We start from the raw sequence: 47,682 nt of genomic DNA, 5'->3' as shown, positions 1-47,682 counted from the left end.
CCTGAGTCCTGGGGCTGCGATGCTTGAGTCCTGGTCACTAAAGGACCCTCCGCCACAGTGGGGATCGGCACAAACCCAGCGGCGTTTGTGCGAGATGAGCCTCACCCTACGGCCAAAGCTTTGTAGGTCATAGAGCTCTACCAGGGAACTTCCCTTAGCGTACGTTTTGCCATCACAGATAGGGCACCTCGGTCGTTCACCTCGACACTCGATGTGAACTCAAAAGGGTGCCTTTTCGCCCTCATCAGCTGGATCTTCAACCCCAAGTAAATTAACATCACTGAGACCGAGCAGAATCTCGGCAATTCGGATAGGGTTTTCTCCACAGGGGTCCTCCAGGTTTTGAGTTGTACCTAACATCATTCTGGCAGAACCCCTGTGCCTCTCTCAAGTTCACCCCTGGTGCGTACAGGCAGCCGACTAAATTCCCCACTTAAATCCGAAGTCCCCCTTTAGCTCAAGCGTTCTCGCGTTCGAGTTGGCGCATCTGCACCTTGGCCTCACTCGTTATCCCCTCGCTCTCCCCTGTGTCGATCTCGGTTTGGCGCACCCAGTGACGTAAGGTCTCAGGGGGTCATGCCGAGCTTGTTGGCTACCGATTGAATCGCTGCCCACTTACGAAGGTTATTCCCCTCGGTGGTCTACAACCATAGGAATAGCCCTATCTCTTACCTCTGGTGAGTAACGCTTCACCTGTGCCATAGTAACTCCATCCTCTTAAGGAGTAGGAGTCTGTATCAAACCTGGGGTTATTCAGTCCGTAACTCAAACTAATCTCGCCTCGATATGCAAATTCTAGGCACGCGTCTGCTAAACGCCTTAGCATAATCTTTGAATAAAGAAGTTTTGTAGGAGGAGCATTGCGATGTCGCAGGATCAGTGCGCCCGAAGGTCTCTACCTGATGAGACCCAAGTAGCGGTCGTAGGGGCGGGCTTAGCCGGTCTGAGCTGTGCCAAGGTCCTTCAAAATAACGGCGTGGACTGCGTCGTAGTTGAAAAGTCCTCGGTTGCAGGTGGCAAAGTCCGCACCGATCGAGTCGAAGGATACGTCTTTGACAAGGGATTTCAGGTCTACCTCAACGAATACCCCATGGGAAAGAGAATGCTGGACTACACGAAGCTCGAACTACGCCCTTTCTATAAGGGGCTGTACATCGACTCGCCCTCAGGACAGCCGAGACTAGTTTCAGATCCCTTATCGACCAACTTAGGATTTCGAGATTTGCCACAGCTACTCTCGCCAACCGATATCGCCGCACTGGTCAAAGCTTTCATTTCGTCCTACCGTAACGGAAATAGCTCTACCGATGCGGTTCTTTCGCGCTTCTCGTCGGCTTCAAGGCTGCGACGCTCTGTTGCAGAACCTTTCCTAAAGGCCGTCTACTTAGACGATGAACTGAGATATCCGATCAGTTTTACCAACTTTCTGATCAAGGTATTTGGAAGAGGTGGAGCTTCGATTCCGGCGCTAGGGATGGATATGATTCCCAAACAGTTCGCATCATCTCTAAATGAACAGATTTTCTTGGAACAAGAGGTCGTACAGATCTCATCTGATGGCGTGACTATGAACAGCGGCGAAAGGATCAAAGCACAATGCGTGGTGGTTGCGACCGACGCCACCACAGCACGGCGTCTCATACCAGGATCTCTACAACAGATTGATTACAGCTCGGTGGGTTATATGTACCTAAGAACAAAAGAGCGCCCCTTAGGACATCAGGCCGTATACGTTCCGTCCGTAAACAAAGGACCCATTCTTACAACATGTGTTATGAGCGATGTATCCATTTACTACGCACCCAAAGACACTCATCTGATATCGGTCTCCTATCGCCCAAACGCTTCCCCTGAAGATGTCAAGAATCAACTCAACAGAGTCTTTGGCACACAAACAAAGAGTTGGGAGGAGCTTCAGTCAGGCACGGTTAGTGCGTCGCTACCAAAGGTGTTTGGACAAGCTTTACAACTCGCAAAGGGGCCACTCGTCGCCAAGAACGTTGTCCTAGCAGGAGACTACTTAGAGTCACCCTCAATCGATGGAGCTTTCGCCTCTGGTGTTAGAGCTGCAAAGACTGCACTTACGATCGTAACTGGTAGAGGTGTCGCAGGAGAAGTGAAGGTAAAGTAGTTACCTAAGTTCAAAAGGCTAGGCGCGAGATGATACGCAACAGATACAGATCACAGGCAGAGTTCGACCTATCTATAACAAACCTGGCAAGAGGTTCGACTGCAGCCGGAGTGAGAAACCTCGACGGGAGAGACGTCGTGTTCGTAACCTCACGACCTTCTTCCAAGAGGGGTGCGTTGAGCGAGGCAGACGGAGTTCGAATCGCAGAGGGCGCAAGATTGGCTCTTCTGAACAGACTGCCACTTGTGTTAATTCTTTCAACCTCTGGAGCCGAAATCACAGATGGCATCGGCGCTCTGCATGGATGGGGTGTAGCTGCGAAGGAGATCTCGATGTGCTCTGGAAATGTCCCGATACTCGCCGGCCTGATTGGTCCTGCAGTTTCGGGACCCACCCTGCTCCTAGGCCTTGCAGACTACGTAGTGGTGACTCCAGATTCATTCGCGTATCTTTCAGGTACCCAAATGGTCGCCAACTTCACCGGAGTAAGCCTTACAACTGAAGAGTTAGGCGGAGCCAACGTGCTGCTTTCCAAGTCAGGCGTAGCGTACCAGGTAGCGGAGAGTGCGAACGAGGTAATTGAAGAGATCGCATACCTGCTTAGTTTTCTACCAGACAATACCGATGCCCTTCCTCCAAGGTCTCCTGAAGTTGATGAGGGTTCTGATCTTCGACCTGAACTTTCCTCTATCGTTCCCGCTGAACCCACCTCTTCATACGACGTGCGCGCCATCGTGAAGGAGATAGTTGACTTCGGCGAGTTCTTAGAACTACGTCAGTTCTGGGCTCCGCAGATCGTGACAGGACTCGCCCGCATAAAGGGTAGAACCGTTGGCGTGGTCGCAAATCAGCCGATGATAATGGCTGGCACCCTTGATATACCGGCTGCACAAAAAGGAGCGCGATTCGTACGCTTTTGCGATGCCTTCAACATCCCGCTCATAACTTTGGAGGACACACCCGGGTTCTTACCAGGGAAAGACGTTGAGTGGCGGGGCATGATAAGGCACGGTGCGGAACTCGCATTCTCCTATGCTGCGTGCTCTATACCTAGGATATGCGTCATAACCCGAAAAGCCTACGGAGGCGCGTATATCGTCATGGACTCAAAGGGCATGGGCAACGACTTCACCGTAGCGTGGCCGAGTTCAGAGATCGCCGTGATGGGCGCGGAAGGAGCAGTCCAGATCCTGCACAGGCGTGCAGATATCAACGAACGCGCGGAGGCCAAGTCGGCGTACGAGCAAACATATCTCACACCGTGGATAGCCGCTGAACGAGGATACGTAGACGTCGTAATCGAACCAGAAGCAACTCGAGAGGTAATAGTTCGAGCCTTAGATCTTCTAATCACCAAGAAGGAGAAGTTACGTCCATCTAAGCACGCCAACTCTCCCATGTAAATCACATACAGAGCGTGCGGTTCTAAATTGCGACGACTTCGCTGGGTAAGACGGACCAAAATAAAGGTAGCATAGCCCCTATGGAGCTACAAGAGGTACTAACCACCAACGCTGCTTATCGCGCCTTTACCGACGAAGCGATACCAAGAGAGGCCATCTACGAGATACTAAACATGGCGAGATTCTCCCCCTCTGGAGGAAACCGCCAGGCATGGCACGTAATTTTGGTGGAAGACGAAGAGATTCGCCTGCAGTTACAAAGCCTCTACCAGGAGTCATGGCGCGAGTACTTCGCCCACGTTAGGCAGAACCTAGTACCATTCGCTCCACTTTCGAATAGAAAATGGGACGGGCCGGCGATTGATCTAGATGAAGCTGCTAAGACCCCAGCTCCATCAGAGTTCTCCGATAACTTGGCGTCTGTTCCGGTCCTGATGTGCATCTTTGTGGATCTCACTCAGCTGGCGGTAATCGATAACGGACTCGGCCGCCAAAGCATCGTTGGCGGCGCGTCCATCTACCCATTTGCGGAAAACATACTCTTAGCCGCTCGATCCTTGGGCTATGGCGGTGTTATGACCACCGTTCTGTGCCGACGGGAAAACGAAGTCATGAATCTGCTTTCGGTGCCAAAGCCCTTTGCACTAGCGGGCGTCATTGCACTTGGGCGGCCTAAGAAGATCCTACGTCGACTTCGGAGACGTCCGGTGGAACACTTTACGACGATCGACCGCTTTAACGGTATCGCTCTATCTAGGTGACCGATGTGTGCGACACTACGCGATCAATGAGTATCCCACGAAGACTACATAGAGCGCAACTAAGGCCAGCCCTTCCGACCTAGACAGTCTGTGACCGCTCCACATCATCAAATAAAGAACAACTGCACAAGCAACAGCAAAAAGTGAGGTAAATGAGACACCGTGGAGTTGACCTCCCGGATCAAGCACGAGAGCTATCGGGGCCGCTACTAAAGTATTGAAAAACGACGACCCCAGGGCGTTTCCAATCGCCAGATCCGGTGCATCTTTAATTACCGCCTGCACCGCTGACGCTACCTCAGGCAGGGCGGTGCCAACTGACACTATCACTGCACCTGCCACGACCTTTGATAAACCCACCGTGGTCGCCAGGGACAGTGCCGCATCCAAAAACACCTGTGCCGAGATCAGGGTACCGATCAAACCTAATAGACAAAGACCGACAATCACCACTAGGCTCTTAGATGAAGCTTCTTCGGGCACCTCGTCTTCAAACTCAGGATCCGATCCTGAGTGCTTTACTATCTGGTACGTTGCAACCGCAAAAACTGCTATTGGAATATAGGCAAAAAGCGTAGATAGATGGAGAACTATGAAGAACACTGCAAACATCAACGCGCCAGCAGTGGCCACCATCCCTTCGTTCTTCAACGTACGGGAGCTGATCTTGGGCCTTGAAGCTACAGCAGCTATGCCAGCCACAACAGTCAGATTGATGATCGTAGCCCCCAAAGATGAAGCCACCCCCACAGATGCATGGTGAGCGAGCGAGGCAAAGGCCGCCGTTGCCAGCTCGGGGAGCGAGGTGCCAAAACCGATGACGACGACACCGGTAAATACCTTTGAGCGACCCGTACGCTGCGAGAACGCTATTGCGTAAGATACAAAGAGGTGCGAGGTGAGCGCAAGTCCTAAAATCCCCAAAACAACGAGCAACAGAGAGAACGTCACTACAGATCCAGACGATGTTCTATCACATTGATTGGATCTATCACTATCACCACGCGTTCTGGGTTCGGCCTTACCGCCTTTGAATACTTGACGAGATATAAAACCTCGACAGAAGAGACGAACTTAGGATCTGACTCGATTTTTGCTGCTCCTGCTAGGCTTACATAGCTCTGTCCTACAAACACACAGAAACTTGCAAAGGGATTCTGTGTGATGTTGCGAACCTTCTTGGAGCTCGCTCGTGACAGCACGAAGAGCTTAGACCCATCGGTGCTGTCCAGGACTGCATTTACAGGCACCTGATGCAACCGATTGACGGTGTCATAAGTTGCAATAACACCGTGAATCGGCCTCGAAAGGAATTGAACGGCTTTCGTTGACAGTTCTTTTGCCAATATACCCCCAGCTCGAAGCTAACATATACGTCCACTCATCGTAGCAAGTCCGTTGCTCTGAAGCGGTACTGGGATGACTAAGCACCTGGTCCTAGATTCACCTTCGCCAATAACCAGTAGCAATTCGTTGACCATCTTGCAGGCTTCACCACAGCACCCCGTAAGCTCCAAGTTGCCCATGTGCCTCGGTAGTTTATCTCGAAAAAAGAGTTCGAGGCATCTAAGGGGGCTAATGTTACCTCGTCATCAAGGCGTCCGCACTTCCTCAGCCTTAGGTACATATATCCTGTATTTTCCCTGAGACAGGATAAGCAAAGTAACGAACGATATATTGTTAACTTGTTGAACTTGATACAGAGTACAGCAACTATTTGGACTGAGTGGAATCTAAGTCGAAGTCATGGTTTGAGTGAATAACAAGACCCAAATTGCGTTGGCTTCGGATGGAAATCACAGACGGCGTCACCGTATCTGCGCGTGGCAGGGTGGAGCGGGTCTTCAAAGTTGCCAAGGTTGCGATGGATTAGATGGGTGTTGGAGGTAGGAGTAGTTGAATAAGATCTTCGTGGCACTGGGAAACTTCTCAGTCAGGTTCAGATACGTAATCGTTCCGCTCTGGATCGCTGTGATATTTGCTTCCGTTGCTTTCTTGCCGTCTCTATCTTCGGTCGTAACTAACAACAATCAGAACTTCCTCCCTAAGAACTCTCCTTCGATTCAAGCCGCAAACCTCGCCAGCAGCTTCCAAAACACCAACGACTCGCTAGTCGAGGTTGTCGTATACCGCAATCAAGGAACACTGACGCCTGCTGATGAAGCTTATGCTGCACAGCTTGCAACCGCCATAAAGGCTCACGTTCCCACCATAGTTAAGTCACAGGTAGTTGCCCTCTCAAAGGACCAGCAAGCAGAACAGATCGAGGTTCTATCTTCGATATCAACCTTCAACGACGTAAAGACCGTAACGTTGGTGGATAACATCCGATCCGAGATCGCAAAGGTTAGCGCTCCCGCTGGCCTTCAAGTTCACACAGCAGGACAGCTCGCAACCGCTGTCGACTCCGCCAAGACTAACGGTTCAAACTTCAACGCTACTCAGCAGTACTCGATCGTCTTCATCTTACTCATCCTTCTCCTCGTCTTTAGGTCAGTGCTCGCTCCTCTCATAACGCTCATCCCAGCTGCATTGGTTTCAGTTATGGCCGGACCGATAGTGGCTCGTCTTACATCGGTGCTTCACTTCCAGGTATCGAACATAACCCAGCTTCTTATGGTGGTCTTGGTGCTAGGAGCCGGTACCGACTACGGACTTTTCCTCGTCTTTAGGGTAAGAGAGGAGATTCGACGAGGTCTCGACGGGAAAGAGGCGGTTAGGTTTGCCGTGTCTCGTGTGGGAGAGTCCATAACCTTCTCCGCCTTTACCGTAATTGCAGCTCTCCTATCGCTAGTGACCGCCACCTTCGGCTTCTACAAGGGCCTAGGGTACCCCTTGGCTATCACCATATTCCTAATGCTCCTTGCTGGGCTAACACTTCAACCAGCGCTCTTGGCGATCTTTGGCCGGGCAGCATTTTGGCCATCTCGGCCTCACAAGACCTCACCCAAGAACGGTCTATGGGGTCGGATTGCGGCCAAGGTTATTACCCGTCCGGTACTGACTCTGACCGCAGGGGTACTAGTGTTTGGCTCGCTAGCCCTCGTATCAATAGGAAACAAACCTTCTGGCTTTACATCTAGCACATCGGTTCCGGCAAACTCCGACTCAGCTCTCGGCAACGCAGCGCTGCAAAAACATTTCAAGGTAGGGGCTTTCAACCCCACCCAGATAATCTTCAAGTTCAATCAACCCATCTGGGGAAACCTTCCCGCAGTGGCAGATATTGAGAACAAGCTCTCATCTTCAAAGGAGTTCAGCTCCGTTCAAGGAATGTTCAACCTCTTTGGAATCCACCTAACCCCTCAGGAGATCTATACTCTGCATTCCAAGCTAGGCAATCCCTCACTGTTGCCACCCGTAGAGCCTCCTACCGTGCATGTCCCCAAACCACTGTACGAGGCCTTCAGATCTGCGGGCAACTATGTTTCACCTAGTGGAAAGCTTGTGTTCTTCAACACCTCGCTCTCAGCGGGCGATCCCGGGTCAACAGCCGCCATTGACTCAGTTCCAGCGATTCGTGCACTCACGACCTCGCTACAAAAAAGTTCGGGCGCTGTAGCCTCTGGGGTAGGCGGGGAGGCACCTGCTTCAGCAGATATATCCGCAGCCTCTAACTCGGATCTATTCCACATTGTCCCTCTCGTTGTTGTTATTATCGCAGTTCTCCTGGCAGTGGTTCTTAGATCTCTGATCGCTCCTTTGTACCTTGTTGTCTCAGTGCTTCTGTCTTATCTTGCGGCACTTGGAATCGACGTTTTGTATTTCATGGACATCAAGGGGGAGTCTGGTTTAACCTTCGTACTACCGTTTATGCTCTTCCTATTTCTCCTTGCGCTAGGTGAGGACTACAACATATTGGTAATGACCCGAATTCGGGAAGAGTCTCACTTGATGCCTTTGAAGGAGGCGGTAGCAACGGCCATCGGAGCTACAGGATCAACCGTGACCTCCGCAGGAATCGTATTGGCTGGCACGTTCTTTGTCCTTGGAGTAGCAGGAGGAAGCGGGAGTCCTCAAGTTCAACAGATCGGCCTAGGTCTTGGTCTTGGAATCGTCATGGACACGTTTTTGGTAAGGACCCTGCTCGTTCCATCGACTGTAGTGCTACTAGGGAAGTGGAACTGGTGGCCTTCAAAACTTCACGAGACGCACGCAAAGCTCGAGACCCAAGAACAGACAAGGTCACAAAGAGCTCATCCCGACAGCTCAAGCCGTCCCTCCCCAGCTCCTGCTAGCTAGTCGATAGATGGCTCGCCAAGACCCCAAGATATACATGGACGTTCACGGACACAGAGCGACCATTACGGTGTCCAACCCGGCAAAGAAAAATGCAATCAGTCAGGCGATGTGGTCGCAACTGCACTCGATATGCCTTGAGATCTCGCACATGTCACACATTAGATGTGTAGTCGTAAAGGGAGACGGTGAGAACTTTGCAGCCGGAGCCGATATCTCGGAGTTTGAACTGACAAGAGATGAGAAAAACGCCGCCACATTCGACAGCAACACCGAGGCGGCGTTGGACGCATTAATAAAGTTGCATGTGCCAACAATAGCCCTAATCGAAGGAATGTGCCTTGGAGGCGGAGTCTCTCTCGCACTCGCCTGCGACTATCGCGTGGCAGATGCAGCTACCGCCCGCTTTGCCATACCAGCCGCAAGGCTCGGAATAGCATATCCATTTGACTCTCTCAGGAGACTGGTAGTGACCGTAGGTAGTGCCCATGCAAAGTTCCTAATATTTAGCGCAAAGCAGATAGACGCGCAGAAAGCACTGCAGATTAACCTTGTTCAGGAGATCTGTCCATCTGGATCAAAGACTGAAGCTAGGGTGGAAGAGATCGTAGAGGCCATTAGCAACAACGCTCCCCTGTCAATCGCTGCCTCCAAGACACTGATCGATGCCATTGCCTTGGAGGACTTAGATGAGCACGCTCTTAGAGAGCTACATGAAGAGGTTTCGAAGACCTGCGTCGCAAGCGCTGACTATAAAGAGGGGGTTAGGGCCTTTCTTGAGCGCAGGCTGCCACAGTTCAGTGGAATGTAGAGTTCTCGCGCCTTCGAACAAAAGACAACGATAGTCTTACAACTAGAGGCTCGTGCAGGGAAATAGATCAGGGTCCTAGTTCGACCTCCAGGTCTCTGGGTATCCTACCTTTGTTGTTCGAGAGATACCAGGAGGTAGGTAACTTGAACTCTCCCCAATCCAATTATTTGTCTGCAGCTGAGACATCGCTACTACCAACCTGTGGCATGTTTGTTCAGCTGCAGATCTACCATATGGGTATAGACAAAAAATTGGTCCACTAAAGAGAAGGGCCTCTCTAGCTAACGATCATCTCCGCAGCTCTCTCAAGGACTGGGCGCAAGATTTCGATTATCTCGTCGAACTGCTCTGCTGTACAGATAAGGGGCGGAGCGAGCTGTACCACGGGCTCGCCTCGATCGTCCGAACGACAGATCAGGCCTTTATCGAGCAGTTCTCTCGAAAGGAATCCCCTTAGGAGGTGCTCGGACTCTTCGTCACTAAATAGCCCTTTGGTCTCTTGATCTTTGACCAGCTCCAAGGCGTAGAAGTATCCAGCTCCACGCACTTCTCCGACGATAGGAATGTCCTTTAGTGACTCCAGCTTGCTCCGAAATAGCTCTTCGTTAGCGAGCACGTGATCATTGATCTGCTCTCTTTCAAAGACCTCGAGATTAGCTAGTGCAACTGCTGCGGCCACAGGATGACCACCGTAAGTAATACCGTGTAGGTAGGTGTTCTTCCCGTGCAGGAACGGCTCCATGAGTCGATCCGATGCAATCATCGCTCCGATCGGAGCGTAACCTGAGGTCATCCCCTTGGCGCAGGTTATCATATCCGGCATATATCCGTATCTCTCGGCCCCAAAGTAGTGACCCAGACGACCAAAGGCCGTGATCACCTCATCAGAGACCAGGAGAACATCGTACTCGTCGCAGATCTCTCTGACTCTTTCGAAGTACCCAGGTGGAGGCGTAAAGCAACCGCCTCCATTTTGTACAGGCTCGAGATATACCAACGCCACCGTATCAGCACCTTCATATTGGATTACTCTTTCTATGTCGTCAGCACACCTGAGCGTACAGGACCCCTTCCAGGCACAGTCCTTGCAGCGGTATTCGTTAGTATTAGCAACCTTTCGCGCACCGGGGAGGAGAGGTTCGAAGGGCTCTTTGTACGCAGGAAGACCAGTGATAGCCAAGGCCCCCAGCGACGCTCCGTGGTAAGCGATGTTTCTCGAGATGACCTTGTACTTGTGGTGTTTGCCTCTCGCCGCAAAGTACTGTCTCGCCAACTTGTAAGCGGCCTCTACTGCTTCACCGCCTCCAGTGGTGAAAAAAACGCGATTTAGATCTCCAGGTGCCAAAGAGGCAAGCTTCTCCGCTAGCTCTACCGCCGGCGTATGAGCGTAACTCCACACAGGGAAGTAAGCCAAGGTAGACGCCTGTTTAGACGCCGCCTCCGCTAGCTCGGTTCTACCGTGACCCAGCTGGCTAACGAACAGACCCGACAGACCGTCTAGGTATCTCTTGCCCGAGGCATCCCAGACGTAGGCTCCTTCACCACGAACCATGATCGGTAGATCTTCCTCTTCAAATGTCGACATACGGGTAAAGTGCATCCAGAGATGTCTCTTTGCTGCCTCTCTAAGATGCTCTAACCTCTTGTCGTCGTACTCGTACACTGCCATCTCCTTGACTTACCTAACACAGGCAGCCTTTGCTGCCCTCACTTTGAACTGTATGAATATGTCTGTTTAGCCAGTCTCAGGTATACAAAGGCCTCCGTAGCCACGACTCCTGGAATGGCTCTAATCTCACCGTTTATGATCTGGAGCAGCCTCTCATCGTCTTTTGCAACGATCTCTACGAATATATCCACAGAACCAGCGCAGATGACCACGTAGTCCGCCTCTTTGATCTTGGAGATCTCAGACGCCACTGCAACTAGGTCACCAGAGACCTTCACACCCACTAGGGCCTGTCTCCCCATACCTAGACTCAAAGGGTCCGTTACCGCTACTATCTGCATTACACCTAAGTCGATGAGACGCTGAACCCTATGTCTAACAGCAGCTTCAGACAGTCCAACCTCTTTGGCAATCGTTGCATAGGACAGTCGACCATCTCCCTGCAACAACTCGATAATGCGCAGAGACACGTTGTCAACCCTGGCCGATCCCCCTCTGTTCGACTCAAGATCCTTCGCTTTGCGCCTCAGAATATAGTCATACTGCACGGCCGGCTGCTCTTCGCCCAAATGGACTATCACCCCCAACTGAAAAGTTGCATAACTTACTCAAACACGCTTGAGCCTAGAAGATATAATAGCTCTAAATTAGATGGATTTCGTAATTTATGATCACGAATCATACTGATTCCACTATTTCCAGTTACTTTGCTTATCGAATCCGTAAGGCTGAAGCATATTTTACCTTCGAAGCGAGGTACGTTTGGGTGGACTAAACAGACAGCCAAGCACCGCAGTCGAAGAGATCCACCTACTCAAACTCCCAACTAAACCTCCAGCTAGAGCATCCTCCACATATGCAACGCTAAATTTGTACAAAACAATAACCTCTCAGTTGAGGCAAAAAGGGAAACATGCATCTTCATTTGGGCTACCATCGAATCTATATAAGCAATTGGGAGGCACCAAGATGACGTCCAAGACAGAACTGACCAACTTTATAGCTGGTAAAAAGACACCGGCGAAGAGCAAAGAGTTTCTAAATATCGTTGACCCCTCCACCGGTGAAGTATACGCAACCTCACCTAACTCACGTGATGAAGACGTAGACCTGGCCTTCCAAGCTGCCAGCGAGGCGTTCGACACATGGAGTTCGATGACACCTTCGGCCAGGTCATTAGCTCTTATGAAGATCGCAGATGCACTCGAGGCGCGTGCCGAAGAGCTCGTTGCGGTAGAGTGCCAAAATACCGGTAAACCGGTTTCCTTGACGATGTCAGAAGAGATACCGCCGATGATCGATCAGATTCGTTTCTTCGCTTCGGCAGCTCGCCATCTGGAAGGCAAGTCAGTTGGAGAGTATATGACTGATCATACCTCCATGATCCGTCGCGAGCCGATCGGCGTATGCGCTGCGGTAACGCCTTGGAACTACCCAATGATGATGGCTGTCTGGAAGTTTGCGCCTGCTCTGGCCGCCGGAAACACCTTGGTAATAAAGCCTTCTGATACAACTCCGGCATCGACTCTACTTATGGCTGAGATCATATCGGAGTTTGTTCCAAGGGGAACGCTAAACGTGGTGTGCGGGGATAGAGACACTGGACGGCTACTCGTTGCCCATAAAGCACCCCAGATGGTCTCTATTACAGGTTCTGTCCGAGCCGGTATCGAGGTTGCAACCACCGCTGCAAAAGATCTCAAAAAGGTGCACCTTGAACTGGGTGGAAACGCCCCAGTAGTCGTCTTCGACGACGCAGACTTGGAAAAAGCCGTAGAAGGCATCGGCGTAGCGGGCTACTTCAACGCCGGTCAAGACTGCACCGCAGCGTCCCGAGTACTCGTACAGGCAAAAGCGTACGACCGTTTCGTCGAACTCATGGGTGAGTTTGCACGAAATACAGTGACCGGTCCCCCAAGCTCCGAAGATGCGCTTTATGGTCCACTAAACAACCCCAATCAGCTCGCAAGGGTAGAAGGACTCATAGAGAGGCTTCCGTCGCACGCAAAGGTCGTTGCAGGAGGCACCAGGGTATCCGAACAGGGATTTTTCTTCGCTCCAACGGTGGTTGTGGATCTCCATCAAGACGACGAGATCGTCCAGAACGAGGTCTTTGGTCCGGTAATCACGGTCCAGAGGTTTGAGACTGAGAAAGAGGCACTTCAGATGGCAAACGACGTTGAGTACGGACTTGCCTCATCTATCTGGACAAAAGATCACGCAACAGCAATGAGGATGTCGAAGGGATTGAACTTTGGTGCTGTGTGGATAAACACCCATATCCCTATCGTGGCCGAGATGCCACACGGCGGATTCAAGCACTCGGGGTACGGCAAAGACCTCTCGATGTACGGCTTTGAAGACTACACAAGGATAAAACACGTTATGTCTTACATCGGGGAGTAGTCTGTATCTGCGCTCTATTCGACCTATATCCGAAGGGATAGCAAAACCTCCTGTTAAAATGAAACCCCCCCTCGTCAACGACAAGGGGAGGTTTCGATAAACGTCAAAGACAAATAGTTGTAAGACTTGAAGTTAAGAGTTCTTTAGCGCCAGAGCAAATGCATCGAGACCTCTTTCGATCTGAACCTCATCGACGATAAGGGGCGGCATCCAGCGTATTACATTACCCCACGTTCCAGCGTTCATTATTAGAACCTTGGACTCCTTCTTTGCGTGCGCAATTATCTTGGCCACCCTATCAGCGTCTGGCTTAGAGGTAGAAGGGTTCAAAAGAGTCACACCTATCATAAGCCCCAGGCCACGAACGTCCCCTATCGATTCCTCCTGCTCCGCGATTGACTCAAGCCCTTCACGAAGCTGTCTAGCGCGCGCATTTACGTTCTCCATGAACCCCGGCTCCGTCAAGACCTCGATAGTCGCTAAGGCTGCCGCACATCCCATCGGGTTTCCACCATAAGTTCCTCCATGGCTACCCACAGGCCATCGATCCATAATCTCCTGGCGTGCTCCAATAGCCGAGATAGGAAATCCAGAACCCAGGCCTTTTGCCATCACAAGCACGTCAGGCTCTAGTCCGTAGTGCTCAACTGCAAACATTTTGCCGGTTCTGCCAAAGCCGGTCTGAACCTCGTCCACTATGAACAAGATTCCGTGCTCCTTGGCTCTCTCGGCAACACCTTCCAAGAACCTTTTCGGCATTGGAAGATAACCACCTTCGCCAAGCACCGGTTCAACAATAAAGGCTGCCGTCTCCGACGGAGCGCTCTGGGCTAGAAGTAGATAGTCGAGATAGGCTAGTGCTCTTTCTACGCGTGGATCATCGTCTGACACCGCCTCACCTTCGAGGTACCCAGGTGTCACCGCCACGAAAACACCCGCTGGCAGAGGCATGTGTCCTGCTCGGTAACCGGTGCGAGAGGTAGTCATCGCCATCGCTTGTGAAGTTCGTCCATGGAAAGATCCCTGAAACACTATCACGTTGGGTCTCTTTGTGTACTGACGAGCAAGCTTTATCGCTCCCTCGGTAGCCTCAGCCCCAGAGTTGGAGAAAAAGAAACTTTCGATAGTCTTAGGTGTCAAGTCGTAGAGCCTTTGTGCCAACGGTTCAAGAAGGTCGTGCGTATATATGTTGACTTGAGCGTGGATGAAACGTTGCGCTTGTAGAGCTATCGCCTCCACCACCTTTGGATGACTGTGCCCAGTCGATGTAACCGCAATCCCTGAAGTTAGGTCTAGGTACTCCTCACCGTCTCTTGTGTACACATAGGCGCCACGCCCGGACACCACCTCAAGATCTGTTAACTTCGACCATACCGGTGCTAGTCTGGATCTCTCCGTCATCGTTCTTCCCTTCCTTTCTTAGTCACTAAACAACTAACTAAGCGTTGCCCAATCGTCTTAGACCTTTACTTTGGCACTAGTAGACTAAAGACCCTTCTTAGACCATTGGCATCTTTTCCTTCAGACTCTTTCGCATCGATCATTCGAGCTAGCAGTATTGAGCTATTAATTCCTAGGTAACGAAGAGGCTCCGGTTCCCAAGGGCGCGACCTGTGACCCACCCAACACAGAGAAGTGAGTTCGTTCTGTTTTGCTAGCACTAGATCGCAAAGTGTTCGTCCCGCAACGTTTGTCATAGTGACACCGTCTCCCCCATAGCCAAAGGTGGCACCGTAACCAAGGTCGTGGTCATAAAAGATATTGGGAGTTAGGTCTCTGGTCATTGCGATTGCACCGCCCCACTCATAGGCGACCTTTACCTCTTTGAGATAGGGAAAAAGATCTAAAAGAGCATCAACTAAAGCGGCTTTGACCTTTGGATTGGTCTCTGCCTCGTCGCTTAGAGTACCTCGAAAAAGATACGGTGCACCCCTACCGCCGATAGCAACTCTGTTGTCCGCCGTGCGTTGGAGGTAGATTATCAAGCCTCTGCCATCAGAGACGGTCTCGAAACCTGACCATCCCACCTCGTCAAAGAATCGGTCATCGAGAGGTTCAGTTACGATCATCAGCGAGTAGATTGGGACAATAGACGCCTTTAACGGAGAATCTATACCAGCGCTGAAGGCCTCTGTACACTGTAGTACGTGCATAGCCTCAACCCGATAACCTGCGTCCGTCGTCAATTTTCCCTTTGAGATCTTAGATACCTTAGTCCCTTCATAGATCTGAACTCCGAGCCTCTCAACGGCTTTAGCGAGACCGTAAACCAACTTGGCAGGATGAACTCTAGCGCACACCTCATCGAAGGCCGCACCAAGCGAGTCCGTTCCTCGAAGCCGAAGCTCGACCTCGTCTCGATCCAGCCATCGATGACGTGGTTCAGATCGATATCGATTCTCCTGTTGAACGTAGCTTTGCAGACGTCGCTTGTGGGCCTCGTTTCTGGCGAGTATTAGAGTGCCACCAAGATGAAAGTCGCAGTCGATTTCCTCTTCCTGGATCACTCTGGCGATCTCGTACACCCCTTCAACCATGGCTTTGTCAATCCTCTGCGCTTCATAGAGCGACACATCTCTTTCAAGCCTCGCCTTGTCAAAGGGCACTAGCGCCGAGGCCCAGCCACCATTTCTACCTGAGGCTCCGTACCCGACATACCTTTCCTCAAATATCGCTATCTTTAGAGCAGGCGAAGCCTTTTTCAGATAGTAGGCCAAGTAAAGTCCGCTGAGACCACCTCCAACGATGGCGACATCGATCCTAGAGTTAGCCTCAAGAGACCCTCGCTGCCTACGTGCTCCCATCGCATGCAGCCAAAAGCTGGGCGCCTGCGGGGAGGCAGCACAAGCCATCGACTCTCCTAGGAGATTCCCAGGGACTGAGCCACTGCCTCGTAGACCACCTTGCCGCCAGAGACGTTGAGCGAACCGACTAGTTTCGGCGAGTTGAGATCCTGCGCAAGATCTAAGAGTCGCGGAGCCACAGCCGCTGACAGTGCCCTCGACGATGTGCGGGGGTACTGTCCCGGTATATTCGTGACACAGTAATGAATGACTCCCAACTCTTCAAATATCGGGTGAGAAAGGGAGGTCGGACGGGCAGTTTCGATACATCCACCTTGATCTATGGCGATGTCCACCACCACAGATCCTGGCCTCATCGATGCAATGTGTTCTTTTTTCACAATCTTGGGAGCCTTCGCACCAGGGACCAGCGCCGCTCCTATAACCAAGTCGGCTTTGGATACAACCTCCGAGATGGCGTGATCTGATGAAGCAACAGTCGCAGTCACAATACCTTCCTGATGAGCCTGGTAGAGTCTGTGCAGATCTACATCAACACCAACTACTTCGGCATCCATTCCTCGAGCGCCACGCGCTGCCATCGTTCCTGCAACACCAAGTCCAATTACAACCACTCTTCCGGGCAGGACACCGGCTGCTCCGCCAAGAAGAGTCCCTGAACCAGCAGCCAGGTAGTAGGCACCCACAATCGCAGCAGCCCGCCCCGCGACCTCGCTCATTGGAGCTAAGAGTGGAAGACCGGCTGGATAGGAAAGGGTCTCAAACGCATAAGCCTCGACTTGGCTGTCCATAAGCGCCTTAGTCAACTCCGGCTCGGCTGCTAGATGTAGGTAGGCGAACAGAATCAAGCCTGGCCTAAAGTACTGCCACTCAGACGGCTGCGGCTCTTTCACCTTTACCACCAGATCACAGGCCCAGACATCCTTAGCTTCGTCAGCAATCTCGGCACCAACGCTCAGGTACTCTTCGTCAGAGAAGCCCGCCCTAACGCCAGCTCCTCTTTGAACCTTTACTCGATATCCGTGGGACACCACGGTAGCCACAGCGCTTGGGTCAAGTGCAACCCTCCTCTCGCCATCTTTAATCTCCGCAAGAAGACCTACCGTGCTCACCATGGGGAAACTCCTTCAGTCTGAGTAATTCGAGATAAAACTAAATGATCTATACCTACGATGTTATGTCATTTGAAGCAGATAGTTTTCAATGCAATGGTTGATATGGTCGCCACCAAACTGTAAAAACGCACAATCGCAGCGTCCACAATTAGGAACGAGACAAGAACCAGTCTCTGACCCTTGCATAAATTTTCTCAACCGATATTCCCATCTCAGCCATCACAAGTGGACCTTTCCCTGAGTGGCCAAAGTCCTCGATGCCGATGACAAGGCCTCCTTCGCCAACAACCTCCATCCATCCCATCGGCGTTCCTGCCTCTACAGAGACAGACGGAACACCCCTTGGTAGGATCTCCTCTCTTTCTTGGATCGAAAGACTTAAAAATCGATCTCGGCTGGGCATCGAGACGACTCTGAGGTTGCGCAAGCCCGTCTGTTGCTCTATCTCCTTGGCGACACCTAAAGCCAAGGCCACCTCAGAACCGGTGGCAACGATAATCAAATCTAGCCCACCATCACCGTCATGGACCACTCTTGCTCCAAATCGCTCCACCTGATCTATGTTTACATCACCTAAGTCATCAAGCGCCTGACGGGAAAGGACCAAAGCCATAGGATCCTTCAAACGACTAACCGCCATCTTCCAACCAACCGCAGTCTCATGAGCGTCCGCTGGTCTAAATACCTCTAGATGAGGTATGAGTCTGAGAGCGTTGATCTGTTCGATTGGCTCGTGTGTAGGTCCGTCCTCACCAACTCCGACCGAGTCGTGGGTAAAGACGTAGGTGACCGGTATACGCATGAGGGCAGAGAGCCTGATCGCTCCTCTCATATAGTCCGAGAACACCAAGAACGTAGACCCAGCCACCCTAAGCCGCTCGTCGAAGAGGTGGATTCCGTTCATGATGGCTCCCATAGCGTGCTCTCGCACCCCGTAGTGGATGAAGCGCCCCGATCGGTCACTTTGGGAGAAGGCTTCCATCTTCAGTGCCATGCCGGTCGATTCAGCCAGATCTGCCGTACCAACTACCATGGAAGATAAAGCGGGAACGACTTGCGAAAGAACCTTCTCCGACGACACCCTGGTGGCAAGAGCCTTACCCGGCTCAAAAGAGGACATAACCCTGGAAAATACCTCGTCGATTCTGGATTGCGTGAACTCCTCAAAGCGTGGCTCCATCGGACAACGACTCCTCGCCGATGCTAGCTCTGCCGCCTTTTCCTGCACTATGTCAGCACAGAGGGTACGGACCTCCTCAGGGACGTAGAAACTCTCAGTCGGCCATCCAAAGCGTTGCTTTAGCTGGCTTGTCAGTTCTGGGCCGAGAGGCGCACCATGAACCTTCTCAGTGTTTTCACGCCCAGGCACCCCATATCCAATGATCGTCCTTACAGATATAAAGGTCGGCATGGACACGTGTTCAAATAGTACCTCGTCAAGCACTCTTTTGATCTCTTGGTGAGAGTTTCCGTCTGTGATCTCAACACAGCGCCATCCAAGAGCCCTGTAACGCTCGATCCTGGACTCAGTAAAGGCTAGTTCAGTAGATCCGTCTATCGATATGGCGTTATTATCGTAAAACACGAAGAGGTTTCCAAGGCCCAAGTGACCAGCGAGAGAAGAGGCTTCGTTGGAGATACCTTCCATTAGATCACCGTCTGAACAGATCGCAAAAACCCTAGGCATGTCCTCTCGTGCAACCGCTCCCTTGCCATGGAGCATCTGGGCCGCAATCGCCATACCACAAGCATTTGCTATACCCTGACCCAACGGGCCCGTAGAGGTCTCAACCCCTGCCGTCACCCCAAACTCGGGATGGCCAGGAGTTATCGACCCAAGTTTACGAAAGGCTCTCAGATCCTCAACGTTCACGGGATAGCCAAAGAGATGAAGCAGGGAGTACAGAAGCATTGAACCATGCCCCGCTGAGAGCACGAAGCGGTCGCGAAGGGGATCTTTGGGATCACTTGGGTTAAACCGTAAAAAGTACCTAAAGAGAGTCCATGCCATGGGCGCAGCCCCAAGAGGCAGACCTGGATGACCGGAGTTCGCCGCCTCAACTCCGTCAACTGACATCATCCTTAGTGTCGTAATCGCCAACGCGTCTAAGTCATCTCTTTGGGGAGCTAGATCCATCGGTTGCCAACTCATCGGTTTCCTCCTGTGCTTGTCTCGTCATCACCTTAGCAAAACAAACCTGCCCTATCCACCTAGGACCGATACGCTAACCCTGTTCCCTTACGCGTTGATAGGTCCAGCAGAGTCCCTCAGATGGCGCAGCGGGCGACCCGACTTGTGTACCTGTATCTCAGAGCAGATAACAAGCGCCGTTTCCTCCACGCTCTGGGCCGCCGCATCGATACCAATTGGACCATAGATCCCATTTACTAAATCGTCACTGCAACCTAATTCAAGAAGCCTTCTTCTTCGCTCAGACTGCGTGTGACGGGAACCCAACGATCCTACATAGGTCTTTGGTGATGACAAGAGCGTCTCTGCAATGAAGCTGGTTGTGAAGTCATGGTTATGAGAAAGCACCACCAAGGCGTCTAAGGGCCCAAGTACTATTCCCCCATCCTTTAGTGAGTTAGACTGACTCTCACCCTCAACAACTATGTCGGCGCTCCACCCGAGATAGGAAGAGAGTTCACAGAGCGACGCAGCCAGTTCTCCGCCTCCAAGAACCACAAGATGCGTAGGAGGTGCAACGAACGAAAGGTAATAGGTCGTTTCGGCCTCACTTATCGTCTGCATGCCTCTCCTCATGGATCGGAGCAGCTCCTCTGCGCCATTGGTGACCTTTGATGGAAGGTTCGCAGGCAACTTGAGTTCCTGGGAAAGTACGTAGATACCCGGTGCGGCTCCAGGAGAGGATACCGTGACGGTGACAAAGGGTTCTCTTTTACTCACTAAGTCAAAGTAGGAGTCTGGAAAAGAGTCTTCACGGAACACCGCCAGCTGGGCAACGCCACCACAGGCTAGGCCCGCCTTCACCGCCTCGTCGTCACTAAAGGCAAGGTCCAATACAGCGTCAGATCCCTGAAGCGAATCCGACAATCTCTCGACCACATCCTTCGTAAACTGGGCAGATAAGACCTCTCCCTCTATCTCTGCATCTCTAATCTTTAGGAATCCTTCGGATCGGTTAGCACCGCCAAAGCCCTGAAGGTCCACAACCCTGACTATCCAACCCGACTCCACGGCTACCTCCACACGACACGTAAGCTTTTCGAACCATTCATATTTTCTTACAAGACTACTTCAAGCTAGATGTGTCGATGAAACCGATCTCACGAACGCTCTCAAGTTATGGCATTTGAAGCTAAGACTAAGTTCTCAACGATCTATCTAATTGGTGGAAGTTGCCTTGGGAAAATCGTAACTAACGGCATCCGTTGCACAACTTTACACGGTCGATGATTGATCACAGCTAGGCCTAACCATCGCAAGGTTCCTACATCGATCACATCGGCATCTCGACCCACGAACCCAGGCCATCTAAATGCAAGTGCCTTAGTCGCTCGAAGCCTGCTTTAGTTCTTCAAACGCCTTTGCGAACTCACGCGTTAGTGGACCTATCTCTCCGTTGCCAACCGGCTTACCGTCTATCTGCACCACGGCTTGCACCTCTCTGATCGTCGAAGTTAGAAATACCTCCGAGATCATACTCGAGGAAAAGACCTCCATCGGAATCTCTCTCTCCGCCCCACCGATCTTCTCTAGGACCAGTTCCCGTGTGATACCCGCCAGGGGACCGTCACTGAGCGGAGGAGTCACAACTGTATCGTCCCACACCACAAATACATTAGAACCAGTGCCTTCACACAGCCTATTTGCGATGTTAGAGAAGAGCGCCTCCTGAGCGTTCCGCTCCTTAGCATAGGATAGAGCCAGTACGTTTTCAGCGTAAGATGTGGTCTTTAGTCCACTAAGCGCTCCGTGTTCATTTCTCTTCCACGGAACCACGCTCACAGATGCTTTCGATCCATTACCAAATGAGCAAGGTTCGCAAGCAATGACTAGTGTTCCCTTAGTATCCACGCGATCTGATGAAAGACTCGACGACCCAGCTGTGTAGGTTATACGAACCTTGCCGTCTCGAAGATCACTTTTTGATACAACGCTTAGAGTTGCTTCTCTCACTGTATCTAGGTCAGGGGGCGAAAGAAGCAGACCCTTTGCACTTCGACTTAGCCTGTCAAGGTGCCTCTTTAGCGCAAAGGGTCTGCCCTGATAAACCGCTATGGTCTCAAAGACACCATCACCCGTCACGAGTCCGTGGTCAAACACCGATATCGTTGCTTCTCTTTGATCAAGCACTTCACCATTTACAAAGGCGAACATGATCACACCCCTTCCAGACAGCTAGGAAATCTCCTTGCTCCAAAGTCATCTAATTACATAGAATCTAAATCGATCCAATGACAGGGCTGCAACTCGAACCGTCTGTAAATACACATCACAGCTCTCAGACCTATCGATTCCTCCTGAGACACCCGGGAACGTAAAGAGAAACCATTTGTAGCTACGAACCACTAACCGTTAGCTCGTATCCTTTCAGGAAGAATCTTTAGAATCACCCTCTCCGACTGGATTGGGTTTGAGTAGGGTCCGCCCGTGTACTTCTCCGAAACTTTATTGATGTGATCCAAGGCCTCTTCCCCAAGCACGGTTCCAACCACCTCACCACGCACCTCGATGTAAGAGTACGGGTTAGCGTTGTCCCAGATAACCACCGATACCTTTGGATTTTTTTGCACGTTGGCGTACTTAGCCCTGTGAATCTCGGTATTGATCAAAAGGTGATCGTCGTCCGCGTCGATCCACATAATAGAGGTTTGCGGAAAGCCACTAGGAAAGATTGTAGTAAAAGCGGCAAAGTTCTTACCCTTGGCAAACTCGGTTATCTTTGGATCCATCATGCCTCCAATCTAGCGAACTTGGAAGAACTTAGCATGTCGGCACAACGACATGTCAGAAAGTGCCTTGAACCAAACGGTAAGCTGAGAAGCAAGCCGACGCTTAGGCACGCTCACCCTGAGCACGTACTTACGCAGTGTATTTGCGGGCTGCCCTAAATCAGCCTCTGTAAGGTGATAACTTTGGACAATGGCTGAAGATAGAGTTCGCATAGACCTACTAAGACCGATCTGGAAAGAGCTGGAGAAGATCCACATAGTGACCTACTTCGTTCGGGAGTGCCGAGAGGCTTACAAAGAGCTCGGCGTCGAAGATGTATGGTCGAGATACTTTGCAGGTCGAGCAGCACCCATGGGGCGGGTTACTCCTGAAACCGTGGCGGCGACCTTCTACAACTTCTCGCTATCGATGGTAAGACAGCATATGGATTCGGTATGGGAGGTAGCTGGTCCAGAGAGTTTTATCACCGCAAGATTTGAAGGTGCAGATCGAGCCCTGACACGATTACTTGGTTCTCACACCTCTTCAGGGACGTTCGACTCCCTCACGGGTCTCCTCGAAGAGGTAGCCGGCACGGGATCCCCTGAAGGCAAGCCCCTGTATTCTGCAAATTTAGGTATATCCGCACCCGAGAAGCCTCATATCGTCCTCTTTCATCTTGCTACTTTGATCCGTGAACACAAAGGCGACATCCACAACGCCGTTCTCCTTAGTTCATCGGTCTCAGGTGTTGAAGCCCACATTCTTCTTAGCGGGGTAGGACACATGTCTAAAGAGATGGTGCTCGCATCACGAGGCTGGACGGAGGAACAGTGGACCGAAGCAGAAGCTAACCTTAGGCGACGAGGGTTTATCGATGGATCTGGCTCCATTACGGCTGCGGGTAAAGACTTCAGAATCACAGTTGAAGCAGAGACAGAAAGCCTTGCTAAGGGACTTTGGAGCGCCGTAGATAATGACAGATTGACAGAGATAGGAGCAACTCTCTCGGCAATCGGTGAAACCCTTAATGGGTCAAAAGAGTTGCCCGCCTTTAAACCCACTTACGAAGAACTTGGCATGTTGTAAGTTAGAGATCCATCGCTTACCCGATAACTACCTGAGGCTCGGTGGACAAACTGTCTAGGCGACAAAAACGCCCCCAGCCAGGCGTTGAGCTATTAGCGTATCTGAGAAGTGCACAGGTGCGACAGCGTTGTCGCCGTGATCTGTACGATACGCTGTGGCTAAGTTGTTACGCCTTGGCAAATAAGGAGCAAAGGGCACATGATCGAAGTACTTGGTTAGCAATCTGCGTTATCACTTGGAGCAAATGTATTGATGACCTGCGAAATCGCAGGTCATCAAGCGCAGCCCCAACGGGATTCGAACCCGTGTCTCCACCTTGAGAGGGTGATGTCCTGGGCCTCTAGACGATGGGGCCAAATAGGCATATGTAGCCTACCAGAGAACTAACAAGAATCAGTCACTCGTTACACCAAAGAACTGGGAAATGAGCAAGAGCTACCCCTAGAGATTCTCATCGCGTCCCCGTGGTTTGGCAGAGTCCGCTAAAACACGACCACCTGGAAGTTCTAACAACCATTCTTCTCTTTTTTCCTCGATCTAAACCAGAAGCCTTTGGACATCTCAAAGTCGTGTTATCAATGTCCTAACTCTTAGTGCGACAGTCGTAACATATAGAACTTTGATTATGTAGACCTGCTATGTAAAGATGACCAAAGCCCCTCAAGGTAGAGATCACTCAATATCTTGTTAGAGATTGAAAGGATCAGAGAGAAAATAGAGTCCTAACTCAAGGAGTATCGAAACTCTGTCGAAACCCGAGCGCTCCGCACATCGGTTACGAGCTCGGGGGGGAGGACTCGAACCCCCAATGACAGAGCCAGAATCTGTAGTGTTGCCAATTACACCACCCCCGAAGGACACCTCTAGACTACACTCTATCAGTCCTGACCATGTCGCAAAATACTCTCTTCTTTGTAGCCGATTACCTGTGCCCCTGTTACCGCTAGAGCCTCTCGAAGCATGTACTTAAAACTAAGCCATCCCCTAATCGGGGAGTCCTCGTCGGCATATCCACATGCCCAAAGCCCCAGATCTTGAGCAATGTGTACGGATCGATAGAGATGAAATCCATCGGAGACGACGACAACTTTGCTGACGTCCAAGCTCCTAAGGAGTGGCAGTACGCCAGCTATCGACTGATAGGTGTCTTGGCCGTAGCTCGAAGCAAACGCATCGGCACTGGGCACCTTTTCCCGAACCAGTTCCGCTCTCGCAACTTCAGCCTCGCTGTAGACATCGCCTTTTCGTGATCCTCCCAACGAGACGACGTATCGCGCCACACCCATTTGATACAGCTTTGCAGCAGAGTCAGCCCGGGCCGTTAGTACCTTCGACGGAACACCATTGTACTCGGCTGCTCCCATGATCAAGATCGCACCTACATGCGCTTTACAATGCGAGCTCGAGTACCGCCATATGGAGAACACGTTGTACCCAAACCAAAGAGACAAAGCCATAGTTAGAGCCATGATCGCTAGAGCGATCCTAAGCATGACTCTTCCCGTTTTTCTTTCACGCAAACCATCAAACCCTTTGGCCAAGAGCGCCTTTAATCCGCCTTATAGAGGTGTCCCGGCCTAAAACCTCCATAGCCACAAAAAGTGGTGGACCTACCTTACGACCCGTCACCGCCAGCCTTATTGGCGCCTGTAGTTTACGCAGCGAAATACTCAGCTCTTCCCCTAACTCCCGGAACTCGCTCTCTAGATCGTCCTTACGAAACTCCTGGAGTCGCTCGACTCTATCTACGTATCTACTTAGAATCACTTGGTCTGAGTCACTAAATGGGCCGATTGGAAGCCCCAGCTCCTTGAGATCTGCAAACAAAAAGTCAACCATAGGTACCACCTCTGAAAGCAGCGCTATCCGCTCCTTCACGAACGGCGCCACCTCAGTCAACTTCGCCCTCTGAGCCTCATCGCCGGTCCAAAAATCCTCTGACTCTAAGAACCTGACAGACTCTTCAACGAAGCGATCTAGCTCCATGATCATTATGTAGTGCTTGTTGAAGTGGGTCATCTTCACCACGTCAAAAAAAGCAGGCGCTTTTGATACTCGAGAGAGATCGAACCGATCCAACATCTCCTCTCGGGAGAGAAACTCCACGTCGTCACCTGGACTCCATCCAAGAAGCGCCAGATAGTTCACCATCGCCTCGGGAAGAAAACCCTGGTCCCTGAAGTCTTCAACCGCCACGCGATCTCTCCGCTTTGAAAGCTTCACCCTTTTTTCATTCACCAGTACCGGTAGGTGCGCAAATACCGGGGGGCGTAGTCCAAGCGCTTGATAGAGCAACACCGCTTTAGGGGTAGTTGGAAGATGCTCCTCGGCTCTAATTACGTGAGTAATCCTAAGATCAACGTCGTCTACAAAGTTAGCCAACACATAAAGCGCCGCCCCGTTGCCCTTTAGCAGGATGAAGTCTTCAATTGTAGAGTTGGAGAACACGACTCGTCCCCGTACTTGGTCGTCAACGATCGTTTCGCCATCTGGGACTTTGAACCTAAGGGCATACCCTTCCTTAGGTTGCAATCCCCGGTCTCGGCAGAAACCATCGTACCCAGGTCTACCACCTCGAAGCCTCGCCCTCTCATCTATCTCTTCGCGAGTACATGAGCAGAAGTAGGCAAGGCCAGATTCAAAAAGCCTCCGGGCGGTCTCACTGTATAACGACTTACGTTGTGACTGAAAGTAGGGACCTTCGTCAAAGGTTATCTCAAGCCAACCCAGCGCCGCCAAGATCCCGTCTGTCCACTCGTCTTTATTTCTCTGCTCGTCGGTGTCGTCGATCCTTAAGATGAACTGTCCTCCCGACTTCTTTGCCACAAGCCAGTTGTAAAGCGCTGTTCTTGCGCCTCCCACATGGAAGTATCCGGTTGGAGAGGGAGCAAAGCGGAGTCTAATCTCATCAGTCACAATAGCTAGATACTACTATGGGCTAGCGGCTTCTAAATACCTTGACCCCTCTCCGAAGACCTTTAGTAAGGGCGCACAACGCGTTGAACACCTAGCCGTAAGAGTAAAAGCCGCGCTTTGTCTTTCTGCCCAAAAGACCAGCCTCGCACATCCTTGAGAGTAGCGGAGGCGGCGCATACAGCGGTTCTTTAAACTCCTCGTAGAGAGACTGGGCCACAGCTTGGGTGGTATCCAGTCCGATAAGGTCTGCAAGTGCCAAAGGACCCATCGGATGGGCACAACCTTCTACCATACCAGCATCTATGTCTTCTGCACTCGCAAAGCCTGATTCAAACATCCTGATCGCCGAGAGGATATAAGGAATAAGCAGGGCGTTTACAATAAATCCCGCTCTATCCTTCGACCTTATGACGTGCTTGGACAGCATCTTTTCAACAAAGTCAGTAGCGCGCTCCTCGGTGTCCGGAGACGTAAGGAGGGAGCGAACGATCTCTACCAAAGGAAGGACCGGTACGGGGTTGAAGAAGTGAATGCCGACCACAGTCTCTGGCCTTGAAGTCGCCATAGCAAGTTTCATGATCGGTATCGAAGAGGTGTTCGAAGCCAAGATAGCGTTGTCTTTGACGACTACCTTGTCCAAGGTACGAAAGACCTCTTCCTTGGCGGATTCGCTCTCCACTATAGCCTCGATTACGATATCACAGTCAAAGAGTGACCCCATGTCCGTATCGTAGGTGATCTTGGATCTAGCGGACTCAAGCTGTTCTTCCGTAATCTTTTTGGCCTTGAGAGCACGGGACAGCGAGTTGTCTACTCTCCTCATCCCCTGCTCAACCGCTAAAACGTCAGACTCCACAACTACAACCATAAGATCCTTACGGGCGCTAACCTCTGCTATCCCAGAACCCATCAGACCACAGCCGACGACTCCTACCTTGGTTATCATCGAACCACCTCTACTAAATCCACATCAAAAAACATACAAGACCCCGTCGTCACAACCCCTATCGATTGAGTACTGACCTTGCGATCACGATCCTCTGTATCTGATTGGTTCCCTCGTATATCTGAGTTATCTTGGCGTCGCGCATGTAACGCTCGAGCGGAAAGTCTTTTGTGAATCCGTATCCCCCAAGCAGCTGCAGTGCATCTACCGTTACCGACATAGCCGTGTCCGATGCAAACATCTTAGCCATGGCACCAAACTTCGAAAGCTCGTTATCTGGATCTTCATCCACCAAAGAACACGCGTGATAAACGAGTTCCCGCGACGCCTCGATCTTCGTCTCCATGTCAGCTATCATGAACTGAATTCCCTGATTATCCGTCACCGCCTTGCCAAACTGCTTACGCTGCTTTGCATAGTTCACTGCGTAGTCGATAGCGCCTTGGGCGATGCCTACCGCCTGAGCTCCAATCATGGGGCGGCTTCGGTCTAAGGTACCCATAGCTATGTAGAATCCTTGACCCTCCTCGCCGATTCGGTTTTCAACTGGCACCCGCACATCATCGAAGAGAACCTCTCCCGTCGGTGAACCCCGCACACCGAGCTTCTCCTCTAACTTTGTAACCTTTACACCCCAGTCCGCTTCTACAACAAAAGCGGATATGCCTCTGTGACCGGCTTCAGAATCGGTCTTAGCAAAGACTGTATAAGTATCTGAGATCCCAGCGTTGGTTATCCAGTACTTGGTGCCGCTTAGCACATAGTGATCCCCGTCCCTGACCGCCTTAGTCTTCATCGAAGCCACGTCTGATCCAGCATCTGGTTCTGAGAGGCAGTAGGAGGCCTGGGCAGCACCCGCTGCTACCTTTGGAATGTACCTCTTCTTGAGCTCTTCGGAGCCCCAGTAGAGTACGGGTATCATTCCGAGCTTTGATATGAGCATGGTTAGGGAGGTGGAGGCACACACCCTTGCTAGTTCTTCAACCATGATTGCCTGATCCACACTCGAAGCGCCCGAACCACCGTAGATTTCAGGGAACCCTAGCGCAGGTAGTTCCATCTCAACGCAGGCTTTGAAAGAGTCCCATGGAAATGATGCCGACCTGTCCACCTCCGCAGCATGAGGAGCCACCTTGTCCTCTGCAAACCTTCTAATCGCTGCCCGGAACTCTTTTTGCTCTTGGCTCAGTGAGAAGTTATTCATATCGATCTTCTTTCATCCCTATACGACGCTTCAGAAATTGGCTGCCGTGGCAGAACCTACCAAGTAACTGCAACAACATTCACTAGGTAATCCTAATATCTGAGATAAAATTATCTCAAAAAAACTTGCAGCGCCAAATCTAAAGACATAGATAGAACATCGTGGCATATCTGCGACCAGAGAGGCACCAGTTAGTCGGTCAGGCATCCGATCAGATACCTAAGTGCCATGGGATAGCGGTAGTCGATGGAGCCGTGTCGACCTTCAAACAGCTCAAAGTGGAAGGAAACTCCAATACTCTCCATACGAGATGCGTAGCACCTAGCACCGACGTCCAAGAAGTACTCATCTGATCTACCAGCATCGATCCATACTCCTCGAAGCAGAGACAGCTCTTCAGCATGGTCTTTCACCATTCGAACCGGATCAAGAGAAAGCCACCTCGACCAGACTTCATCGTCTATAAGCCCCGAACTTGGATCAAATGGAAGACGAACTGTTCCGTCTTGGTCTGTGGAGTAACAGGCGGCCATTGCGTAGACGTTTGAAAGGGAAGCATCATAGCTCTTCGAAAACGCTGGTCGCGACCTAAAGTCAGTCCAAAATCTCTCGTAGTCTCCATCGAAAACGTCTCGTAAATATCTAGCACTTTGAGCTATATCCGTTGCGTAACTCCACTCAAACGCAGCGTCTCCAGCGTGTGTTGCTAGCGCACCAAATACATTTGGCCGGAGCATTGGAATCACCATCGCTCCGTAACCTCCGGAAGACTTTCCCATCACCGCACGCATGGACGCCTTGGGGTAGGTGCGATAGTTGCTGTCGACAAACTCAACGACATCTTTGGTCACGTAGTCTAAGTAGTCTCCAGTGCCCTTTGAGTTCAGATACTGGCTCCCACCATAACTGGTCCAGGCGTCCACTAGAACCACTATGGCGTCTTGAACCTCTGGATCTGCAACTACTGCATCAATCGCCTCAGGAGTGGTCTTTCTAAAGGCAGAACGGTTCCACCACATGTCTACCTGACCCGTCATACCCTGCAACACATACACAACCGGATAGCGACGGTCGCTCTTATCGTAAGAGGGTGGCACGTAGATGTATGTGGGCCGCACGTAAGGATCACCAAGAGGGTTGCCCTTCAAGCTTTCGCTTTCTATCTCTTGCGACTCCCATCTGCCTGAAAACTCTGCGCTCCACGGATAGCCCATCCACCTCACCCCAACATCGCCTGCAGACTCGAAACTATGCCCGACCCCCGTTAATTCTACCACGCCCACCCAGACGACTATAAAGAGTAGATCTTCGCACTTATCTGATCGAGATACGCTAACTAGGTACATGACGTCACTAAAGCTGACGGATTTGATAGTGTGGAGGTGTTGAAGTTCAAGGGAGGACGGGCGTGGAGACACAGGAGCTAGACACATCTATGGAGGACGAGGTAAGGTCCAGATTGGGTGAACTATTGGAGACGTTCCCACCGTCTTCCACCGAGCCCGTCAAGTTTTGGGGCGCACAGTTCGATCTTGGTCTGGCTTATGTACACTTCCCGGTGGGACTCGGTGGTCTAGGCGCCTCTCCTTCCTATCAGGAGCTGATCCAAAGTGAACTTCGCAGAGCGGGTGCGCCCAACAACTTCTTCCGCAATCCAATTGGAGTAGGAATGGCTGCACCTACAGTACTCACACACGGATCAAGGGAGCTAGCAGAGCGTCTTCTTAGACCCTGCTTTACCACCGAAGAGGTGTGGTGTCAGCTGTTTTCCGAACCAGGGGCGGGGTCAGACGTGGCAAGCCTGGCAACCAGGGCAGAAAGAGACGGCGACGTCTGGGTGATCAATGGACAAAAAGTCTGGACCACTCTGGCACACATATCGAGATGGGGGATGCTCCTTGCAAGAACAAACCCAGATCTTCCGAAACACAAGGGGCTTACCTACTTCATAGTGGATATGCACGCTCCTGGAGTAGAGGTGCGACCACTTCGACAGATCACCGGTGATGCAGAGTTTAATGAGGTCTTCTTCAACGACGTAAAGGTTCCCGACGCACACCGTCTCGGGGAGGTGGGTAATGGATGGTCTGTAGCCATTACAACGCTGATGAACGAGAGGTTATCGATCGGAGGCAACATAGCCCCCAGGAACTCCGGGTCTATAGGAGAGGCTCTAAAGATCATCAAGAACTCCCAAAATGTAACCGCCGAGCATAAAGCGGAGTTCATGAAGCTCTGGTGTGCAGCAGAGGCGGGGCGTCTTTTGAACATTCGGGCGGGACAGACAAGAAGAGCGGGTAATCCCGGGCCAGAAGGTTCGGTCGCCAAATTACTATACGCAGAACTCAACAAGAAGATTTACTCGTTTGCCATGGATCTTCTCGGTCAAGATGGACTTCTTTACTCGAGCTACGAAATGCACAGACCAGACTTTGCCGAGGTGCAAAGGGAGAGCGTGCGTAGCTCGTATGACCTTCCTAAGGCCTTCTTGCGCTCGAGAGCAAACTCAATAGAAGGTGGGACCTCAGAGATCATGCGCAACATCTTAGGAGAGAGGGTTCTAGGACTTCCAGGAGAACCCAGGGTGGACAAGGACAGGTCCTGGGCCGAGACCCCAAGGAACTAATCCATCGAACCATAGAGAATCATCAGCAAATGATGAGACATCTGCGACACCGTATGCTTCCTTCACATATCAGCTTGACTAAGTACGACCGGTAAGGTAATAGTTAGGGTTTTCAGCCCGTCTTTACGCTTTGGACTTGAAGGAAGGTTTCAGATGGTCAAGATTTTGATCGCAGAAGAGATAGCCACAAGGGGAGTAGAACTTCTAAAGAGCAACGGACACGAAGTTGTGGTCGAAATCAACCCCTCCCCCGAACGGCTGCTGGAACTTATCTCTGACGTCGAAGGCGTGGTAATACGCTCAGCAACAAAGATTACGAAGGAGGTTTTGGAGAACGCTCCGAGGCTGAAAGCTGTAGGCAGGGCTGGTATCGGACTTGACAACGTGGACGTAAAGTATGCAACCCAGCGCGGGGTAATGGTCATCAACGCACCGCAGTCCAATATTTTGTCCGCCGCAGAACACGCTATCGCTCTGCTCTTGGCACAGGCTAGATACATTCCCCAAGCCCACAACTCTTTAGTTGGTGGCAAATGGGAACGCTCGAAGTTCGAAGGAGTAGAACTCTACGGAAAGACCATGGGTATCGTCGGTCTTGGGCGCATCGGGGCACTAGTGGCGCAGCGGTGTCTCGCCTTTGGTATGAACCTCATAGCTTACGATCCATATATCTCTCAAGAACGTGCCGAGAAAATGGGTGTGGAGCTGAAGTCTTTGGAAGATCTGGTCAAAGACTCCGACTTTATCTCTATTCATCTTCCAAAGTCCAAGGAGACCATGGGGCTCATCAATAAGGATCTTCTCGCTAAAGCCAAAGACGGAGTAAGAATAGTAAATGCATCACGCGGGGGAATAATAGATGAAACCGCCCTCTTTGATGCACTATCAAGCGGCAAGGTAGGCGGTGCGGCCTTAGATGTCTTTGCCGAGGAACCACCCTTCGGCTCACCTCTACTAGGACACCCAAACGTAGTGGTCACCCCGCATCTTGGGGCATCTACTACAGAGGCCCAGGACAAAGCAGGTATCACAATAGCTGAGCAGCTGATACTGGCGTTTTCCAACGAGTTCGTCCCATTCGCAGTAAATATCAACGCATCCGAAGCATCCCACGCCATCAAGCCCTTCCTTCCGATTGCGGAGGCACTCGGGAGGTTCATAGGATCGTTATCCGACAAGCTTCCCTCAAACCTGCAGATTGAGTACCAAGGAAATATCGCCAACGAGGACACCAGGATATTGACCCTCTCTGCAATAAAGGGGCTATTTGCTGCTGGCACGAACGAGCCGGTCTCCTACGTAAACGCTCCGCAGCTAGCGGCTGAGCGTGGTCTGGAGATCTCCGAAACAACCTCTTCAACCCAGAAAGACTACGTCTCCCTGATATCTGTTCGTTCTCCTGAACACTCAGTATCTGGCACCATAATAGGTCCCTCCAACACACCTAAGATAGTTGAGGTGGACGGTCACGCAGTGGAGGTGCCTCCCGCAAAGCACATGTTGGTAGTTAAAAACGACGACCGTCCTGGAAAGATCGGGTTGGTGGGGACCGTCTTGGGAGAGGCTCAGATCTCGATCTCTTCCATGGGTGTCAGTCCCACCAATACAGGAGGAACAGCGCTTATGATTCTCGCTACGGACAGAGAGATCCCGCAGGAGGTAACGGAGCAGCTCAGCGCGTCAGATGGAATAATATACGCTAGGTCCGTAAGCTGCGAAGACTCATGAGGTACACATTGAGCTATCTCTTCTGGTGAGTAAAGACAAAGACTTATAAGTCTTAGAAAGAGCCCTTTGGAATCGACTCTTGATACTTACCCGAAGTTGTCATACCAACGTAGATTGAGACGAAACGGCGACACCTTTGACACCCGATAGTCGGAACAGGGTAGGTTAACTTAGGCTGTTTACTTGGACTCACCCGCAGAAGCACACCCGAAACTCCTCGACTACCCTAGTTGGCGATACTGCGGTAGCCCCTTTAGTGGAAAAGCTAATCTCTAATCGTCACAGATCCGATTATCACCGACCGGTAGGTTACCCATTTATCTTAGTTGCCTCGCCTCCAACTGGTTTATATAACCTTTGTGGCCTTTGATCGCCTTGTTGAGACAACCCCTACGACCACCAAATATTCGCCTGAGAGAATGGGGGCGAACAGAGGCACCAATTTGGCTAAGAAGATATGTGGATTTCGTTAGGTCACTTTGTAAAAACTCGATCACACGACCCTAAGGCGTCTCGGCGATTCCCACCTCAGAAAGTCGATCCGATATGCGCATCAGCCTGTTTATGGCATCGAGATAGGCTCGTGCTGAAGCCTCGACCACATCGGTGGAGATACCCCTTCCCGAGACTTTGCGACCCTTGGACTCGAGTTGTACCACTACATCTCCGATAGCGTCCACGCCGCCGGTAACGGAGGAGACCTGAAATCCCACTAGTTCAGCTTCAACACCTATCGCCTTGGAAATCGCCTTGCCCGCTGCATCGATCATTCCATTTCCTTCGGCGGCACCGACCAAAGTATCGCCGTCTTTGTCGATTACGACCTTAGCTGTGGGCATAACCCCAAGCCCTCCGCTTACCGTCAGATCCAGAAGCTTGTAGGTCTCATGAGTAGCAACCCCCATCTCTTGCGCTACAATCGCCTCGATGTCGGCCTCGGTTATCTCAAACTTCTTGTCCGCTAGTTCCTTGAACCTCTTGAAGCTAGCGTTCACTGCATCGCCGTGTAGTGTTATTCCCATCTTCGCCAAAGTATCGGTGAAGGCGTGGCGTCCGGAATGCTTGCCCAGTACGATCTGAGACCCAGTCTGTCCTACGCTCTTCGCATCGATTATCTCATAGGTGCTTCTATCGGAGAGCACTCCGTGCTGATGAATGCCCGACTCATGAGCAAACGCATTTCGACCCACGACCGCTTTGTTGTACTGAACGGGATAACCGGTTAGCCGACTAACAAGTCGAGAGGTCTTTGCAAGCTCTTCGGTTCTGATCTGAGTGGTGAGACCGGGAAAGAGATCTGACCTTATCGCTAGCGCCATGACCACTTCCTCTAAAGCAGCGTTTCCCGCCCGTTCTCCTAGTCCATTTACACACACCTCTACCTGCCGTGCTCCATTTTGGACACCAGCGAGCGAGTTTGCCGTTGCCAACCCCAGGTCATTGTGGCAGTGCGTGGAGATAATGTAGTCTCCAGGTATCTCTTTGCGAATGTTTGCGATAAGTGCTCCGAAGTCCCAAGGAATTCCATAGCCGACCGTATCTGGGATATTCAAGGTCGTAGCTCCAGACTCTACTGCGGCGTTTAGCACCTCTAACATAAAGTCGTATGGAGTACGGGTGGCGTCTTGTGGAGAGAACTCCACGTCTTCTGTGTACTGCTTAGCGCGATAAACCCCGGCCTTGGTCTCCTTTATAATCTGCGCCGGAGTCATCTTTAACATATGTTCAAGGTGAGAAGGACTAGTCGAGATAAAGACGTGGATCCTCGCCTTCTCGGCGTGCTTGAGCGCCTCCCAGCATCTATCCACGTCTGCAAGATGGGTTCTTGAAAGCGCCGCAATCGTCGGACCTTCTATCTGCTTGGCGATCTCAGATACCGCATCGAAGTCCCCTTGGGATGCGACGGGGAATCCAGCTTCGATGTAGTCGACGTTTAGTTTCGCTAGCTGCTCGGCGATCTCAAGCTTCTCAATAGGATCAAGCGAGATCCCTGGAGACTGTTCGCCGTCACGCAGCGTCGTGTCGAATATGACTACTCTCTCGGCCATAACTGTACCTTTCTTGCCTTAGAACTCCCCATAAATGAAAAACCTCCTGGCCGATCGACACAGGAGGTAAGGTAATCGCCGGAGCGATTACCTTAGAGAAGAAGTAGTAGTCCAAATTGCTCTGCTACCATTAGGTAAGGATAATACTAGGCTCTTTAGTGTTTCTCTGCCCGATAAGACAAAAACATCAAATCAGAGTTCGTCTCCAGCAAGGAGTCGATATATCTTCTTCTTTGTCTCGGTCAACAGCTTCGCAACCGCCTCGGTCTGATCTCGATCGCTTTGAGCCGCTACTTGCATCACTGCGGCACCGAGCTGGAACATCTGTTCCCTAAGATCCATAACTCCACCCAAGGGACCGTCTTGAAACTGCTCCCAACGAACTCCTCCTCCCGGCAGGTTCTTCAAGTACTCATCACCTGCCTCGGTAATTGAGTACACCCTTTTCCCTTCAGAGTCAGATCCCACAACAAGACCTTGATCCTCTAGAGCTTGAAGGGTTGGATAGATCGATCCGGGACTTGGTTTCCAAGCCCCGTTAGATCGCTGCTCGATCTCAGAGATAATCTCGTAGCCGTGTCGGGGAGCCTCCTTGACCAACGACAGGATTGCAGCCTTTACGTCTCCTCTCTGAGCTCTCATTCGTCCAGGCCGCATGCCGAACCCTCCCATTGGTCCCTGGCGCATCTGAAATCCTGGACCCCTCACACCTAGCCCAAAGCCTCCCATCGGTCCCTGGCGCATACGACCGCGTCCGCCTCCTTCACCATGGTGTTCATGTCTTCCGCCACAGCCTTCTCCGTGTCCTCCACAGTTTCGCATACCATCACCTCTTATCTCTCGTAGGCTTTACACAGCTATTCTAGCAACCTATTACGATATATCGGCACCGATATCTTCCAATCCATTAAAATGGGCTACTCTGGAGCTGTATATCTACGTCTATCAGACCTAAAAGGTAGGAAGGAGGTTCAAGCCAGATAAGGACTCGACCCTTTGAACGAAGATCGGCCATTACATCAAAGATTCTTTGTTTAGCGCTTGGCTCGTTTGGATCATGAAGCCCAAACACCACACTGATCTGGGCTGGTTGAACCCTAAAACATGCAAACTCGAAGAGAAGTCTGTCCCTTGGGTCAAGCTCGTGTAGACGACTGTGGGTTAGGGTTCCTATATCCAACTCTTCTATGACATCTAAAGCTCTTCTTCTTCTTTCCAGTGGGTCAGTCACAAAACCTTGATACAGCAAGAGTGAGTCAAGTAAAGTCAGGCCCCAGTCTGGCCCCCTAGTCACTCCAAAGCTCGAGATAACACTCCTGCCTTCAACAGAGTTACAACGAGCGCCAAGAACCACGGCTTTCCCCCTAAGTGGCGGTACCACGCCCGCCAGCACCGTTAGCAGAGATGTCGCCATGGATATCTTGGGTGCCACAATCCTTACGGAGTCTCCCTTCGAAAAGGTAGCACTTAAAGGAGCAAAGCCTCCATGAAAACTCTCGAGGTTGCTCAACTGCAGTACTACATCGTTCAATTCACCTTGACGTTTCACTCTCTTCGGTCGTTCTTTGGAGGCCATACTCCCTCCTTCCAATCCACGAAGATGCCGCAAGGGGCAGGACAAGGGAGAACGTTACTGCTGACAGGACCGTCTCAAGCAAGAAAGACCGTTCGCCGTAAAGTGTATGGAACTGAACCAGAGCGATCTCTCCGGTACAGGCGATAAGAACAATGAACACGGAGCGGACGACGAATCTCGTAGCGTCCGTTGAGTCTCTACCTCTACCTTTAGTGATAAAGAGATAGGTCGGAGAGTAAAGTATCGTCCTCAGAGCGACCGAAAAGACCGATCCAAATCCAAGAGCAACCGTGACTGAGGCCGCTATCGCAAAGTTATAGAGACCCATGAACGGCAGTAAAATAACCCCTTCGATCAACAATAGTATTCCTACAAAGACAGCTCCGGATATAGTCACGACCTTGCGTTCCCATCTTCCTACGTCAGGAGCGAGTCTAAGCAAAAGTGCCTCCCTTGTAATAAGATTTCGAAAAGGCCAGAGCAAGACGTTTGCAGCTAAATAGGAGATGGATATGGGAACAAGGTAAAACACCCCCTGACGAGTCTGAAACGCTACTGTAGCGCTTGATACGGTGAGCACCAACAAGGAAATGAGGCCAACCACTCGAACCCAAAGGGATGCTGTTCCAACCATCGCCAAGACCACGCCAGACCTCACGGGCTTCTTCAGTCCTCCGAGAAGAAGTGAGGACAGCTTCGGTGACCCCAACGCTTCTCTCTGTAAAATCAGTCTCTCTTCAACGGGAAACCGAAGGAGAGAACCGTCCTGTAAAGACTCCTCAAGGGCACATGAGTACTCGCTCTCTCTCTCGTTAAAGCTCGGGGCACGCCCAAAAAGCAACAACATGATCCCAGCCAAACCGATCGCCGTGGTGGCTACTACCGAACCACCAGGTGCATAGTTCAAAAACCCCGCGGAAATCTTACGTGAAAGAGCGATCTCATAGCCGCTAAGTGCTGCCGCTACAAGAGAGAAGAGCGTCAACGTCAGTCTCCCTAATACGCCCCTTTTACCCTCCGGGGATATCCACGAGATAGTAGCCCTAAAGATTCCTTGAATCAATAACCCGCAGGAAAAGAGCCAAGTTGCTAGACTGACACCTCCAGCGATGTGTAACGGCCCTAACACTATGTAAAGCGCCGTGGTGGCCAACGCCCCGAAATACACCCCTTTGACAAGTGATGAACCCCACAAATGGAAGATCTTTCCTTTTTCACCTGTGGTGTGTTCCGGGTAAGACGTTATTCTGGAGGTCAACGCCAAAGAGACTCCATAGATGACAACGCTAAAGGTCAAAGATACGAACAGAGCAGCTACGTATGACCGTAGCTGCCCTGTAGTAAAGTGTCCACTACCCTTTGTAGAGATATGAGACGCAATAACCCTGGCCGTTAGAGCGACGACCAGAAACAAAAGAACTGCGCGCCTTGTCGATAAGCTACTCTTAGACAAAGAACACCCAAAGCTTTCGGCTTCCCATTACATTGCCGAGCCTAACCGCCAGAGACGCCCGTTATGTCCCTAGCCGATCTCAGAAACGGCATCATCGCTCTAAGAGACCGCCCAACGGGCTCGATCGGGTGCTCGGCCGACCTGCGCCTTAACTCCTTAAAGCTTTGTTGGCCGTTCTCGTTTTCCTGTATCCACTCCGTCGCAAAACGCCCATCTTGGATCTCCCTGAGGACCTCCTTCATCTCGGCCTTAGTCCGGTCGTCAACTATACGCGGGCCCCTCGTTAGACCACCGTACTCAGCGGTCTCAGAGACAGAGAACCACATACCAGCTGGACCATGTTCGTACATGAGGTCCACGATCAGCTTTAGCTCATGAAGACACTCGAAGTACGCAGATTCCGGCTGATAACCAGCCTCAACCAGAGTCTCGTAGCCAGCCTGCACCAAAGAGGTCAACCCTCCACATAAGACAACTTGCTCGCCAAAGAGATCCGTCTCGGTCTCCTCTTTGAACGTGGTCTCTAGTACACCGGCCTTAGTCGCTCCAATTGCATCTGCATAAGAGAGCGCTAACGCCATCGCCGAGCCAGAGTAGTCTTGCTCCACCGCAACCAGAGATGGCGTTCCGCCACCCTCTTCATAGGTTCTTCGCACAAGATGGCCAGGACCCTTCGGCGCAACCATGATAACATCTACATCCTTAGGGGGCACTATCTGACCGTAGCGGATGTTAAAACCATGCGCAAAGGCTAACGCATTCCCACTTCTCAGATTAGGAAGGATGTCCTCTTCGTAGATCTTTTTCTGGGCGGTGTCGGGAGCGAGGATCATGACAACGTCTGCCCAGCTTGCCACCTCAGACACCGATCCCACCTTGAGACCCGCCTCCTCGGCCTTGGTCCTTGAGTTCGAACCCTCTCTTAGTCCAACCACAACCTCGACCCCAGAGTCTGAAAGATTTTGCGCATGAGCGTGACCTTGGGAGCCGTACCCCACGATAGCCACCTTCTTACTCCTGATCAAAGATGCATCAACATCCGACTCATAGAACAACTTTGCCATCTAAGAGACCCTCCCTTTCAACTGCTTCCTTTTCACGACGGGCTTACCCAACTTCTGCAGAGCTACCCTACCTGTTCTTTGCAGCTCAACTAATCCATACTCAACAATTAGAGCTTCAAAATCGTCAAGTTGTGAAGGCGACGCTGCGACCATAACCGTGAGCTTCGTGAGCCCCACATCCACAATTCGTCCCTCGAAGAGGTTTACGAGCTCTATTACCTGGGCCCTCGTGGCCGCGTCTGCAGAGACCGTAGCTAGTAGCAACTCGTACTCAACAGCCTCGTCCGGATCGATCTCAGAGATCTTAATTACGTTCACGAGCTTGTGCAGCTGCTTAGTGATCTGCTCTAAAGGCGCAGTTTCAACGTCAACCACCACTGTAATCCTCGAAAAACGCTCATCGTCCGTTGGAGCCACAGCCAAAGAAAAGATGTTGTATCCCCTTCGTGAAAAAAGCTGTGCTACACGTGCCAATACCCCTGTCTTGTTCTCAACCAAGACAGAGAGGATATGGTGACGGAACTCATTTGGGGTACGTATGGCTCCCCCGATAGGAACTACCTGGTTTCCCTCCTGATTCATAGCTCATCCTCTCCAAGTACGATCTCATCGTTGGACTTACCCGCTGGAACCATGGGAAATACCTTCTCCTGGGTGTCTGTACGGAAATCAATAACAACCGGACGATCAGTTATCGAGTTGGCCTTTTCGATAGCGGCGTCTATCTCAGATGGATGAACTACCCTAATCCCAACACAACCCATCGCCTCAGCCCACTTTACGTAGTCTGGAAGGTCAGGAGAGAGATACACCTCAGAGTATCGTTCTTCGTAAAACATCTCTTGCCACTGACGCACCATACCTAGGTATGCGTTGTTCAAGATAGCAACCTTGATGGGGATCCTTTCGGTTGTCGCAGTTACAAGCTCCTGTGCGGTCATCTGAAAACATCCATCTCCGTCGATAACCCATACAGTTCGATCTGGGCGTCCTACCTTAGCACCTATCGCGGCGGGAACAGCAAACCCCATAGTTCCAAGACCCCCCGAGTTGATCCACATGTTAGGTTTCTCAAACTGCCAGTATTGAGAGGCCCACATCTGATGTTGGCCGACCCCAGAGACCACAATCGTGTCCTCATCGTTTAGATCCCTGATCCTCTCGATAACCATCTGGGGCTTTAATGGCGGACCCTCATGGGCGCGATCATAGCTGTAGGGATAGGTATCCTGCCAAGACTTTATCTCCTTACGCCAAGGCGAGATGTCTCTGAAGTGTCCCTGCAATGGCTCGAGTTCGGCAAAGAGATCGTCCATCACAGACTTTACATCTCCAACGATCGGTACCTCAGCATGACGGATCTTTCCGAGCTCTGCGGGGTCTATGTCTATGTGAATGACCTTGGCATTTGGTGCAAAGGCATCTACCTTTCCTGTAACACGATCATCGAAACGTGCTCCAAGCACGATGAGAAGGTCGGCCTTTTGCATAGAGGTAACCGCTGCATAGTTGCCGTGCATTCCAGGCATTCCCAGACACATCGGATGCGAGTCCGGAAGAACTCCTCGGGCCATTAACGTGGTGACGGTTGGAATTTGAGTTAGATCGACCAATCTCCTCAGGCTCTCAGCACCCTTGGCCCTGACCACGCCGCCGCCCACGTAAAACACGGGCTTCTCGGCAGAGGCGATCATCTTTGCCGCCTCTTTTATCATCTTGGGATGACCCTTGGTGGTCGGCTTATATCCAGGCAAAGATACCTGGCGAGGCCAGTACCATTCCATGGTAGAGTTGGAGACGTTCTTGGGAAGATCAATAAGAACCGGTCCAGGTCTTCCAGTTGTAGCGACGTGAAATGCCTCCCTGACGACTCTTGGAATATCGTTCGCATCTGTTATCAGCCAGTTGTGCTTAGTAATTGACATCGTAATCCCGGTCGTGTCAGCCTCTTGGAAGGCATCAGTACCAATCGTCGATGTCGCCACCTGCCCGGTAATGACAACAAGGGGGATCGAGTCCATATAGGCATCTGCTAGCGGAGTAACGATATTAGTTGCCGCCGGACCGGAGGTTACAATGGCGACGCCCGGCTTGCCTGTGGCCTGCGCGTAACCCTCTGCGGCATGACCCGCACCCTGTTCGTGACGCACGAGGATGTGACGGATGGATGAGTCTAGCAAGGGATCGTATACCGGCAGGATTGCTCCCCCGGGCAACCCAAAGACGACTTCAACGCCCTGCATCTCAAGCGACTTTATAAGAGCCTGAGCTCCGGTCAACTTCATAGCGCCTCCATGATATGAAAAGACCTCCCAAATGGGAGGTCTTAGTGCGCACACCGATAGGGGGTGTGCGCTAAATTAGTACTAGTACTACAGATGTTCGGATAAATGCCATTTGATGAGATTATAGTACAGCCGTCTCGACTAACCCAACGTTACCGCACCTAAATCGGCCCCCTGCACAAGTTTCGCAAACTTAGCCAGGACTCCGGAGGCGTACTTAGGAGCTCTCGGCGTCACCTCCGCAAGCCGTCTTTGAATCTCTTCTTCTGGGACTAAAAGCTCGATGCTGTGGTTATTTACGTCGATAACGATTCTGTCACCGTCTCGAACCGCAGCGATCGGCCCAAGATCGGCTGCCTCGGGAGCAACATGTCCGATGCAAAAACCATGAGTACCACCCGAGAAACGTCCATCGGTTACCAAGGCGGAGTCAGAACCTCTACCCGCCCCCTTCATCGCTCCGGTGACCGCCAACATCTCTCTCATGCCGGGTCCGCCTTTTGGACCTTCGTACCGAATGACCACCACGGAGCCTGCTTCGATCTTGCCCTCCAGGATCGCATCGAGGGCTAACTCCTCCCCGTCGAAGACTCGCGCTACACCTTCAAAGTGATCTTGGTCTATGCCAGCCACCTTGACAACTGAACCCTTGGGAGCCAATGAACCCTTCAGAACTGCGATACCTCCAATCTGATGAATCGGATCCGATATGGGATGCACGACAACTCCGTCTGGTTTGGGAGGATCAAGATCGTGGAGGTTTTCTGCTACCGTCTTTCCTGTAACAGTAATTAGATCGCCGTGGATAAGCCCAGCTTCATATAGTTCGCGCATAACCACAGGGACTCCGCCGATTCGGTCCACGTCCGCCATATGGAACTTCCCGTGTGGTTTGGTATCGGCGATATGGGGCACCTTGGCCGCGATGCGATTAAAGTCATCTAGGGTCAAGTCCACCTTAGCCTCGTATGCGATCGCCATTAGATGCAACACAGCGTTCGTCGAGCCTCCAAGCGCCATAACTATCGCTATAGCATTCTCAAAGGCACCTTTGGTCATGATCTGCCTAGCGGTTATCCCCTGACGCAGTAGGTTCATTACAAGCACGCCCGACAACTCTGCATAATCCCTTCTTCGGGAGTCTACGGCTGGAGCAGACGCAGAACCAGGCACAGACATGCCCAACGCTTCTCCAATGGAAGCCATGGTGTTCGCTGTAAACATGCCTGCACACGAACCCTCTGTCGGACATGCGTTACGCTCTATCTGAATAAGTTCGTCTTCAGACATAGTCCCACTTGCGTAAGCACCAACCGCCTCAAAGACAGAGACTATGTCTAGGGCTTGATCCTTGTATCTTCCAGGGAGAATCGACCCTCCGTAGAAGAACACAGAAGGAAGATCGAGTCGGGCTGCAGCCATCAACATCCCAGGTAAGGACTTATCGCATCCAGCTAGTGTTACAAGGGCATCAAGCCTCTCTGCATGCATCATAAGCTCTACAGAGTCAGCGATTACCTCTCTCGACACCAAAGAGGCGTGCATTCCCTCATGTCCCATTGAGATGCCGTCGGAAACTGCTATCGTCGAAAACTCCAACGGGTAGCCACCAGCCTTTTTCACGCCTACTTTGACGTCCTGAGCTAAACGACCTAGCGGCATATTGCAAGGAGTAACCTCATTGAAAGAAGATGCAACCCCTACCTGGGCCTTCGAGAAGTCCTCGTCTCTCATACCAACAGCCCTGAGCATCGCTCTGGCTGGCGCACGACGGAAGCCTTCCGTCACCTCATAACTTCGGATCTTCACCGAACTTTTTGTATGGTTTTCCCCGCTCAACAGACTCTCCCTCCTGTCTTACTCCCAAAAGACGGACACGCCTTTATTACTTGCTTTCTGCCCTTAGTTGCAACAGGATATCTTTCACTAAGGCCCCGTCAGCCTTACCGCTGCTTAGTTTCATGACTTTGCCTACAAAAAACCCGATCAGCTGGTCTTGGCCCTCAAGAAACCGCTCCCACTCCTTCGGAGAGTCGTCTTTTACCCTAAGGACCAGCTCTTCAGTCTCTGACACGTCAGCCTTCTTCAGATCTAAAGAGATCACGATCTCTTCTATGGATCTATCATCCTCAGCAACCTTTAAAAGGAGCGTCTTCGCCTGGGATGGGGATATCTCCTTTGAGTCTTCAAGTCTCAACACCTCTACAAAGCGTTCCTTCGTAAGATGCTTGGCATCGAATACTAAGGCTGCGAGTTCGTTCGCCGTTCGAGCAACCGCTAGCCGAGGTGCAACACCTTGTTCAATTGCATAGCTGACAAAGGGGTAGAGATCAAAGTCAATCGCCTTCTCGATCTGGTCCGACATATCTTCCCCTCTAAGAGCATCTTTGAGAAACTCCCGGCGTTTTTTTGGAGTATCGACGATCTCCCCCTTTATCTTCTCAACGAGAGATTCGCTAGGCGCAAGTGCCATCAGGTCAGGCTCCAGAAAGTAACGGTAGTCGTTGGCCTCCTCTTTGGAGCGAAGCGATCCAGTTCGTTGTCTTGCTTCATCCCAGTGGCGAGTCTCTTGCACTGGAGACTCCCCCCTTTGATAGAGCTTTACGTGTCTCTTGCCCTCGTAGTCGATCGCCCTGACTAAGGAGCGCAAAGAGTTCAGGTTCTTGATTTCACATCTAGTTCTAAGCTCATCGGACCCTATTGGCCTGACCGACACGTTCGCATCTACTCTTAGCGAACCCTCTTCCATTCGACCGTCGCTAACGCCGAGTGCCACAAGTGTCTGTCGGAGTTCCTGAACGTACTCCCTTGCCTGTTCGGGAGAGCGAATATCTGGAGCACTTACAATCTCCGTAAGAGGCACACCAGCTCTGTTGTAGTCGATCAGAGAGTACGCACTCTTGTCCATCCGACCTGAGGCTCCCATGTGTGAGATCTTTCCGGTGTCTTCTTCTATATGCGCTCTAACCACTCCAACCCTGCTTCCAGAAGGTAGATCCAGGTAACCGTCGGAGTTGATGGGAAGATCGTACTGAGATATCTGATAGCCCTTGGGCAGATCAGGATAAAAGTAGTTCTTCCTGTGAAATGTGCTCTTTCTCACGTTACAGTTAAGGGCAAGTCCGATCTTGATCGCCAGCTCCACCACCTGCTTATTTAGAACCGGAAGCGTGCCGGGAAGCCCTAGGCATATCGGGCAGACATTTGTGTTCGGTGTCTTTCCGAACTCATTTGCACAGGAGCAAAACAACTTCGATCTGGTCTTTAGCTCTGTATGAACCTCAAGACCCACTACAAGTTCAAACCCTTCGTACTCCCAGGCAACCCCTTTGGACTCAACCTCTTGAGAGTTAGGCATCTTTCACCTCCGAGACCTCACTGGCTAGCCTTTCTACCTCAAAGGCCACCTGAAACAAAACAGGTTCCGACATCATGGGCCCAAGAAGCTGCACACCTATGGGCAGTCCCGAGCTGTCAGTGCCAAAGGGAACAGACATCGCCGGATGGCCAGCCAGATTCGACGGGATCGTGCATACATCGTTCATGTACATAGCCATAGGATCTTGGGCTTTTTCCCCAACCCGAAAAGCGGTCGTTGGCGACGTGGGGCCCAGCAAGATGTCGAAGTCTCGATACACCCGTTCGAACTCTGAACGGATAAGGTCACGCGTTGCGAGAGCTTTGGAGTAGAACTGGTCGTAGTAACCAGAAGAGAGCGCATAAGTGCCCAGCATGATGCGACGTTTGACCTCGTCTCCAAAGCCGTCTGTACGGGTAGCAAGAAACATCTCAGACAGAGACGAACGATCAGCCCTCAGACCAAACCTTACCCCATCGTAGCGAGACAGATTCGAGGACGCTTCAGCCGGAGCTATCACATAGTAAGCGGATAGACCAAGGGTCACGGCCTTTGCACTCACGGTCTCAACCTTGGCGCCGCGTTCAGCAAGTAGCTGCGCCGCAAGCTCTACCCTCTCCCTCACCTCTTGCGAGCAGTTGTCGAGCAACTCAGATAGAACACCGATACGTAGAGTCTCCACTCCCTTATCGGATAGATCCGAAAGCGAAGGTCTCTCGCCTCTTATAGAAGTCGCATCCATAGGATCATGACCAGAGATCACCTCTAGCAAAAGCGCCGCATCACCGACCGTTCTTGCAAATGGACCTATCTGATCCAAAGAGGAGGCAAACGCTATCAGCCCGTAACGAGAGACATAGCCGTAGGTTGGTTTTACTCCAACAACACCGCATAAGGCTGCGGGTTGCCTAATGGATCCTCCAGTATCGGAGCCAAGTGACAAAGTACTCATTCCCGCTGCAACCGCCGCCGCAGAACCTCCAGAGGATCCACCTGGCACCCTACTTAGATCGTGAGGATTTCTTGTGGTCTGAAAGGCCGAGTTCTCCGTCGAAGAACCCATGGCGAACTCATCCAAGTTTGTCTTTCCAACAACTAGAGCACCCTCATCAACAATCTTTTTCACTACGGTCGCATCGTAGGGAGGCATCCACCCCTCCAAAATCTTTGAGGCTGCGGTAGTGGGCATGTTGGAAGTCACCATGTTATCTTTGAGAGCAACTGGAACACCAAGTAGCCGTCCTGAAGGACCCTTAGAAGTGATTCTTTGGTCAATCCGCTCCGCCTGCTCAAGCAGTGCCTTTGCGTCAAAGTGAAGAAAGGCTCTTATGTCGGGATCCTTCGTCTCTATCTGAGCTATGACAGCCTTTGCAACATCGACAACACTAGCGCTACCCTCTCTGATGAAATCTGACAGAGAAGACGCATCCATCTTCAACAAGTCCACTTGATCCACTATTTACCCTCTCCCAAGATAGGCGGGACCTTGAACATAAAGTCTTCCACCAACGGAGCCCCCTTTAGAATACTCTCCCTTTCGATGGAGGCCTCTGACCTGTCTTCTCGGAGGGCGGTCTCATCCACGAAGTTGTAGCGCTCTTGGATATGCTGTCCGGTATGAAGCTCTTCGATATCTGACATGTGCGAGATAACGACCGACAGCTGTTCCGAAAACAGTTCTGCCTCCGCCTCTGTCAAGCGCAATCGCGCTAGGGACGCAACGTGACGCACCTCTTCGATAGAGATCTTTTTAGACATGGCACCATCCTAGAGTGCGTGCCCGCATCTAGCTGTTGGAAGTGGCCACTGGAGATTATCCAAGGATCTCTCCACCAAGCGCCATTAGGTAGATCTCTCGGTGGTTAGGGAACTAAACGAGATTCTAAGACGTATTTATTCTATGCACTAAGAGTCCTAGAGACAAAGTTCTAAAAGCTCCCTTACACCAAGTAGAATCAGAGTTAGATTAAAACCCTGGCAATAGAGGAGATTTGAGTGTCTGAAAAGTATCCGTTTCTTTCGCCCCAATGGATCGAGGCAGCCCGAAACCTCCGTAAAGAAGCCATGGATAAGACTGGAAAAATCGAGTTCGAGCTACGCATGAACCAGATCGTCACCGATCTTCCCTTCGAAGAGACTGAACTTAGAACCTACATAGACACATCACAGGGTTTTTTAGATCTTGAGATGGGCGAGCTCGAAAATCCTGATGTCACGGTAACTATAGATTACGAGACCGCAAAGGCACTCTTCGTCGACCAAAACCCTCAGGCGGCTGTGGAGGCTTTTATGTCAGGAAAGATCAAGGTGACTGGAGACCTGACAAAACTTCTAGCCCTACAGGGCAACGTACTCTCGTTCGAATCGGCTGAAGGCATACCGGCTCTAATCAAAAGCATAACGCTCTAAGAGACATCTATTACGAAAGGGACAGGATTTCTCCACATAGACACGCCGAACAGAGCGTCGGCACACCTACTTTGTCGATGAAGCGCATCGAGCTCTCTGCAACTATGGTCGTCTTACAACCATACTTATCTATCCTCCAAGGCGCCTATGCCTCGTGGCACTGTCATGATCTATTAGAAGATGGGTGGGAACTCATCACTAAATTTAGAGGTCGCATCTGAGCTAACTTACAGTTTCCTTGGTCGCAACTACCCACCCACGACGTCGAATCCTAAATCTAACCAGCGAAGGGCCATCAAGTTACTTTACGGGGACTTCGGATTTGAGTGGGGAATTTAGTCAGGTGTAGCCACGCACCAGAGGTGAACTTGAGAGAGGCACAGGGTTCCTGCCAGAATGGTGTTAGGTACAACTCAAAGCCTGGAGGACCCCTATGGAACAAAATCCTATCCGAATTGCCGAGATCTTGCTCGGTCTCAGTGATGTTAATTTACTTGGGGTTGAAGATCCAGCTGATGAGGGCGAAAAGGCACCCTTTTGAGTTCACATCGAGTGTCGAGGTGAACGACCGAGGTGCCCTCTCTGTGATGGCAAAACGTACGCTAAGGGAAGTTCCCTGGTAGAGCTCTATGACCTACAAAGCTTTGGCCGTAGGGTGAGGCTCATCTGGCACAAACGCCGCTGGGTTTGTGCCGATCCCCACTGTGGCGGAGGGTCCTTTAGTGACCAGGACTCAAACAT

General features: G+C 51.4%; 38 protein-coding genes and 2 tRNA genes. 11 read left to right on the top strand and 29 right to left on the bottom strand.

What is annotated here, in order from left to right; genetic code table 11:
• Positions 1 to 865: 865 nt before the first annotated feature.
• The 3 genes from BUA24_RS06610 (at position 866) to BUA24_RS06600 (ending at position 4,295) form a co-directional block, all read left to right on the top strand.
• Positions 866 to 2,131, top strand: a complete 1,266-nt coding sequence (locus BUA24_RS06610; RefSeq protein WP_072790270.1) for an NAD(P)/FAD-dependent oxidoreductase — start codon at positions 866 to 868, stop codon at positions 2,129 to 2,131.
• A 29-nt stretch (positions 2,132 to 2,160) separates the two neighbouring features.
• Positions 2,161 to 3,534 carry an acyl-CoA carboxylase subunit beta gene (locus tag BUA24_RS06605; RefSeq protein ID WP_072790267.1) on the top strand — a complete coding sequence of 458 codons (1,374 nt, stop codon included), beginning with the start codon at positions 2,161 to 2,163 and terminating at the stop codon, positions 3,532 to 3,534.
• Between the two features lie 80 nt (positions 3,535 to 3,614).
• Positions 3,615 to 4,295: a nitroreductase family protein gene (locus BUA24_RS06600; protein WP_072790264.1), complete on the top strand. Its 681-nt coding sequence runs from the start codon at positions 3,615 to 3,617 to the stop codon at positions 4,293 to 4,295.
• Between the two features lie 15 nt (positions 4,296 to 4,310).
• On the opposite strand, the gene BUA24_RS06595 is transcribed toward BUA24_RS06600, so the two are convergent.
• Together BUA24_RS06595 and BUA24_RS06590 are read right to left on the bottom strand one after the other, a co-directional pair.
• On the bottom strand, positions 4,311 to 5,246 hold the full coding sequence (locus BUA24_RS06595) for a sodium:calcium antiporter (RefSeq protein WP_072790261.1): 936 nt from the start codon (positions 5,244 to 5,246) through the stop codon (positions 4,311 to 4,313).
• Positions 5,246 to 5,641, bottom strand: a complete 396-nt coding sequence (locus BUA24_RS06590; RefSeq protein WP_072790259.1) for a pyridoxamine 5'-phosphate oxidase family protein — start codon at positions 5,639 to 5,641, stop codon at positions 5,246 to 5,248. Before BUA24_RS06590 ends, BUA24_RS06595 begins: the two co-directional genes overlap by 1 nt.
• Positions 5,642 to 6,191: 550 nt before the next feature.
• Between BUA24_RS06590 and BUA24_RS06585 the strand changes: the two genes are divergently transcribed.
• The gene (locus BUA24_RS06585; RefSeq protein ID WP_072790257.1) at positions 6,192 to 8,537 is read left to right on the top strand and encodes an MMPL family transporter; all 2,346 of its coding nucleotides are present in this window, start codon (positions 6,192 to 6,194) and stop codon (positions 8,535 to 8,537) included.
• Between the two features lie 7 nt (positions 8,538 to 8,544).
• On the top strand, positions 8,545 to 9,345 hold the full coding sequence (locus BUA24_RS06580) for an enoyl-CoA hydratase/isomerase family protein (RefSeq protein ID WP_072790254.1): 801 nt from the start codon (positions 8,545 to 8,547) through the stop codon (positions 9,343 to 9,345).
• Between the two features lie 277 nt (positions 9,346 to 9,622).
• Here the strand turns inward: BUA24_RS06580 and BUA24_RS06575 are convergent, their stop codons facing one another.
• Both BUA24_RS06575 and BUA24_RS06570 read right to left on the bottom strand, forming a co-directional pair.
• Entirely contained in the window at positions 9,623 to 11,014 is a 1,392-nt protein-coding gene (locus BUA24_RS06575) for an aspartate aminotransferase family protein (RefSeq protein WP_072790251.1), read from the bottom strand.
• 38 nt (positions 11,015 to 11,052) lie between these two features.
• Positions 11,053 to 11,562 carry an Lrp/AsnC family transcriptional regulator gene (locus BUA24_RS06570; protein WP_072790248.1) on the bottom strand — a complete coding sequence of 170 codons (510 nt, stop codon included), beginning with the start codon at positions 11,560 to 11,562 and terminating at the stop codon, positions 11,053 to 11,055.
• 421 nt (positions 11,563 to 11,983) lie between these two features.
• Between BUA24_RS06570 and BUA24_RS06565 the strand changes: the two genes are divergently transcribed.
• Positions 11,984 to 13,420, top strand: coding sequence for a gamma-aminobutyraldehyde dehydrogenase (locus tag BUA24_RS06565; protein WP_084660270.1), 1,437 nt, complete (start codon positions 11,984 to 11,986; stop codon positions 13,418 to 13,420).
• Between the two features lie 132 nt (positions 13,421 to 13,552).
• On the opposite strand, the gene BUA24_RS06560 is transcribed toward BUA24_RS06565, so the two are convergent.
• The 7 genes from BUA24_RS06560 to BUA24_RS06530 all read right to left on the bottom strand — a co-directional run bounded on the left by BUA24_RS06560 (position 13,553) and on the right by BUA24_RS06530 (position 22,262).
• Positions 13,553 to 14,821: an aspartate aminotransferase family protein gene (locus BUA24_RS06560; RefSeq protein WP_072790245.1), complete on the bottom strand. Its 1,269-nt coding sequence runs from the start codon at positions 14,819 to 14,821 to the stop codon at positions 13,553 to 13,555.
• A 65-nt stretch (positions 14,822 to 14,886) separates the two neighbouring features.
• Positions 14,887 to 16,272 (bottom strand): NAD(P)/FAD-dependent oxidoreductase, encoded by a 1,386-nt coding sequence (locus BUA24_RS06555; protein ID WP_072790242.1) that lies wholly within the window; start codon positions 16,270 to 16,272, stop codon positions 14,887 to 14,889.
• 8 nt (positions 16,273 to 16,280) lie between these two features.
• Positions 16,281 to 17,339: an alanine dehydrogenase gene (locus BUA24_RS06550; protein ID WP_072790240.1), complete on the bottom strand. Its 1,059-nt coding sequence runs from the start codon at positions 17,337 to 17,339 to the stop codon at positions 16,281 to 16,283.
• 148 nt (positions 17,340 to 17,487) lie between these two features.
• A complete protein-coding gene (gene tkt, locus BUA24_RS06545) occupies positions 17,488 to 19,491 on the bottom strand; it encodes a transketolase (RefSeq protein ID WP_072790237.1) in 2,004 nt (667 codons plus the stop codon).
• An 87-nt stretch (positions 19,492 to 19,578) separates the two neighbouring features.
• Positions 19,579 to 20,541, bottom strand: coding sequence for an XdhC family protein (locus BUA24_RS06540; protein ID WP_143146429.1), 963 nt, complete (start codon positions 20,539 to 20,541; stop codon positions 19,579 to 19,581).
• Between the two features lie 312 nt (positions 20,542 to 20,853).
• Positions 20,854 to 21,684: an aminotransferase class IV gene (locus BUA24_RS06535; protein WP_072790231.1), complete on the bottom strand. Its 831-nt coding sequence runs from the start codon at positions 21,682 to 21,684 to the stop codon at positions 20,854 to 20,856.
• A gap of 191 nt (positions 21,685 to 21,875) precedes the next feature.
• On the bottom strand, positions 21,876 to 22,262 hold the full coding sequence (locus BUA24_RS06530; RefSeq protein ID WP_084660268.1) for a PPOX class F420-dependent oxidoreductase: 387 nt from the start codon (positions 22,260 to 22,262) through the stop codon (positions 21,876 to 21,878).
• Between the two features lie 187 nt (positions 22,263 to 22,449).
• Between BUA24_RS06530 and BUA24_RS06525 the strand changes: the two genes are divergently transcribed.
• Positions 22,450 to 23,328, top strand: a complete 879-nt coding sequence (locus BUA24_RS06525; RefSeq protein ID WP_072790225.1) for an SCO6745 family protein — start codon at positions 22,450 to 22,452, stop codon at positions 23,326 to 23,328.
• 282 nt (positions 23,329 to 23,610) lie between these two features.
• Here BUA24_RS06525 and BUA24_RS06520 read toward each other — a convergent pair.
• The 7 genes from BUA24_RS06520 to BUA24_RS06490 all read right to left on the bottom strand — a co-directional run bounded on the left by BUA24_RS06520 (position 23,611) and on the right by BUA24_RS06490 (position 29,677).
• Positions 23,611 to 23,683, bottom strand: a tRNA-Glu gene (locus tag BUA24_RS06520).
• Positions 23,684 to 24,110: 427 nt separating this feature from the next.
• Positions 24,111 to 24,182, bottom strand: a tRNA-Gln gene (locus BUA24_RS06515).
• A 24-nt stretch (positions 24,183 to 24,206) separates the two neighbouring features.
• The gene (locus BUA24_RS06510) at positions 24,207 to 24,848 is read right to left on the bottom strand and encodes an ElyC/SanA/YdcF family protein (RefSeq protein ID WP_143146428.1); all 642 of its coding nucleotides are present in this window, start codon (positions 24,846 to 24,848) and stop codon (positions 24,207 to 24,209) included.
• A gap of 4 nt (positions 24,849 to 24,852) precedes the next feature.
• Positions 24,853 to 26,244, bottom strand: a complete 1,392-nt coding sequence (gene gltX / locus BUA24_RS06505; RefSeq protein WP_072790220.1) for a glutamate--tRNA ligase — start codon at positions 26,242 to 26,244, stop codon at positions 24,853 to 24,855.
• Between the two features lie 91 nt (positions 26,245 to 26,335).
• The gene (locus BUA24_RS06500; RefSeq protein WP_072790217.1) at positions 26,336 to 27,190 is read right to left on the bottom strand and encodes a 3-hydroxybutyryl-CoA dehydrogenase; all 855 of its coding nucleotides are present in this window, start codon (positions 27,188 to 27,190) and stop codon (positions 26,336 to 26,338) included.
• A 58-nt stretch (positions 27,191 to 27,248) separates the two neighbouring features.
• Positions 27,249 to 28,394 carry an acyl-CoA dehydrogenase family protein gene (locus BUA24_RS06495; RefSeq protein WP_072790215.1) on the bottom strand — a complete coding sequence of 382 codons (1,146 nt, stop codon included), beginning with the start codon at positions 28,392 to 28,394 and terminating at the stop codon, positions 27,249 to 27,251.
• Between the two features lie 191 nt (positions 28,395 to 28,585).
• Entirely contained in the window at positions 28,586 to 29,677 is a 1,092-nt protein-coding gene (locus BUA24_RS06490) for an alpha/beta hydrolase (protein ID WP_218587424.1), read from the bottom strand.
• A gap of 152 nt (positions 29,678 to 29,829) precedes the next feature.
• Between BUA24_RS06490 and BUA24_RS06485 the strand changes: the two genes are divergently transcribed.
• Together BUA24_RS06485 and serA are read left to right on the top strand one after the other, a co-directional pair.
• Entirely contained in the window at positions 29,830 to 31,020 is a 1,191-nt protein-coding gene (locus BUA24_RS06485; RefSeq protein WP_072790278.1) for an acyl-CoA dehydrogenase family protein, read from the top strand.
• Between the two features lie 153 nt (positions 31,021 to 31,173).
• Positions 31,174 to 32,748 carry a phosphoglycerate dehydrogenase gene (gene serA, locus BUA24_RS06480; RefSeq protein ID WP_072790212.1) on the top strand — a complete coding sequence of 525 codons (1,575 nt, stop codon included), beginning with the start codon at positions 31,174 to 31,176 and terminating at the stop codon, positions 32,746 to 32,748.
• 503 nt (positions 32,749 to 33,251) lie between these two features.
• Here serA and BUA24_RS06475 read toward each other — a convergent pair.
• From BUA24_RS06475 to gatC, 11 genes are all read right to left on the bottom strand, one after another.
• Positions 33,252 to 34,796 carry a 2-isopropylmalate synthase gene (locus tag BUA24_RS06475; RefSeq protein WP_072790209.1) on the bottom strand — a complete coding sequence of 515 codons (1,545 nt, stop codon included), beginning with the start codon at positions 34,794 to 34,796 and terminating at the stop codon, positions 33,252 to 33,254.
• 192 nt (positions 34,797 to 34,988) lie between these two features.
• Positions 34,989 to 35,618, bottom strand: a complete 630-nt coding sequence (locus tag BUA24_RS06470) for a PadR family transcriptional regulator (protein ID WP_072790206.1) — start codon at positions 35,616 to 35,618, stop codon at positions 34,989 to 34,991.
• An 85-nt stretch (positions 35,619 to 35,703) separates the two neighbouring features.
• On the bottom strand, positions 35,704 to 36,372 hold the full coding sequence (locus BUA24_RS06465) for a hypothetical protein (protein ID WP_143146427.1): 669 nt from the start codon (positions 36,370 to 36,372) through the stop codon (positions 35,704 to 35,706).
• Positions 36,329 to 37,825 carry a hypothetical protein gene (locus tag BUA24_RS06460; RefSeq protein ID WP_143146426.1) on the bottom strand — a complete coding sequence of 499 codons (1,497 nt, stop codon included), beginning with the start codon at positions 37,823 to 37,825 and terminating at the stop codon, positions 36,329 to 36,331. Before BUA24_RS06460 ends, BUA24_RS06465 begins: the two co-directional genes overlap by 44 nt.
• 41 nt (positions 37,826 to 37,866) lie before the next feature.
• Complete coding sequence (ilvC, locus tag BUA24_RS06455; RefSeq protein ID WP_072790197.1) at positions 37,867 to 38,889, bottom strand: ketol-acid reductoisomerase; 1,023 nt, start codon at positions 38,887 to 38,889, stop codon at positions 37,867 to 37,869.
• Positions 38,890 to 39,471 carry an acetolactate synthase small subunit gene (gene ilvN / locus BUA24_RS06450; RefSeq protein ID WP_084660267.1) on the bottom strand — a complete coding sequence of 194 codons (582 nt, stop codon included), beginning with the start codon at positions 39,469 to 39,471 and terminating at the stop codon, positions 38,890 to 38,892.
• Entirely contained in the window at positions 39,468 to 41,174 is a 1,707-nt protein-coding gene (locus BUA24_RS06445) for an acetolactate synthase large subunit (RefSeq protein WP_072790194.1), read from the bottom strand. The genes ilvN and BUA24_RS06445 overlap by 4 nt, the downstream gene beginning before the upstream one ends.
• Before the next feature lie 141 nt (positions 41,175 to 41,315).
• Complete coding sequence (ilvD, locus tag BUA24_RS06440; protein ID WP_072790191.1) at positions 41,316 to 43,013, bottom strand: dihydroxy-acid dehydratase; 1,698 nt, start codon at positions 43,011 to 43,013, stop codon at positions 41,316 to 41,318.
• 46 nt (positions 43,014 to 43,059) lie between these two features.
• A complete protein-coding gene (gene gatB, locus BUA24_RS06435) occupies positions 43,060 to 44,532 on the bottom strand; it encodes an Asp-tRNA(Asn)/Glu-tRNA(Gln) amidotransferase subunit GatB (protein ID WP_072790188.1) in 1,473 nt (490 codons plus the stop codon).
• Positions 44,525 to 45,964 carry an Asp-tRNA(Asn)/Glu-tRNA(Gln) amidotransferase subunit GatA gene (gene gatA, locus BUA24_RS06430; RefSeq protein WP_072790272.1) on the bottom strand — a complete coding sequence of 480 codons (1,440 nt, stop codon included), beginning with the start codon at positions 45,962 to 45,964 and terminating at the stop codon, positions 44,525 to 44,527. Before gatA ends, gatB begins: the two co-directional genes overlap by 8 nt.
• Positions 45,965 to 45,987: 23 nt before the next feature.
• The gene (gene gatC / locus BUA24_RS06425) at positions 45,988 to 46,290 is read right to left on the bottom strand and encodes an Asp-tRNA(Asn)/Glu-tRNA(Gln) amidotransferase subunit GatC (protein WP_072790185.1); all 303 of its coding nucleotides are present in this window, start codon (positions 46,288 to 46,290) and stop codon (positions 45,988 to 45,990) included.
• Between the two features lie 237 nt (positions 46,291 to 46,527).
• Between gatC and BUA24_RS06420 the strand changes: the two genes are divergently transcribed.
• Together BUA24_RS06420 and BUA24_RS13375 are read left to right on the top strand one after the other, a co-directional pair.
• Positions 46,528 to 46,941, top strand: coding sequence for an SCP2 sterol-binding domain-containing protein (locus BUA24_RS06420; protein WP_072790182.1), 414 nt, complete (start codon positions 46,528 to 46,530; stop codon positions 46,939 to 46,941).
• Between the two features lie 547 nt (positions 46,942 to 47,488).
• On the top strand, positions 47,489 to 47,682 hold a 194-nt coding region (locus tag BUA24_RS13375; protein ID WP_218587426.1), incomplete at its 3' end, for a transposase family protein.

This window comes from Ferrithrix thermotolerans DSM 19514 (assembly GCF_900128965.1).
GTDB classification, from domain to species: Bacteria; Actinomycetota; Acidimicrobiia; order Acidimicrobiales; family Acidimicrobiaceae; genus Ferrithrix; species Ferrithrix thermotolerans.
This window is presented reverse-complemented; position numbering and strand designations above follow the sequence as displayed.

Bases quoted from the DNA above. Each gene is read 5' to 3' on its own strand.
- BUA24_RS06610 (WP_072790270.1), top strand. From the start codon at position 866: ATGTCGCAGGATCAGTGCGCCCGAAGGTCTCTACCTGATGAGACCCAA.
- BUA24_RS06605 (WP_072790267.1), top strand. From the start codon at position 2,161: ATGATACGCAACAGATACAGATCACAGGCAGAGTTCGACCTATCTATA.
- BUA24_RS06600 (WP_072790264.1), top strand. From the start codon at position 3,615: ATGGAGCTACAAGAGGTACTAACCACCAACGCTGCTTATCGCGCCTTT.
- BUA24_RS06580 (WP_072790254.1), top strand. From the start codon at position 8,545: ATGGCTCGCCAAGACCCCAAGATATACATGGACGTTCACGGACACAGA.
- BUA24_RS06575 (WP_072790251.1), bottom strand. From the start codon at position 11,014: ATGGCAGTGTACGAGTACGACGACAAGAGGTTAGAGCATCTTAGAGAG.
- BUA24_RS06565 (WP_084660270.1), top strand. From the start codon at position 11,984: ATGACGTCCAAGACAGAACTGACCAACTTTATAGCTGGTAAAAAGACA.
- BUA24_RS06560 (WP_072790245.1), bottom strand. From the start codon at position 14,821: ATGACGGAGAGATCCAGACTAGCACCGGTATGGTCGAAGTTAACAGAT.
- BUA24_RS06555 (WP_072790242.1), bottom strand. From the start codon at position 16,272: ATGGCTTGTGCTGCCTCCCCGCAGGCGCCCAGCTTTTGGCTGCATGCG.
- BUA24_RS06550 (WP_072790240.1), bottom strand. From the start codon at position 17,339: ATGGTGAGCACGGTAGGTCTTCTTGCGGAGATTAAAGATGGCGAGAGG.
- tkt (WP_072790237.1), bottom strand. From the start codon at position 19,491: ATGAGTTGGCAACCGATGGATCTAGCTCCCCAAAGAGATGACTTAGAC.
- BUA24_RS06535 (WP_072790231.1), bottom strand. From the start codon at position 21,684: ATGTTCGCCTTTGTAAATGGTGAAGTGCTTGATCAAAGAGAAGCAACG.
- BUA24_RS06530 (WP_084660268.1), bottom strand. From the start codon at position 22,262: ATGATGGATCCAAAGATAACCGAGTTTGCCAAGGGTAAGAACTTTGCC.
- BUA24_RS06525 (WP_072790225.1), top strand. From the start codon at position 22,450: ATGGCTGAAGATAGAGTTCGCATAGACCTACTAAGACCGATCTGGAAA.
- BUA24_RS06500 (WP_072790217.1), bottom strand. From the start codon at position 27,190: ATGATAACCAAGGTAGGAGTCGTCGGCTGTGGTCTGATGGGTTCTGGG.
- BUA24_RS06495 (WP_072790215.1), bottom strand. From the start codon at position 28,394: ATGAATAACTTCTCACTGAGCCAAGAGCAAAAAGAGTTCCGGGCAGCG.
- BUA24_RS06485 (WP_072790278.1), top strand. From the start codon at position 29,830: ATGGAGGACGAGGTAAGGTCCAGATTGGGTGAACTATTGGAGACGTTC.
- serA (WP_072790212.1), top strand. From the start codon at position 31,174: ATGGTCAAGATTTTGATCGCAGAAGAGATAGCCACAAGGGGAGTAGAA.
- BUA24_RS06475 (WP_072790209.1), bottom strand. From the start codon at position 34,796: ATGGCCGAGAGAGTAGTCATATTCGACACGACGCTGCGTGACGGCGAA.
- BUA24_RS06470 (WP_072790206.1), bottom strand. From the start codon at position 35,618: ATGCGAAACTGTGGAGGACACGGAGAAGGCTGTGGCGGAAGACATGAA.
- BUA24_RS06465 (WP_143146427.1), bottom strand. From the start codon at position 36,372: ATGGCCTCCAAAGAACGACCGAAGAGAGTGAAACGTCAAGGTGAATTG.
- ilvC (WP_072790197.1), bottom strand. From the start codon at position 38,889: ATGGCAAAGTTGTTCTATGAGTCGGATGTTGATGCATCTTTGATCAGG.
- ilvN (WP_084660267.1), bottom strand. From the start codon at position 39,471: ATGAATCAGGAGGGAAACCAGGTAGTTCCTATCGGGGGAGCCATACGT.
- BUA24_RS06445 (WP_072790194.1), bottom strand. From the start codon at position 41,174: ATGAAGTTGACCGGAGCTCAGGCTCTTATAAAGTCGCTTGAGATGCAG.
- gatB (WP_072790188.1), bottom strand. From the start codon at position 44,532: ATGCCTAACTCTCAAGAGGTTGAGTCCAAAGGGGTTGCCTGGGAGTAC.
- gatA (WP_072790272.1), bottom strand. From the start codon at position 45,964: ATGGATGCGTCTTCTCTGTCAGATTTCATCAGAGAGGGTAGCGCTAGT.
- gatC (WP_072790185.1), bottom strand. From the start codon at position 46,290: ATGTCTAAAAAGATCTCTATCGAAGAGGTGCGTCACGTTGCGTCCCTA.